Raw genomic sequence first — 56,315 nt, 5'->3', positions numbered from 1 at the left:
CAAAAATCATCCAATAATCCATTTGTTTCCACTGCGATGGTTGACGGGCCGTCAGGTGCGTGGTTTGGCTTTCCCGGGTCGAGAACGGGATTTGAGTGCTAAATGTTGCGATCGCTTTATGACTGGACAATTCGTCTGGCGGAACACCCTCATGCGCTGTGGGCGCTGGCCGTAGTGGCTTTTGTCGAAAGCTCGTTCTTTCCAATCCCCCCCGACGTTCTGATGATTCCGATGATCCTTGCGCGCCCCTCGCGCGCTTGGCTGATTGCATCTGTTGCCCTGGTGGCTTCGGTTCTGGGCGGGATGCTGGGCTACGCGATTGGTGCGTTTTTCTATGAAAGTCTGGGGCAGCCCATTCTTGAATCCATGGGCAAGGCTCATGCGATGGAAGAATTCAACACCCGCTTCAACGATTTCGGGTTCTGGGCGGTTCTGGCCGCCGGTGTGACGCCTTTCCCGTACAAGGTCATCACCATTATGTCCGGCTGGACAGGAATGCCGCTTGGAACATTCATCGCAACGTCGATACTGGCACGCGCGCTCAGGTTCTTTCTTGTTGCGGCCCTGCTTTGGGGCTTTGGCGAGCCGATCCGTGAGTTTATCGAAAAACGCCTGGGGCTGATGTTCACCTTGTTCATCATCCTGTTGTTTGGCGGCTTCCTGGTGGTGAAATACCTATGACGAGACGTTCACAACTTATCGCACTGGCAAGTCTTGGGTCCCTGGCCCTTCTGCTGGCAGCTTTTGGCTTTCAGCATCTGGGCGGCCTTGCCCCGTGTAAAATGTGTATCTGGCAGCGCTACCCGCATGGGGTCGCAATCGCAATTGGCGTTTTGGCGCTGGCCTTACCAAGGCTAAGTTTCCTGCCCCTCTGTGGCGCAATGGCCGCCGCCGCCACTTCGGGCATCGGGTTCTATCACGCCGGCGTTGAGCAAGGGTGGTGGGAAGGTCCGACCAGTTGCACATCCGGCAGCATCAGTGGGATGTCGAATGACGATCTGTTCGATCAGATTATGTCCGCGCCTTTGGTTCGCTGCGACGATATCCCGTGGGAATTGTTCAACATCTCGATGGCTGGGTGGAATGCCATTGCCTCGGCTGTTCTGGTGCTGATCTGGCTCGCGGCGTGGAAGTCAGAGCGGGCCTAGAATTCGTCCAGTTCCGCATCCCAATACAGAAAATCGATCCAGCTTTCGTGCAAGTGATTGGGGGGGAATTTCCGACCAACATTGCGCAGTGCTTCGGCGTCAGGCTGGCGGGGCGGCTTACGCAGGTTCATTCCTGCCTGACGCAGTGATTTCGACCCTTTGCGCAGGTTGCACGGGCTGCACGCCGCCACAACGTTCTGCCAACTGGTCACCCCGCCAGCGGCGCGTGGCACCACATGATCAAAGGTCAGGTCACCGCGACTGCCACAATACTGGCATCGGAACTCGTCTCTCAGAAATAAATTAAAGCGCGTGAAGGCCACGCGCTTTCTGGGTTTTACATAGTCTTTCAAAACAACGACCGAAGGTATTCGGATCTGCGTACTTGGGCTGCGAACCACTTCGTCGTATTCGGCCACGATGTCGACCCGATCCAGCCAAGCGGCCTTGATCGCCTCTTGCCAGGGCCACAGGGACAACGGGTAATAAGACAGGGGGCGATAATCGGCGTTCAAAACCAATGCCGGATGATGCTTCAATGCACCTGGCTCCCTGACAAATTCGGTCCTGAAGTCTCCGTCCATATCAGAATCGCTCCTCGCTCTGCTCTGCCCGTTTTTGACATCAGAGCGGGGAACACCCGCCCCGGCCTTAATATAACTATATATCGTGTTAATACTCTGACAAGCCCTGATTTTCCACAATATGTCGCAAACTGGGTAATGCGAATCCGTAACAGGCACATGACAGTTATCCACAGCTTGCGCGGGCTGTACTCTTCGGGGTATGCGCACGTCATGTCCTGGTTCATTCGCTTCAACAAACCTTACGATGTGCTGCCGCAGTTCACCGACCGCGACAATGCGGATACGCCGCGCAGTACACTGTCCGATTTCATCGATCTGCCCGGGGTTTATCCCGCCGGTCGACTGGACCGTGACAGCGAAGGTTTGATGCTGCTGACCGACCACGGCAAGTTGCAGGCGCAGATCTCGGACCCCAAGCACAAGATGGCAAAAACCTATTGGGTTCAGGTCGAAGGTATTCCGGACGAAACCGCCCTGAAAGCGCTGCGAAACGGCGTCGAGTTGAAAGACGGCCTGACCCGTCCGGCGAAGGTGCGGCAGATCGACGAGCCAGACAACCTGTGGCCCCGCACCCCGCCAATCCGCGAACGCGAGACTGTACCAGACAGTTGGATAGAACTGTCCATACGCGAGGGCAAAAACCGTCAGGTGCGTCGAATGACGGCCGCCGTGGGCCTGCCGACCCTGCGCCTGATCCGCTGCCGCATCGGTGACTGGACATTGGACGACCTGGAACCGGGCCAGTGGGACAGCCTGCCCATGCCGTCCCTGAACTCCACACCGCAACGAAAACGCGACCGTCGACCGCGCCGGTGACATACCCTGCCCTGATCTGCTAAACTCGGGTCATGAAACTAACTCCCGGAATACCGGCCCCTTCGGCGATTCTGGAAGCGTCGCTTTATGTCGATGATCTGGACGCAGCGGAACAGTTTTACGGCGAAGTACTGGGCCTGGAACGCATTCAGCGTGTCGCCGACCGCCACGTGTTTTACCGAATTGGCGGATCGGTGCTGCTGATCTTTAACCCGGAACAGACGGAACAGCCGCCCCTCAACCCGAACATGCCTGTTCCGTCCCACGGCGCCCGTGGTGCAGGACACGTGTGTCTTGTACTGACCCGAGATGAAATCGCGGTAATGCGCAAGCACCTTCTGGACTGGAATGTCCCCGTAGATGCAGAGTTTGACTGGCCCGGAGGCGCACGTTCCTTGTACGTGCGCGACCCGGCCGGAAACTCAGTCGAATTTGCGGAAGCCCATCTTTGGTCTTGAACCAATACAAAACGACCGTGTTCCGCTGAACTGACCTTACTGGCTAAAGGCTCAGCTTGTCGCGCATGAAGGCCAGAGCCACACTCAGCCCGTCCGGGGCGATGCCGTGCCCAGTGCCCTTCATGACATGGGCATAGACCTCTTTGAAACCGGCGGATTGCAGGGCCTCTGCCGCTTCGGGCAAGGATTGCGGCGGGACGACGTCGTCGGCATCGCCATGCACCAGCAGTACAGGCATCCGGCTGACGGTTTCGTCTGCCAGAAGGTCCGCCTCTAGCAAACGGCCTGAGAAAGCGACAATTCCGGCCACGGGGTCTTCGCGGCGGGGCGCGACATACAGGCTCATCATCGTGCCCTGGCTGAAACCAAACAGGACAACCTGTTCTGGCAACAGGTCTTCATCCACCATCAGAGCATCCAGAAAGGCGTTGAAATCCTCGACCGCCATTTCCATGCCCCTGCGCGCCTCTTCTTCGGACGACCCGTCAATCCAGGGAATGGGAAACCACTGAAAACCATTGGGCATTCCGGGGATCTGCTCGGGCGCGTCCGGGGCCACGAACAATGTGTCGGGCAGATGTTCACCCAGCGGGTCGGCCAAACCCAGCAGATCGGCACCGTTTGCGCCATAGCCATGTACGAACACCACAACCGAGCGCGTGTCGCCCGAAACAGGTTCTTTCCGGAGCGCATTCAAAACCCGTGTCATCTGATCCCTTCTCTTTGCTTTGCAACCCGGTAATAGGCCCACAGCACCCGCGCCGCAACCGAGCGCCAGGGCGACCAGGCCTCGGCCATCTTGCGCAGTTCTTTATCTGTTGGGCGGTTGGGCAGGTCATAAAGGATGCGCGCGGCCTCTTGCAGCGCCAGGTCGCCGGGGGCGATCACATCAGCGCGACCAAGCGAGAACATGGCGTATATCTCCGCAGTCCAGACGCCGATGCCAGACACCTGCGTCAGCGTGGCCACAACTTCTGCATCAGGAGCATCACGTAACGCTTTGTAATCTATACGCGCTTCTGCCAACGCCTTTGCATAGCGGATCTTCTGACGGCTTAACCCTACGGCCCGCAGATCGTCATCCGTTGCCCACATGATCTTTCGCGGACCCGTCAATTTGGCATCTTGCAGGCGTTTCCATATTGCATTGGCCGAAGCCACACTGACCTGTTGGCTGACAATGGCACTCAGCAACTGCGCGAACCCATCGGGACGGCGACGTAACGGCAATGGGCCAGTCTGTTCCATTGCATAGGCCATGCGCGGACAGCTCTGGGCCAGCCATTCAGCCCCTTCCGCCACACAATCCGGCGTTTCGATGATGCGGCCAACGGGCATGTAGCCTCCCTGCTCGGTTGTCACTGGCACGTTAGGCGCATGTGCCGCAGATGCAACCGGCTTGTGCCGCAAACACTTAGCCGATAACCATTCCGCCATGACCATGATCTCGACCCTTCCCGATGACCGTCAGGCCAAACGCAACGTTGCCGTCTTGGTGGCGGCGCAGGCCATTCTGGGCGCGCAGATGCCAATGATGTTCATCGTCGGAGGGCTGGCGGGTCAGTCGCTGGCGACCAATCCTTGCCTGGCAACATTGCCCATTTCGCTGATTGTTCTGGGATCAATGCTGGCAGCCACGCCAATCTCGGCCATCATGCAAAAATGGGGGCGTCGGGTCGGGTTCCTTGTTGGCGCGACATCCGGTGCGTTGGGCGGGCTGATCGGAGCCTATGGCCTGTTTCTTGGCTCTTTCCCCGTCTTCTTGGTCGGCAGCCTGTTAACAGGCATCTACATGAGCGCCCACGGATTCTACCGGTTCGCCGCAGCGGACACCGCATCGGACGAGTTCCGCCCCAAAGCGATTTCCTATGTCATGGCTGGTGGATTGGCAGCTGCCATCATTGGCCCGCAGATCGTAAAGCTCACGTCCGAAGCCTACGTCATCCCGTTTCTGGGCACCTATCTGGCTGTCATTGGGATCAATGTTCTGGGGTCCGCCCTGTTCTTCTTCCTTGATATCCCAACACCTGCAAAACCCACCGGCACCGAGCCCAAGGGACGATCGCGACTGGAATTGCTGAAAACACCCCGCATCGCCGTGGCCATCATATGTGCCATGGTATCTTACGCGCTGATGAATCTTGTGATGACTTCGACGCCGTTGGCCGTGGTAGGTTGTGGTTACTCGGCCAATGACGCCGCTGACATCGTCACCAGCCACGTGCTTGCCATGTATGTGCCCAGTTTCTTTACGGGTCACCTGATCGCCCGGTTTGGCATCGAAAGGATTGTGGCGCTGGGTCTGGCAATTCTTGCAGCCGCTGGCCTGGTCGCTTTGCAGGGCGTTGATTTAGGGAACTTTTTCGTCGCTCTCATTCTTCTTGGTGTTGGGTGGAACTTTGGCTTTATCGGCGCGACCACGATGCTGGCCGCATCGCATGAACCGCAGGAACGCGGCCGGATGCAGGGCCTCAACGACCTGCTGGTGTTTGGCGGAGTGACTATGGCCTCGCTGGCTTCGGGTGGATTGATGAACTGCTCGGGCGGTTCCCCGGTTGAAGGGTGGACAGCAGTCAACCTTGCCATGATTCCGTTGCTGACATTGGCAGGCGGGGCCCTGTTGTGGCTGGTTCTGCGACCGGCCGACCCGGAACGGGCCTGATCACCAGCGCCCGCTGCCCGCAGTCCACATCAAGGACAGCCGTTGCTGTATTTCTCCCGGAACAAGATCACCGGAGGCAACACGTTCTGGGCTAGCTATTGCTTGCTTCAAAATCCGTTCGGCCAACCACCCGGAATATAATGCCGGCCGTGCCTCGGCCGAAATTTCAGCCCGATGCGATCTGGCTTTTTGCAGGCGATTCAAGGCGGTTCCGGCCAAGGCACGCACCCCTTCAAGGGTACCGTCGAAAAGCGGTATCCGCCCGCGTTGTTCCAGTTCAGGAATAGCCCTGAGCCAGTTCGCCACCCCAACCGCATATCCAAAGTCACGCAACACAGTTTCATCGGCCACCCCCAGCGCCTGGGCTGATGCAACAACCAATGAGCCCGTGCTGTGATCGATGTAGGCGTCAAAGTGCTCCTGATCCTCGAACGGATCACGATATATATCCCAACGCCTTACGGCCACATATTCATCCAAAACACCAGCCAGATGGGGCGAAAGAACCTGTGACAAGGGTGTTACTACCTCGTGCCGCCGTACGGTTGCCCCTTCAGCAATTTCCTGTAGCGCGTCACGCCACCATTGCAGCCGCATCTCGGCGATCATCGGCTCTTGCGTCACCCAGGGCGCGCGGGCAACTTCGACGTTTAACGCGTAAATCGGGAACAGGACTGCACGGTCTGCCACCGGTGCAGCCATCGCAGCGCGGAAACGATCTGGATCAGCCCGTTGCACAAGTTCCGCGCAGGCCTTGACGTCTTGGTCAAAGACCACGCTCACTCGGCTGCTGCCTTTTTCGGATCACAATCGCGCACCAGTTTCCATTGAATCGCATCCAGAAGCGCCTCGAAAGACGCATCGACTATATTCGCGCTGACGCCCACGGTGGACCAGCGCCGCCCCTGCCCGTCTTCGCTGTCGATGATGACACGCGTGACCGCTTCGGTGCCGCCTTGCGTAATCCGCACCTTGAAGTCGACCAGACGCATATCTGACAACACCTGTGAATACTGGCCCAGATCCTTGGCCAAGGCTTTGGCTAAGGCGTTCACCGGCCCCCTGTCGCTGCCTGACTCGTCCATGGATTCGCTGACAGACAGCTTCTTTTCACCATCCACTCTTACGACAACAACGGCCTCGGACAGGCTGACCATCTTGTTGTATTTGTTCTTACGCCGTTCAACGGTGACTTTGTAACGCTTGACCTCGAAGAACTCAGGCAATTGACCCAGCTCTTCCCGCGCCAGCAGTTCAAAACTGGCCTGAGCGGTGTCATAGGAATATCCATCCGCCTCGCGGGCCTTTATCTGGTCAAGGATGCGGCCAAGTGCGGGGTCACCTGCCTCAACACGCAAACCAGCCTCGGTCAAACGCTTGCGCAGGTTTGACTGACCAGCCTGGTTCGACATCGGAATGATGCGGGCGTTCCCGACGCTTGCGGGGTCCACATGCTCATATGTCGATGGGTCCTTGAGGATCGCGCTGGCGTGCAGTCCGGCCTTATGTGCAAAAGCCGACGCCCCGACATAAGCCGCCTGCTTGCTGGGCACCCGATTCAGGACATCATCCAGCATCCGGCTGATCCGGGTCAAACCAGCCAAAGCCTCACGGCTGACACCAATATCAAACTGCGACGCATAGGGTTCCTTCAATAACAGCGTCGGGATCAAAGCGGTCAGGTTCGCATTACCGCAACGTTCGCCCAAACCATTCAATGTTCCCTGAATTTGCCGTGCACCGGCCTCAACAGCAGCCAGAGAACAGGCAACGGCATTTTCGGTATCGTTATGGGTGTGAATGCCCAGCCGATCACCGGGCAGCCCGGCTGCGATCACCTCGGATACAATTCGCCCAACCTCGGACGGCAAAGCGCCACCATTGGTGTCACACAGGACAACCCACCGCGCGCCAGCCTCAAGCGCTGCGCGACAAACATCCACGGCATATTCCGGATTGTCCTTGTAGCCATCAAAGAAATGTTCCGCATCAAACAGCGCTTCTCGCCCCTGCGCGACGATATGCGCGACCGAGGCGCGCACGTTTTCCGTGTTTTCTTCCAGTGAAATGCCAAGCGCGTGGGTGACGTGATAATCATGCGACTTGCCGACCAGACAAACAGCCTGCGTTCCCGCATTCATCACGGCTGCCAGCACATCGTCATTCTCGGCTGATCGTCCTGCGCGTTTGGTCATGCCGAACGCCGTCAACCGGGCCGCGGTCTTTGGTGCCACCTCGAAAAACGCGCTATCGGTTGGGTTAGCGCCGGGCCAACCGCCTTCGATGTAATCCACACCCAAAGTGTCCAGCGCCTGCGCGATCTGCACTTTTTCTGCGGTCGAGAACTGCACGCCCTGCGTTTGCTGCCCATCGCGCAGGGTTGTGTCGTAGAGGTAGAGGCGTTCCTTAGTCATCAGACCTCCTCCAGCTTGGCAGCATCAAAACCGGTGCCGGGCACCAGTTCGACACTGTCCTTGCTCATTCGAACCTCAAGCCCTGCCGCAACATAAGCTGCCTTCAAGCGATCAACTTCCGAGAAGTCCTTGCTTTGCATTGCGATTTCGCGTGCCTTCGCTAAACGGTCCGCATGAGAGGTCAAATCGACAGATGCGGTATCTGCCCAGTCGCTCATCTCAGGTAAAAGCAAACCCAGCAGTTGCGCACTGGCCAGCAGACCTGCGGCGTCACCGTCTGAAGCCAGACGATAAAGCTCGCTCATGGCACCTGCCGTATTCAGATCGTCACTTAGTGCTGCGATGACTTCAGGTGCCGCGTTGGCTGCGGGCTCGATGCCCGCTGTCAGCGCCCGCCACTTGCGCAGCGTCGCCTCGGCCTCACGCGCCTTCTTTTCGGTCCAATCCATTGGCTTGCGATAATGCGTCTGCAGAAAGACGAAGCGGATTACCTCGCCCGGCACACCCTGCTCCAACAGATCATGCACGGTAAAGAAATTGCCCAGAGATTTGGACATCTTCTTGCCCTCAACCTGCAACATCTCGTTGTGCATCCACACCCGCGCAAACTCCCCATGCGGGTGAGCGCATTTGCTCTGGGCGATCTCGTTCTCATGATGCGGGAACATCAGGTCATTGCCACCCCCGTGGATATCAAAGCTCTCGCCCAGCAGTTCATAGCTCATGGCCGAGCATTCGATGTGCCAGCCCGGACGTCCCCGGTCCCACGGGCTGTCCCAGCCCGGCAGATCATCAGTCGAAGGCTTCCACAACACGAAGTCCATCGGGTTTTTCTTGTATGGCGCGACCTCGACCCGCGCCCCCGCAATCATGTCATCGACCGACCGGCCAGACAGTTTGCCATAGCTTTCTTTCCAGCTGTCGACCGCGAACAGAACATGACCTTTGGCGGCATAGGCGTGACCCTTTGCAATCAGGTCTTCGATCATCGCGATCATCTGGGCGATATACTGGGTCGCGCGTGGCATCTGGTTGGGTTCCAACGCTCCCAACGCGCCCATGTCGTGCAAGTACCAATCGATGGTCTCGTCCGACCGCTCCTGCACCAGTTGCTCAAGCGTGCCTTCTGCACCCGCCTGTTTGCGCGCCAATGCCGTTGCGTTGATCTTGTCGTCCACGTCGGTGAAGTTGCGCACATAGGTCACGTGATCTGTGCCGTAGACGTGACGCAACAGGCGGTAGAGCACATCGAACACAACCACCGGGCGGGCATTACCCAAATGGGCACGATCATAGACCGTTGGGCCACAGACATACATCCGCACGTTTTCAGGATCGATCGGTACGAAGTCTTCCTTCGTCCGCGTCCGTGTGTTGTGCAGCTTGATCGTCGTCATCGGTCGGGCTCCTAAGAAACAGCAAAGGCTTGCGCGTTGGCGCGGGCTTAGCAACTTGTCTCAGGGATGAAAACGAAAGAAACCGGCCCGCTTGATAAATCAGCAGGTAATGCAGCAGATAATAATGATGCAGGTCACCGGGTTCATGGGACATCGGTTAGCATGGGATCATTCCCAAGCCAAGTGTTGAGTTTGCCATCCCCGTTCGGCACAGTGCCGAACATGGACCGAGATTTCGTCAATTCCATCTGCAAAACGCTGCCCGGCGCTGAACTGTCCGATCCCTGGGGCGGTGGCCATGACGCCTGGAAAATTGGTGGCAAAATGTTCGCCTGTATCGGGATCGCAAATGACGGTGTTTCCGTAAAAACGCCCGATATCGAAACGGCGCAGATGCTGATAGACACTGGGATCGGCATAAAAGCCCCCTATTTCCACCGCAGCTGGGTGCGTCTTCCGTTTGACACCGGTGCAGACGAAATGCGCCATCGTTTGACTGTGTCCTATGACCTTGTCCGCGCATCATTGACCAAAAAACTTCAGGCCTCGATAGCGCCGCGAAGCTGATTGACAAACGCCTGCCGCTCTGTCCCATTCAGCGCAGAGTAACCGGGGCCCTTGTCATGGAATTGTCCAAGCGCATCACGCAGATCACCGGCGGCAGCGACGGGTGGGAGGTGTTCAATCGGGCCCGACGGATGCTGAATGAAGGGCATGCTGTGACAGAATTGACAATCGGCGAGCATGACGTTCGTACCGACTCGTCGATCCTGCACGCTATGGACCTGTCGGCCCGCAACGGTCACACCGGTTATGCCACGGTGCCCGGAACAGATTTGCTGCGCGATACGGTTGCTGCCCGGGTTCAGTCCCGCACAGGTATCCCAACGACGCGTAACAATGTACTGATCACGCCCGGTGGGCAGTCCGCCCTTTTCGCCGCGCATATGGCGGTGTGCGATCCCGGCGACACCGGGCTGTATCTGGACCCGTATTATGCCACCTACCCCGGAACGATTCGCGGTGCCGGGGCCATTGCCCGCGCTGTTCGAACCACCGCAGAAGATGCATTTCAACCGCGCGCAGACTTGATTGATGCGGCGGCGGAAGGCGCGGTTTCGCTGTTGATCAACACACCGAACAATCCGACCGGAGTGGTGTATTCCCATCAGTCACTTGAAGCCATTGCCGATGTTTGCCAACGCCGTGACCTGTGGCTGATATCAGACGAAGTCTATGACACCCAGATCTGGGAGGGCGAGCACCTGTCCGCCCGCGCGCTGCCCGGAATGGCCGATCGTACCTTGGTGGTTGGATCAATGTCCAAATCACATGCCATGACCGGGTCCCGATGCGGGTGGATCGTTGGTCCGGAATACGTGATCCGCCACCTGATAGATCTGGCTACTCATACAACTTATGGCGTTCCGGGGTTCATTCAGGACGCGGCCAGCTTTGCACTGACCGCAGGACAGGAACTTGAAAACAAGATCGCCGCGCCATTCCGTCGCCGCCGTTCATTGGCGATAGACGTATTGGCGGCACAGAACACAGTGGGGCTCGTCCCGGCGCAGGGTTCTATGTATCTGATGCTGGATATACGGGCGACCGGGCTGACGGGCGAAGGGTTTGCGAACGCCCTGCTGGACACTCATGCGATTGCCGTCATGCCGGGCGAAAGCTTTGGCAAAGCCGCAGCGGGTCACATTCGGGTTGCCATGACCGTGGATGATGAGAAATTTGTTAGTGCCTTGAGAACCCTGTGCGCATTTTCAGCGCAGCTCGCCAAGCGAAACGCGGCTGAATAGCCGCATTCAAAACCGAAATGTCGTACGCAGGTTGAAAACATTGGTGTCCAGACTGCCGCTGGATCGGGTGACATCGTCGAAATTCTGCCGCAGCGCTTCACCGCTGATGATGAAATTCTCGCCAATCGGATAGGCCAATCCGATTCCGTAAACCGCGGCCGTGTCACTGTCGACCGAGGTATCAGCCCGCGCCGCGCCCACGACCACGTATCCCAGAGCGTTACCAAAATCATATCCGCCACGCAGTTTCAAGCTGGTCATGCTGTCGAGACTGCCCTGAGACTGGCCAAGGTTCAGGGACAGCCGGTTATATTCCAACTCACCGCCCAGAACGAAATTCCCAAAGTCCTGATCATAGCCCAGATGCGCACCAAAGGCCGTATCATCACCATTCGCACCGCCCGGACCGTCGGCATCTGCAAATCCAAAACTGAACCCTGCATACCCGCCAGTCCAATCCTCAGCCGCAACAGGGCCAGCTCCGGCGATCAATATCGCAACAACAAGGACGGAAAAAGGGTTCATAGTCGGGCTCAATGCAACACCGCTCTGGTTTCGATCAGAGGCATGACTTCAATTCAATCTGTGACCTGCTGGTCATAATTCAACTCCGCTCAGCAGACCTTGGAAGTAAGTGAATGCAGTATAACAGATTTCTTCCAAAACGGGTGAAAATCTCGGCGTTTTGTTCTTTGACCCCAAAAGCCCTAAGAATTGTCCATGTGAATAATTATCAAAGGTCGCAAATAGAACAGATTGTGTCGCCGCGTTTTGGAATGGTCGCGCAAGACGTTGAGGGACAAAATGGCAGACGACGACTGGAAAATCAGCCTGATCAGCCGCACCATTGGGGCGGATCGCGGACGTGCCGCACGGGGACGGCCGTAAAGGTGTGCTTGCTGACACCTTAAGACATCACTCAACGACCGGATTCTTGAAATGAACGACCAACCCCGCAATTCATCGCGCAGTGGCGGCCGCGCCGCGCGCCGTGCTGCCCGTGCAACCGCACTGCCCGAGCACCTGCGACCAGTCCGCCCCGGAATGGAAGGCGGCGTCCTGAATGTACTGACGCAGGCGCAGATCGAACGCATCCACGAAGCAGCACTGACCGCGCTTGAAACCATTGGCCTGGCGGACGCCCCGCAAAGTGGCATTGACTATCTGGTCGGTGCGGGCTGCACTTTGGGCGACGATGGCCGTATCCGTTTCCCGCGTGCCCTTGTCGAGGACACGATTGCTAAGGCGAACCGCTCGGTCACTTTGTACAGCCGGGATGGAAACACCGATCTGGAATTGTCCGGCACCAAAGTGCACTACGGTACGGCCGGAGCCGCCGTGTCCATGGTTGACGTCCACGGTCGGGAATATCGTCATTCCACCGTGCAAGATCTGCACGATGCCGCACGTATCTGCCAACAGCTTGATAACATCCACTTTGTGCAACGGCCAATGGTTTGTCGTGACATCGCCGACAACCTCGAAATGGACCTCAACACGATTTACGCCTGCTGTTCGGGGTCCTTCAAACATGTCGGGACATCCTTCACCGAGCCAAGCCACGTCGCTCCGGCGATGGAGATGATCTATATGATTGCGGGCGGTGAAGACAAATTTCGCGAGCGGCCCTTCGTTTCCAACTCGAACTGCTTTGTTGTTCCTCCAATGAAATTCGCGACAGAAAGCTGCGAAGTGATGGAAGCGTGCATCAAGGCCGGAATGCCAGTCTTGCTGCTATCTGCTGGTATGGCCGGAGCTACAGCGCCGTCGACCATCGCCGGTGCGATCACGCAAGCAACTGCGGAATGCCTGGCGGGATTGGTTTATGTTAATGCCGTAAGTCCCGGTGCTCCGGCGATTTTTGGCACCTGGCCGTTTGGTTTGGACCTGCGAACCGGTGCCATGTCGATCGGTTCAGGGGAACAGGCCCTTCTGACCGCCGGATGTGCCCAGATGCACCGGTTCTACGACCTTCCGGGCGGAGCTGCGGCTGGCGCATCGGATTCGAAACTGCCCGATATGCAAGCCGGCTGGGAACAGATGTGTTCGAATGTCATGGCAGGTCTGTCCGGTCTGAACATGGTATATGAGGCGGCCGGGATGCATGCCTCGTTGCTGGGGTTCTGCCTGGAAAGCCTGATCCTCAGCGACGATCTGATCGGACAGGCGCAACGCTGTGTACGTGGAATCGAAGTGACGGATGACACGCTGGCACTGGATCAAATGGCGGCGGTCTGCATGGGCGGCCCAGGCCACTATCTGGGGACTGACGCAACGCTGAGCCGGATGCAGTCAGATTACGTCTATCCGACATTCGGAGATCGCTCCTCGCCGAAAGAGTGGGTTGAGCTTGGCAAGCCCGATCTGGTGGAAAAAGCCGTGGCAAGGAAAGAGGAAATCCTTTCCACCCCTTCCCCTGCAAGGTTCGACCCGATTCTGGACGCGGAGCTTCGGAGAAAATTCAAAATCCATCTTCCCGCCTAAGGTGATGGAAAAGGCGGCCCGAAAGGGATCGGGCCGCCTGTTAGTATAATGCCTACCCGTCACTGGGCGGCAGCAATCCTGCCTCCTGCGCGATCGCAACCTCGTCTGCATCCAACGCTCCGTCACCATTGGCATCCATGGCCGAGAAGGTGTCGGCGTTGACTTCCGGTACGACCGCCTGAATTTCCTCGATGGTCAGCAGACCATCGCCGTTGGTATCGGCTGAGGATTGGGCCGAAGCAACGCCGGGCAAGCCCAGAACGGCCATGGAAAGCCCGATCAAATAATGCGATTTCATTTCAGTGCCTCCTGAAAGGTGTGTTTGTGTTTACGTCCGGACAGCGCCCAGAAGCACATGGACGCCCCTGCGCGTCACGCGTTTTGGTAGAACTTCGTGATTTCACGCCAATCTTTGCGTGTTTGCCCGAGTCGGGTTTGCGGTTCACCGCCTGAAGAAAGCCATGAAACCGTTGTCGGCGGCTCTTGCCCGACAGGACCACCTTAATCCGGCAATGTGGCGCTTATCCGGGACGACTCGGCGGGTAAAAAGAAAGGGGGCCGAAGCCCCCTGTCAGTTTCGCCTTCCAGGCTCATTTCGTTGACCGCCCGGTGTTTTTTTGCCTGCGGCCTGGACTGCGCATGGGGCGAGCGCACCCGCCCCGTGAAAGAGTGGGAGGGAGCAAATATTCCGCCCCACCCTGTTCCCGGCCAACACGGGCATGTCGGCCGAGTGGAGAAAGGTCAGTCGGTAAGTCTCAGACCTGTTCTCCGTATTCGTCGGGGTCGGTTACTTAGGGCAGCGTCCGACCCCTACGCCCCGGGGTGCCGGGGCGTTAAAGTCAGCTACACCCGCTTGTCGCGCCGCAGGTGTTGCACTTCATGCAAGTGCCGTTACGCACCAGCGTGTAGTTTCCGCATTCGCCACAGGGGTCGCCCTCATAGCCCTGCATCTTGGCTTTGGTGCGGGCGTCCATTCCGGTTGCCACTGCCGTTTCGGTGGCAGGCGCTTCGAACACAGTTGCTGTTTCCGACATTCCGGCCACGTCGCCATAACTGCCGTTTAACACCATCAAATCCTGCGGCAGACGCTTGCGCAGATACCCGGTCGAGCTGATTTGTTTCAACACTTCCAAAGACTTGGACGCCGCAGTTTCACTGATTTCCGAGACATTGGAAACGCCTTCCTCTTCTCCGCGGCCAAGATCATCAAAGGTAGCACCCTCGGGTTTCACATGGGCGAGATCGGTACGGTCCAGATAAGACACGGCCAGTTCGCGGAAGATGTAATCCAGGATCGAAGTCGCGTTCTTGATCGAGTCGTTGCCTTGCACCATCCCTGCCGGTTCGAACTTGGTAAAGGTGAAGGCGTCGACAAACTCCTCCAGCGGCACGCCATATTGCAGGCCGACCGACACGGCGATGGCAAAGTTGTTCATCATCGCCCGGAAGCCAGCGCCTTCCTTGTGCATGTCGATGAAAATCTCGCCCAATTGACCGTCTTCAAACTCACCCGTGCGCAAGTACACCTTGTGGCCGCCAACGATTGCCTTCTGAGTATACCCCTTGCGGCGATGCGGCAGTTTCTCGCGATGGCTGCGGATGATTTCCTTGACCACAACTTTCTCGATCACCTTCTCGGCGAGAACGACGGCTTTTTCCTGTGCAGAGCCGCTTTCCAGCACCTCGGCCGCCTCGTCATCATCCTCGACCAGCGCAGCCGCAAGGGGCTGAGACAGTTTCGAGCCGTCGCGGTACAGCGCGTTGGCCTTTACACCCAGCGACCAGCTAAGCTCATAGGCCTTCTGGCAATCCTCGATTGTCGCATCATTCGGCATGTTGATTGTTTTGCTGATCGCGCCCGAAATAAAGCTTTGCGCTGCGGCCATCATGGTGATGTGGCTGTCAACCCCAAGGAAACGCTTGCCTTTCTTACCGCACGGGTTGGCGCAGTCGAAGATCGCGTAGTGTTCTTCCTTCAGATGCGGTGCACCTTCCAATGTCATGGTTCCGCAGACATGGTCGTTGGCCGCATCGATATCCGCGCGGGTGAAACCCAGATGGCGCAGCAAATCGAAGGTCGGGTCATTCAGCTTTGTCGCCGGAATACCCAGAACGCCGGTGCAGAAATCTTCACCCAAGGTCCACTGGTTGAAGACGAACCGGATGTCAAAGGCGCTTTCCAGCGCGGCGTCCACCTTGGCCAACTCGTTCGGGCCAAAGCCATGACCCGTCAGTGAGGTGTGGTTGATCCCCGGCGCGTTGCCGATGGTGCCGTGGCCGACCGCATAGGATACAATCTCTTCGATCTGCGACGAGGAATAGCCAAGCTTTTCCAGCGCAGAAGGTACCGAGCGGTTGATGATCTTGAAGTAACCGCCGCCTGCCAGCTTCTTGAACTTCACCAGCGCAAAATCGGGCTCGATTCCCGTGGTGTCGCAGTCCATCACCAGACCGATGGTGCCGGTGGGGGCAATCACAGTGGCCTGTGCGTTGCGGTAACCGTTCTGCTCGCCAAGGCTCAGCGCTTCGTCCCACGCCGACATGGCCAGATCGACCAAACGCTTGTCGGGGCAGTTACCATGGTCCAGAGGCACCGGCTTGACGGCCAGCTTCTCATACCCCTCGGTCACACCCTGCGCCGCGCGGCGATGGTTGCGGATAACGCGCAGCATATGGTCGGCATTGCGCTTGTATCCCTTGAACGGGCCAAGCTCACCGGCAATTTCAGCTGAAGTGGCATAGGCTACACCGGTCATGATCGCGGTCAGGGCACCGCAGATCGCCCGCCCCTCATCCGAGTCATAACTGTAGCCCATGTTCATCAGCAGGCCGCCAATGTTTGCGTAACCAAGGCCCAGAGTGCGGAAGTCATACGACAGCTGCGCGATTTCCTTTGACGGGAATTGCGCCATGGTCACCGAGATTTCCAGCGTCAGGGTCCACAGGCGCGAGGCGTGCATGTAGTCGGCTGCCTGGAACTCACCATCCTTGAGGAAGGTCAGCAGGTTCATCGAGGCCAGGTTACAGGCCGTGTCATCCAGGAACATGTATTCCGAGCACGGGTTCGAACCGCGAATCTCGCCATCTTCGGGGCATGTGTGCCATTCGTTGACCGTGTCGTGGAACTGGATACCTGGATCGGCACAGGCCCATGCAGCGTGACCGACTTTCTCCCACAGGTCCCTCGCCTTGACCGTCTTGGCGACCTTACCGTCAGTTCGGTTGATCAGTTCCCAATCGGCGTCTTTCTCAACAGCGGTCAGAAACGCATTGGTGACACGGATGGAGTTGTTCGAGTTCTGGCCCGAAACCGAGCTATAGGCTTCCGAATCCCAGTCCGTGTCATAGGTCGGAAATTCGATACTGTCGTGACCCTGCTTGGTATAGTCCAGCACGCGTTTGATATAAGTCTCTGGGATCGCTACCTTTTTCGCCTCGCGAACCGCTTTCTTCAGGCTGTCATTCTTATTGGGATCATACGCGTCGTCCTGCGCACCGTCCCACGAACGGATGGCCTCGAAAATGCCGTTCAGCATCTTCTCGTGCATCTTCGATCCGGCAACGATCGAGGCCACTTTCTGCTCTTCGATCACCTTCCATTCGATGAATTGTTCGATGTCGGGGTGATCCGCATCGACAATAACCATCTTCGCTGCCCGACGGGTTGTTCCGCCTGATTTGATTGCGCCAGCGGCGCGGTCGCCGATCTTGAGAAAGCCCATCAGGCCCGAGGATTTGCCGCCACCCGACAGTGCCTCACCTTCCGCACGCAGATGGCTGAAGTTGGTCCCGGTGCCCGAGCCGTATTTGAACAACCGTGCTTCGCGCACCCACAGATCCATGATGCCGCCTTCGTTCACCAGATCATCATCGACGGACTGGATGAAGCAGGCATGTGGCTGCGGATGTTCGTAGGCGGATTTGGATTTGGTCAGTTTGCCGGTCTTGTAGTCGACATAGTGGTGCCCTTGCGCCGGACCGTCGATTCCATAGGCCCAGTGCAGGCCAGTATTGAACCATTGCGGGCTGTTTGGGGCGGCGCGCTGAGTCGCCAGCATGTACCGCATCTCGTCGAAATAGGCGCGCGCATCCTCTTCGGTCGAAAAGTAGCCACCTTTCCACCCCCAGTATGCCCACGCACCGGCCAGCCGGTCAAAGACCTGCTTGGAGGAAATTTCGCCCTCGAATTCAGCATCTTCAGCGGGAACCGACCGCCACAGGAATTCAGGAACGTCTTTTTCCTTAACTTTGGTCAGTTTGGACGGAACACCAGCTTTGCGAAAGTACTTCTGGGCAATCACGTCGCTTGCCACCTGCGACCAGGTTGACGGAACTTCGATCCCTTCCAGGCGGAACACAATGGTTCCATCGGGGTTTCGGATTTCAGATGTCGCAGACACAAAATCCAGTTCCGAATAGGCATCCTGATCTGGTTTGGTGAATTTTCTTTCAATCTTCATGTCCGCAGCCCTAGTTAAATTCCGCCTAATTTTCGGTTCACGGCACTACATTTTGAGTTGCGGAGCACCACCCGCAACGCCGACAGAAGCGCGCAAAGGTACTGGTCGCTGTTTTGGACAGCGAAAAAGCCGTTACAACGGCTGCACGTTAATAGACTGTGCTTATCCGACCCTCGCCTGTTGCCGTCCCGGCTTGAACACCAGATATTGTGGCAATCTCTTCGGCTCATACAATTTGACGTATATTGCCATAGAAGGTCAACGCCCTTTTTCAGCCAAATTTGAAATCTTTTTTGTTGACCAGACCCAGACACGAGGGGTGTGAAACTCAAGGTCCGATTCCTCCACAGGCTCGCCTTCGATAAATTCTCGGTCACATCTCGAAGTCTCAAATCGAATTACCGTTTTTACCAGCATAGTTATCTGTATTTGATCAACCAACGCCGCGCTGGTTAGGCTGTAAAGGAATCATCTTCGCCGGGTCTGTCGAACCCACGCTGAACGACCAAAGGTTCACTTCGGAATGAGAAAGGCCAAATGAATGAAGTTGCTTCGCTTTATCCCCGCGTTGGCCTGTATCGTGGCCTGCACGCCACAAGAAACGCCCACCCCGTCACGTAGCGCGCTGTTCGAAACGCAGCCTCAAAGGTTGTTTGAGGCATTTGAATCCAGTTGTTCTGGACCCGGCAAGGTATTTGAGAAAATCGGCAAACAGGCTTTTGAGTGCAGCGAATACCTGCCCCCAAAAGCGGCAGCCTATTTGATTCTGAACTATGACGGATTTCCGCAGGACCTGCCCCAAAGTGTCATGCGCCTGACATCGTCAAAAACAGGTTCCGGCTATCGCGTCGACGCACGATCGTACTTTAAAGTGCCGCAGAAAACCGGAGCAATCGTTGAGGTTCCACTGGAAAGTGACGCGCTGGATCAGGCGATCAGCTCGTTGTATCTGGCGATGGGCGGAACGCCTACATGAGAGTGTGAAGGAAGTGGTCGGGGCGGCAGGATTCGAACCTACGACCCCCTGTACCCAAAACAGGTGCGCTACCAGACTGCGCCACGCCCCGGACCGTGCGCCTTCCTAACGATGACAATCTGATTTGAAAAGCCCTAACAGGGCCAAATCGCAGGACCTTGCGAAAAAATTTCGTGCTGCATCTGAGTGCCGACGCCGATAGAGTAGCGCGCGGACAATCCGGCATTGATTTCCAGTACCGCAAAAACGGCATCCCCACCTTCAATCGGTGTCAGATCGCCGGGAATCGCACTCTCATGCACGTGTGACACTGTGCCCGTACGGTCCAGAAATATCATGTCGAGCGGAATCAGTGTGTTCTTCATCCAAAACGCGACAGGTTGCGGCGGATCGAACACGAACAGCATACCGGATCGATTCGGCAACGACTCGCGAAACATCAACCCCTTTGACCGTTCCTGAGGCGTAACCGCCATTTCCACGTCAAATCGGATTGTCGCGCTGTCGTTTCGGAGAGTGATATGATCAACGCTGCACGCAGCAAACGCCCCCCCTGTCCACAGTGTGATCAGAAGTGTCCAGAATACCAGAAAACGAGTCATCGAAGTGTCAGCCGTCCAGCGCGGCTTCCCAGGCGAGAACCTGCGCCGCCATTCGGCCGCGCTTGCCATCAATTACGCGCATCGCAAGCGCCTCTCCGGGCTGGAGGTCAGCAAGCCCCGAGCGCCGCAACACTTCGATATGCAAGAACACGTCTTCACCGCGCCCAAAAACATTTGCGAACCCGAAGCCCTTGCCTTTGTCGAACCACTTCACCCGCGCGGCCTCCAGAGGGGCTTCTGCGATAGCGTCCGGATCCAACTCGGCGAAATCGGCCAACATCATCGACTCGGCGCGCGCTGGCGGGTCAATTGCAACAACCTCAACCGCCTGAACACCTCTGTCCGTGCGGTGTGTCATGATCTCGATACCCGCTCCGTCCGCGACGGAACTCTGACCGAAATTGCGCAATACGTTCACGTGCAACAGAATATCCGGGCCGCCTTCGTCAGACACAACAAAGCCGTATCCCTTGGCGGGATCGAACCATTTCACGTGTCCACGGACGCGATACATGTTGTTCAGGTCTTCTGGCACGGTTTTCCCATCGCGAATTTTAGCAGTTCGTTAAGGGTCTGTTGTTTATGGGATTGGCGGGCAAATTCAAGCTGAAAAAATCGTTTACTTTCTGCCTGTTGCATTTCACGACACGTGAACGTCATGGATTCAACCTTTCAACATGCCATGCCGATCCCGGCTCAATTCGTTTCCATCTGAACCGGTCATGCAAGCGAAATGCTCCATCAGCCCAGAACTCAATCTCTGTCGGCGTTAATCGGTACCCGCCCCAGAATGGAGGACGAGGTGGATTCGGCCCAAGTTTAGCGGTCACTTTCGCGACCTCTGCCATCAAAGCTGTCCGACTTGAAAGCGGTTGTGACTGCTTTGAAGCCCAGGCACCCAACCGGCTTTTCAATGACCTTGATGCATAATACGCATCAGCCTGGGGCCCGTTTTCACGACATACTGTACCACGAACACGAAGTTGACGCCGCAAAGATTTCCAATGCATTACAAATGCAGCTTTTTCCGACGTATCCAGCTCGTTCGCTTTGACGCTTTCGTAGTTTGTATAGAATACAAATGAATCCGCTTCGATTTCTTTCAGCAGAACCATGCGTGCATTTGGCAAACCGTCCGGGTCAACGGTTGCAAGCGCAATCGCATTCGGATCATTCAATTCAGTCTCTTCAGCCTCAGCTAACCACCGGGCCGCAATTTCAAACGGATCGGAGCCAGCAAAGATGCCATCACGCTCGGTCATTTCCATCCCCTGGAAAGTATTAATGACGAGCCTAAGGCGAGAACCCGCTGCGAGCAAGAGCGCACGGCCTTGATGCAGCGCTACCAATGGCATAAACCATGCCAATCTAACGCGAAGACAGGCGGAGAACCAAACATGTCAAATCAGTTGATGGCCGGCAAACGTGGCCTCATCATGGGACTGGCCAATGACAAATCAATCGCATGGGGAATCGCCCGCGCCTTGTCCGAAGCCGGAGCTGAACTTGCCTTTTCTTATCAGGGTGACGCTTTGAAAAAACGTGTGGACCCGCTGGCTGCGCAATTAGGCAGCGAAATCGTTCTGCCCTGCGACGTGAGCGATGAGGCTTCAATTGATGGGCTTTTCTCGGCGCTGGAAGAGAAGTGGGGCAAGCTGGACTTTATCGTTCACGCCATCGGTTTTTCTGACAAGAACGAATTACGTGGACGTTATGTGGATACCAGCCGGGCCAATTTCACGCTGACGATGGATGTCTCCGTCTATTCGTTCACCGCGGTTATGCAGCGCGCGGAAAAGATGATGTCCGAAGGCGGCAGTGCCATAACACTGACCTATTACGGCGCCGAGCAGGTGATGCCCCACTATAACGTGATGGGTGTTGCAAAGGCCGCTCTGGAAGCGTCGGTCAAATACCTGGCCGAGGACCTGGGCAAGGACGGTATTCGCGTGAACGCGATCTCGGCCGGCCCGATCAAAACCCTGGCTGCCAGTGGCATTGGCGATTTTCGCTACATCATGAAATGGAACGAGTACAACTCTCCGCTGCGCCGCAACGTGACCATTGACGATGTCGGCAAGTCGGCCCTGTACCTGCTGTCGGACCTCAGCAGCGGCGTCACCGGAGAGAATCTGCACGTGGATTCGGGTTACCATATTGTCGGAATGAAGGCCGTTGACGCCCCTGACGTGGAAAAAGGTTAAGAACATGAGCGCTAAGGACCGCCTGCCGCACGAAAAAGGATTTCACATCAGCTGGGACCAGATCCACCGCGACTCGCGCGCATTGGCGTGGCGTCTGGACGGGCAAGGCCCCGATGATGGCAGCTGGCGTGCTGTTGTGGCGATCACCCGTGGCGGCATGGCCCCTGCGATGATCGTCAGCCGGGAACTGGATATTCGTACCGTCGATACGGTCAGCGTCAAATCCTACCACCATCAAGCTCAGGGTGAGGCGGAAGTTCTGAAAGCACCCGATGCCAAGTTAATGGGCGACGGAACCGGAATTTTGATCATCGACGATCTTGTGGACAGCGGGAAAACCCTGGAACTGGTTCGAGAGATGTATCCGAACGCGCATTTTGCGACGGTTTATGCCAAGCCCAAGGGACGCCCTATGGTGGATACGTTCATCACCGAAGTCAGTCAGGACACATGGATCTTTTTCCCGTGGGACATGGCCCTTCAATATGTCGAGCCCTATCGCGGCACCGATTGAATTCAGATCAGTAGGCAGCACATGACGCTCAGCCGTACCGCCGCAACATTCGCGCCGCCAGTGATGGAAGCGCGCCGATGGCTCGAAGGCGTTACGTTCCCACCCGAACGCCCGCTGATCAACGTAAGCCAGGCGGCGCCGGTTGACCCGCCGCCGCTGGCCTTGCGCGAGGCTATGGCCGAATTTACCGTGCGCGAAGACCATGCGCATCTTTATGGCCCTGTGCTGGGAGATGACGATCTTCGCGCGGAACTGGCTGCGCAGATCAGCACGCACTACGCAGCAAGGGTTGGGGCACCTCAGGTTGCTATCACCTCAGGCTGCAATCAGGCGTTTTCAGCAGTGATATCGGCCATCACCGGTGAAGGGGATGAGGTCATTCTACCAACCCCTTGGTATTTCAATCATAAAATGTGGCTGGATATGTCAGGTGTCCACGCTGTGGACCTGAAGACCGGCGACGATTTGCTGCCCGACCCTGAGCGCGCGCGCGCGCTGGTCACGGACAAAACACGTGCCATCGCTCTGGTCACGCCCAACAATCCCGGCGGCGTTGAATACCCGGCAGACCTTGTCCGCGCCTTCTTTGAGCTTGCGAGCGAAACCGGGATACACCTGATCGTCGACGAAACCTACCGTGACTTCGACAGTCGCAGCGGGCCACCACATGACCTGTTCCAGCAACCAGACTGGGATCAGACGCTGATCCACCTTTATTCCTTCTCCAAGGCCTACAGGCTGACGGGCCACAGGGTCGGCGCAATTGCAACGGGCACCGCACTTCTGGCTGAGGTCGAGAAGTTTCTCGACACTGTTGCCATTTGCCCCGGTCAGATCGGACAGTTCGCCGCGCTTTGGGGTATGCAAAACTTGTCGCAATGGCTGGCAGGCGAACGCGACGAAATACTCGACCGTCGCGCTGCCATCCTTGAGAGGATACCCGCACTGGAAGCTAAAGGCTGGCGTCTTTTGGGACTTGGGGCGTATTTCGCCTATCTGGAGCACCCGTTTGACATTCCGTCCGACGAACTTGCCCGGCGTTTGGTGCGTGAAGCCGGTGTTCTGCTATTGCCCGGCACCATGTTCATGCCCGATCACCACCCGGACGGGAAACGGCAAGTGCGCATTGCCTTTGCCAACCTCGACCGCACAGGTTTGGGCCAATTGTTCGAACGGTTGCAGGGCCTGTCCTTCTAAGCTTGCCCCCCGGCGGTGTGCGTCGTATTCAAGGCGGCAACCGACAGGGCAGAACGCTGCCGAAATAACAAGAGGGCACCATGGCCGCAGGCGCTAAAAGTCTTTCGAAAACCTTTGTCTGGATTCTGATGGGCATGCTCATGCTGGGGCTCGCGGGGTTCGGCGCCGTCAACCTGAGCGGTACAGTCCGTACAGTGGCGCAAGTTGGTGATGAAAGCATCTCGATCGATGATTTTGTCCGCGAGTTGCAGCGCGAGATCCGCGCGGTTGAGGCGCAATCGGGTCAGCCCCTGCAAATGTCGCAGGCACGCGATCTGGGGCTGGACCGAAACGCGCTTGCCCGCCTGACGGCCTTGGCGGCGCTGGACAACGAGGTGAGCCAGCTTGGGATTTCCATAGGGGATGAGAACCTGCAAAAAGAGATCGTGTCAGTTCCGGCCTTTCAGGGCGTAGACGGCAGTTTCGACCGCGAGGCATACCGCTTTCAGCTTGAACAAGTCGGCATGACGGATTCCGAGTTCGAGACGGACCTGCGCAAAGAATCCGCCCGTACGATCGTTCAAGGTGCGATCATGGGGGGTGTGGAAATGCCTGCCACCGTGACAGACACGATGGCCAACTACATTGGCGCCCGTCGCAGCTTTACCGTTGCGACGGCAGGGGCCGAGGCATTGGAAACCCCCATGGCCGAACCGACTGACGCTCAGATTCAGACCTTCTATGACGAAAACGCTGAACAGTTCACCCTGCCCCGTACCAAACAGCTGACTTATGCGATTCTGTCTCCGGCCATGTTGGTGGACACGGTTGAGGTTGACGAAGAATCCCTTCGCAAGCTTTTTGAAGAGCGGTCGGACGAATATAATCAACCGGAACGCCGTCTGGTCGAGCGCCTGAATTTCCCGGATGAGCAAGCAGCCAACGACGCCAAGGCGCAACTTGAGGTCGGCGGAACGACCTTTGAACAACTGGTTCGCGATCGTGATCTGGAACTTTCCGATATCGATCTCGGCGACCTGACACGTGAGGATCTGGGCGAGGCCGCCGACGCCGTGTTCGCGGCAGAGCTTGACGCTGTTGTTGGCCCTCTGCCTTCGGTATTTGGCCCCGCCCTGTTCCGTGTCAACGGATCCCTGGCTGCAAACAGCGTTCCCTTTGAGGAGGCCGAACCGGCCCTGCGCGAAGAACTGGCGACAGAACGCGCCCGCCGCTTGATCGAGTCTCAGTCCGAAGACATAAACGACATGCTGGCTGGCGGTGCGACCCTGGAAGAACTGGCAAGTGAAACCGAAATGGAACTGGGTCAGATCGACTGGACCCGAGACAGCGCCGAGGACATAGCGGCCTATGACGGGTTCCGCGCCGCCGCCGAAGCCGTGCAAGAAGGAGATTTCCCAGAAATCGCATTTCTCGAAGATGGATCGATCTTTGCCTTGCGCCTGAACGACGTTCTGCCGCGTCGCCCTGAACCGCTGGAAAGCGCACGCGACCGTGTCGCCGCTGCCTGGGTACAGGCAGAGACCAACAAAGCCTTGCTGGACAAAGCAAACGCCGCACTGAGCCAACTGGCCACTGATGGTGACTTCGCTGCGACTGGCCTGCCCTTCCGCGTTGAAAACGCACTGACGCGTACCGCGTTTCTTGATGACGTCCCCGCCAGTTTCATGAATGAAGTGTTTCAGATGGAACTCGGTGAGTTGCGCGTCATTGGTGGAAATGGTGCAGCCTTGCTGGTGCGTCTGGACGAGGTTCTGCCCCCCGAGGATTCCGACGAGCTGCGCCGGTTGCGCGACGCACTGGCAACGCAGATGGATCAGGCGCTGTCGCAGAATATTTTTGACGCATACGTACGGGACGCTCAGACCCGCGCCCGCCCGGTCGTGGATCAGCAGGCGCTAAACGCCGTGCAGGCGAGCTTTTAAGCGAGACCAAGATGGCCCTGACACCCGATTTCGATACCTTCGCACGCGCCTATGAAGCGGGCGAAAACCAGGTGGTTTACACACGTCTCGCCGCCGATCTGGACACACCCGTGTCGTTGATGCTCAAACTGACGGGCGCGCAGAAAGATGCGTTCATGCTGGAGTCGGTTACGGGCGGTGAGGTGCGTGGCCGCTATTCAATCATCGGCATGAAACCGGACCTGATCTGGCGCTGTCACGGTGAAACGTCCGAGTTGAACCGTTCGGCGCGGTTCGACGCCGACGCCTTTGCCGCGCAGGGCGGCAATCCGATGGACAATCTGCGTGCCTTGCTGGCCGAAAGCCGTATTGAACTGCCAGACGACCTGCCTCAGGCTGCCGCCGGGCTGTTTGGATATCTGGGTTATGACATGGTCCGGCTGGTCGAATACCTGCCGGACGTGAACCCCGATCCGCTGGGACTGCCAGATGCGATCATGTTGCGCCCGTCTGTTGTCGCAGTATTGGATGGCGTCAAAGGCGAGGTGACGGTGGTTTCACCCGCCTGGGCCAGCGACGGTCAATCTGCCAAAGCTGCCTATGCGCAGGCGGCCGAGCGTGTGATGGATGCGGTCCGCGATCTGGAACGTGCGATGCCCGCCGAAACCCGTGATCTGGGCGACGCCCGCGAAATTGCGGCGCCGGTGTCGAACTTCACCAAATCCGGCTATATGGAAGCGGTTGAAAAGGCCAAGGAATACATCCGTGCTGGCGATATCTTCCAGGTAGTTCCAGCGCAGCGTTGGACGCAGGATTTTCCGCTGCCGCCTTTCGCGCTTTATCGTTCGCTGCGGCGCACCAACCCCTCGCCATTTATGTTCTACTTCAACTTCGGCGGTTTTCAGGTCGTTGGGGCCAGCCCCGAGATTCTGGTGCGGGTGTTCGGCAGCGAAGTCACCATTCGCCCGATTGCAGGCACACGTCCCCGTGGCGCGACCCCCGAGGAAGACAAGGCGAACGAGCTTGACCTGCTGGCCGATAAGAAAGAGCTGGCCGAACATCTCATGCTTCTGGACCTCGGGCGCAATGATACCGGCCGCGTGTCCAAAATCGGCACAGTTCGCCCGACCGAAGAGTTCATCATCGAACGCTACAGCCATGTGATGCACATCGTGTCGAACGTGGTGGGTGAGCTGGCGGAAGACAAAGATGCGCTGGACGCCTTCTTTGCCGGGATGCCTGCGGGCACCGTCTCGGGTGCGCCGAAAGTGCGGGCGATGGAGATCATTGACGAGCTTGAGCCGGAAAAACGCGGCGTCTACGGCGGTGGTGTTGGTTATTTCAGCGCAGGCGGTGACATGGACATGTGCATTGCCCTGCGCACGGCCATCGTGAAGGATCAGAAACTCTATATTCAGGCTGGTGGCGGTGTTGTCTATGACAGCGACCCCGAGGCCGAGTTCATGGAGACTGTTCATAAGTCAAACGCCATACGGCGTGCGGCGGAAGATGCCGCTCGGTTCACCGGAAACGGCAACAGTTAAAAAAAAGGGCGGCTGATCAATTGATCACCGCCCTGTTTCAAGCTGTCACTGTACCTGTTTCATCAAGACGGCCGAGATCGGCGCCATCGCTACCCGGCTGCCGCGATCCTCAAGACCCCACAGCAACAGGGCCGAGATTGTCTCGGGCCGTACGCGCCCCAGCATGACAACGGTTCCTTCCTGACCAGCCCGGAACGCGGCCTGATCCAGGAACCGGCGCATGATTCTGGGATCCTGTCGCGCCCCATCGATATCGCGGAACACAACGCTGGACGGAATGCCATTGCGAACCGCCAACTTCTGGACAGTGTTCAGCCCATTGTCCTGTGTGATCAACCCGCGTCCGGTTCCGGCAGCAATTGCCGCGACCTGATCGGCCAGCTTGCGGTTTCCCTGAATGCCACTGTTCACGCCTTCCAGAATACCCACTGTTTCAGGCAATGTATCCAGCCACACGGACAGGGAAACTTCGGCATCCTGCGCGCTTGCTGCCTCGGGCAGGTCCGCAAGGGCCAGAACTTCGAACCCCGCCGCGCGGTGCCGTGCCATCTTTTCCGCCGCATCCGGATCAGACGGGTTCACGGCAAAGCTGATCGGGTAAGGGAAATCCTGCAACGCTTCGGCCCCGAACGCGCCTTCGTCATCAATCAGAATGATCGACATCAGCGGCTTAGATTCCGGGTTCTCGAACTTGGCGGCAAAACGTTCAATCGGTTTTTCCGCAGATGGCTGTTCGGAAATCGCCTGTTCTGCAACAGGCTCATCATCGCGTTCCGTCAAAGGCAGGATACGTTTTCCGACAATCGAACTGGCACTTTCTTCCTGTTCTCCCCCGATCTGAGGCAGCGCAGCAATACGCGGAAGCTCTCGGGGCAAGGTATCTTCATCCCCTTCCACCGCAATCGGACTGCTTTCAAATGAATTATCAGTCGTAGTGTCTTTTGTTTGTGGTTCAGCCTCGACCTGTGGCAACGGATTTGGTTCGGGCTCAAGAACTGCGACCTCGGTTGTGTCAGACTCGGTCGGCGGCGTGGGGGTTTCATCAATTACAACCGGCACGGACTGTTCCTGCTGAACTGCGGGTACCTGGCTAGGCTCGGGCGGCGCAGCGGGGGCTTCGGTCATGACAGACACTTCGGTCGCGACCGATGCAGCGGGCTCGTTCGGGGCCTCAGCCGCTTTGCCAACCTCGGGCTGCGGCTCGGATGACGCTTCCAACCCGGACAAGTCGGCCAGATCTTCGCTGGCATTATCGGCGGCTTCTGGCGCACGCGGGGCCAGTTCCACCAGATCGGCATCAGAAACATCCTCGGCAAGTTCAGTAGGCGCCTCTGGTGTTTCTGAAATCGTCGGCGCTGGTGCTTCGGTCGCAACAACCGGTGTGTTGACCATCGGCGTGTTGAGCGACACGACCGCACCCAAGATCAAAACAACGATCGCCCCTGCGACCATTCCTCCGAAAAATCCGCCCATATTTCCTGCCTTTCGCCTCTTTTCCCTGCCTCGCCCTGCTCTGCGCCATCTGGTGTGGCGCTCGGTCAATTGGAGGCGTCAGAAACCGTATGTCCTCTTGACGCTGCCGTCCAAGCCTGAGCATGTATGTGCGGACATTATACCGTGGCCCGGGGTTGCATCGCCAGCCCGAAATGCCCAAGCGAAGATAAGTGCCCATATGCTGCTGCTGATCGACAACTACGACTCGTTTACCTACAATTTGGTACATTATTTGGGCGAACTTGGTGCCGAAATGGTCATTCGCCGCAATGATGCGCTGGATGTGCAAGAAGCAATGGCCATGAACCCGGCTGGGATCCTGCTAAGTCCCGGCCCCTGCGACCCAGATCAGGCGGGCATCTGTCTGGCTCTGACCGAAGCGGCGGCCGAGACCAAAACACCCCTTTTGGGGGTTTGTCTTGGGCATCAGACCATTGGACAGGCGTTCGGTGGCAAGGTGGTTCGGTGCCACGAAATTGTGCACGGCAAAATGGGCATCATGCACCACACCGGAAAAGGCGTCTTTGCTGGCCTTCCATCGCCCTTTGAAGCCACACGCTACCATTCGCTGGTGGTCGAGCGTGAGACGCTGCCCGACTGTCTTGAGATCACAGCCGAGCTGGAAGACGGCACGATCATGGGGCTGCAACACAAGGAACTGCCTATTCACGGTGTTCAGTTCCACCCTGAATCGATTGCTTCCGAGCATGGTCACGCCCTTCTCAAGAACTTCCTGCAAGAACTGAAAGTCCCCGCATGAGCGACGCGCTGAAACCGTTGATCGGAGCAGCCGCCGATCGTCCGCTGACCCGTAAAGAGGCCGAGACCGCCTTTGGCATCCTGTTCAACGGCGAAGCCACGCCAAGCCAGATTGGCGGGCTGTTGATGGCCATGCGTACAAGGGGGGAAACGGTTGATGAATATGCCGCGGCCGCGGCTGTGATGCGCGCCAAGTGCAATGCCGTGCGGGCGCCCGAAGGGGCGATCGACATCGTTGGCACGGGCGGAGACGGGAAAGGCACCCTGAACATCTCGACCGCGACTGCATTTGTCGTCGCAGGTGCTGGCGTGACAGTCGCAAAACACGGCAACCGCAACCTAAGCTCCAAATCCGGCGCAGCGGATGCATTGGGGCAAATGGGTATCAACGTTATGGTTGGACCACAAGTTGTTGAAAGTGCTCTGAAAGATGTCGGTATCGGTTTCATGATGGCACCGATGCATCACCCGGCCATTGCGCATGTTATGCCCTCACGGCAGGAACTGGGAACGCGCACGATTTTCAATATCCTGGGCCCGCTGACCAACCCTGCCGGTGTCAAACGGCAACTGACGGGTGCCTTTAGCCGCGAGCTGATCCGCCCCATGGCTGAAACACTAGGCTTGCTGGGGTCAGACCGCGCGTGGCTGGTACACGGATCGGACGGGACAGACGAGTTGACGATCACCGGTATCAGCTGGGTTGCCGCTTTGGAAGATGACGTGATCAAAGAGGTCGAGCTGCACCCCGAGGATGCTGGTCTGCCTGTGCACCCTTTCGAACACATCCTCGGCGGAACCCCTGAAGAGAACGCCATCGCATTTCGTGCGCTGCTGGACGGCACCCCGTCCGCGTATCGTGACGCAGTGTTGCTGAACTCTGCCGCGGCATTGGTTGTCGCTGATGCGGCAAGTGATCTGCGCGAAGGTGTGGCCATGGCCGCCGAGAGCATCGACAGCGGTGAAGCCAAAAACAAAATTACGGCCTTGGCCGCCAAGACTCAGGAGGCCGCATGACCGAAACCGTTCTGGACAAGATCAAAGCCTACAAACTGGAAGAAATCGCAGCAGACAAGGCTCAGAAGTCCTTGGAAACGCTGGAAAGTGAAGCACGTGCCGCTTCGGAAACCCGCGGGTTTGCCGCAGCGCTTCAAGCTGCGTCCCGGCAAGGTTACGGCCTGATCGCTGAGGTCAAGAAAGCCAGCCCCTCCAAGGGTTTGATCCGGCCTGATTTTGATCCGCCTTCCTTGGCCAAGGCATATGAAGAAGGCGGTGCTGCGTGTTTGTCCGTGCTCACCGACACGCCCAGCTTTCAGGGTGCCAAGGAATATTTGACACAAGCGCGTAACGCGACATCTCTGCCCGCTTTGCGCAAAGATTTCATGTATGACCCTTATCAGGTGGTCGAGGCACGTGCTTTGGAAGCCGACTGTATTCTGATTATCATGGCATCCGTCAGCGATGATCAGGCAGCCGAGTTGGAACAAACCGCTTTCGATTGGGAGATGGATGTTCTGATTGAGGTGCACGACGAAGCCGAGCTTGAACGCGCAGCCCAACTGAAAAGCCCATTGATTGGCATAAATAACCGCAATCTCAAAACCTTCGAGACCACTCTTGATACTACACGCCGCCTGTCCAAACTGGTGCCAGCGGACCGTACTATCGTGTGCGAAAGCGGGTTGGGCAGCCCGGAAGATTTGCGGGATATTGCGCGCTACGGCGCCCGGTGTTTTTTGATCGGCGAAAGCCTGATGCGCCAGGACGATGTCGAAGCGGCCACCCGCCTCATCCTGTCCAATCCGCTTATCCCCGGAGTGATGTGATGCCGCTGACCCATTTCGATGCTCAAGGTCAGGCGCATATGGTCGACGTCTCGGGCAAAGAGGTCACAGATCGCATAGCCGTAGCTGTAGGTCACGTGAAAATGGCGCCGGAAACCTATGGAATCATTTCAGAACAACGCGCAGCAAAGGGCGATGTTTTGGGCGTTGCCCGCCTGGCCGGTATCATGGGTGCAAAGAAGACGCCGGATCTGATCCCGCTCTGCCATCCTTTGCCAGTGACCAAGGTTGCCGTTGAACTGACCCTCGACCCGGATCTGCCGGGTGTTCAGATCGAAGCGACAGTCAAGACGTCAGGTCAAACCGGAGTTGAAATGGAGGCCCTGACCGCCGTTTCCACCGCAGCCTTGACTGTGTACGATATGACCAAGGCGGTCGACAAAGCGATGGAAATTGGCGGCATTCATGTAAGTCTTAAAGACGGCGGGAAATCAGGACGTTACGAGGCGAAATGATTACCGTCGAAGAAGCGCGCGCCCTGCTGTTCGATCTTGTCGGCCCTTTACCTTCGGAACAGGTTCCACTGGCCCAGTCTGCGGGACGTGTTCTGTCGCACGAGGTTGTGGCAACGCGCAACCAGCCTCCTTTCGCCGCATCATCGATGGATGGCTATGCCGTCAAAGCCGACGAAGTCGAGCTTCATGCCATGTTCAAAGTGGTGGGAGAATCCGCCGCGGGCCGTCGTTTCGACGGCTCAGTAGGCCCCGGTCAGGCCGTACGTATCTTTACCGGCGCTCCGGTTCCCGAGGGCTCAGACTTCGTTGTGATTCAGGAAGATACCGACCGGCGTTGCGATCTGATCACGATCACAGACGACCCCGGCCCCAAAACAAACATCCGCCCTGCCGGTGTGGATTTCATGGCAGGCACGCCCATCACGGCACCGCGTATGATCCGCGCCGAAGACGTTGCCCTGATGGCTGCGATGAATATCGCGCAGGTCCCGGTTTCTCGAAAACCCGTGATTGCCCTGATCTCGACCGGCGACGAACTTGTCATGCCCGGCGAAGAACCGGGACCGGACCAGATTATCGCGTCGAACACGTTTGGATTGCGGGCATTGCTTGAGGGGCTCGGCGCTGTGGTTCGTGTCCTTCCGATTGCACGGGACACGGTTTCATCGCTTGAGACTGCGTTTGACCTGGCGCGAGGGGCCGATCTCGTTGTGACGATTGGCGGTGCGTCGGTTGGTGACTACGACCTTGTATCTGATGTATCGCAGGGTTTGGGGATGGATCGGTCTTTCTACAAGATCCGAATGCGCCCCGGAAAACCCCTGATGGCTGGTCGCATGGGTGGCACCGCGATGGTCGGACTTCCTGGGAACCCGGTCAGCGCGATGGTCTGTGGCTATCTGTTCCTTGCCCCGATGGTGCGCCGGATGCTGGGGTTGGAATTGGTTCTGCCGCCCTTTCGGTCTGCCCACTTGACCGAACCACTGACAGAAAACGGCCCGCGCGAGCATTACATGCGCGCGGTTCTGGGCGAAACGGGTATCCGGGCCTGTGCAGATCAGGACAGCTCTCTCCTTAGCGTTCTGGCGCAGGCAAACGCCCTTTTGGTCCGTCCCCCGAACGATCCCGCCCGCAAGACCGGGGAAACGGTTCAGTACCTGCCGATCTGAACTTCTCCCAAATTCATTGACACAAAACGTGAACATGCGTAGAACAAAAGAAAACGCATGAGCGACGAGGTGTGAGCAATGCTGACCAAGAAGCAATTGGATTTGTTGAAATTCATCCAAAAACGCGTGCAGACGGACGGTGTTCCGCCCAGTTTCGATGAAATGAAGGCCGCGCTTGACCTGCGGTCGAAATCCGGCATCCACAGGCTTATCACTGCACTGGAGGAACGTGGCTTTATTCGTCGCCTCGCGCATCGTGCCCGCGCGATTGAAATTGTGAAACTTCCCGAAAGCCTTGGCGGCGAACCAACTGCCGGTTTTTCACCCCGCGTGATCGAGGGTGACAGGCCCAAGGGCCCCCGCCCGACCAATATTGAGCCAGTTGCTGTGGATGCGCTGGAATTGCCGGTGATGGGTCGGATCGCGGCGGGTGTCCCCATTGAGGCGATCAGCCACGTGTCTCATCACGTAGCGGTCCCCGGCCCCATGGTTTCCGGAAAAGGCGAGCACTATGCGCTAGAGGTTCGCGGCGACTCGATGATCGACGCGGGCATCAATGACGGGGATGTGGTCGTCATCCGCGAAACCGCGACTGCTGATAACGGTGATATCGTGGTTGCACTGGTAGAAGATCAGGAAGCGACGCTGAAACGCTTTTTCCGCCGCGGCAACGCTATTGCACTCGAAGCGGCCAACCCGGCTTATGAGACGCGCGTTCTTCCCGAAGAAATGGTCAAGGTTCAGGGTCGCCTAGTCGGTCTGATCCGGACCTATTAATCTTGCTTCAAACGACGGTCCCCGGCGGGCTTCGGGGACCAGAGCCGTTGGCCTGTCAGTTCTGCGCTGGAAGTCAGCTTTCCGTCCGACAATGACAGGCTGCCGGTTTCGCTCAGGTGATCCGGATCGAAGATGGCGCACGCGCCCGCAAGGGGCAGCGCGACCGTCGAAACAATGATCTGGTTGTGTTTGCATTCGTCGAACGCGCGCGCAGCCCTTTTGCCCGAGATATGGATAATTTCCTTGTCCAGATAAGGGTACCGCTGAACGGTGCTGCTATCCGGCCATCGGCCTGCTGCCGCAATCTGATCAACACCGTCACCGTCATTCTCCAGCCAGACGCTGGCGACAAACCCACTGCCTTTGCTTTTACTCAGGGCCCGGCCCTGAGGGGTCATCACACCGACCAACCCCCCGTTTTCTGCAATCAGAACATCTGGCCTGTGGCCCGAGTTCCAAAGCAAAAATGACAGAATGACGGGCCCGACCCCGTACCAACGCGCGCGCCCTTGCCACAAGGCCAGCCACAAAGCCCCAACAGCAACAAGTGGCAATACATACCAGGGCGGACTGACTACAAAACCCTGAGCACCGCCGAGATGCGACACCCAGTTTGACACCCACAGGATCCAATGCAGAGCCCAGCCCATTACGGTCAGTGGGACAGCCTCCAACCCAAAAGGGGCCGCCAGTGCGGCGACAACTGCCGCAGGTACAACAACAAGGCCCATCACGGGCACTGACAGCAGATTCGCCAACAATCCATAGTGAGACATCGTATTGAAATGCGCAGCGCCAATTGGGGCCGTGGCAAGCCCGGCTATCGCCGAGGACATAACCACGCCAGCAATCGGTTTTAACCAATTCGGGCCCGGTAACGGACCCACCTTTTGCAATGCACCGAAGACGGCGACCAATGCTGTCGTTGCGGCAAAGGACATCTGAAACCCTGGGCTAAGCAGCGACTCGGGCCAAAGAACCAGAACGATCAGCGCAGCAACAGAAACCGCACGCAATGAAATCGCACGCCTGTCGATCAACACGGCCCCCAGCATGACACTGACCATGACATAGGCGCGTTCGGTTGCAATATTCCCACCGGACAGCAGTAAATAAAGCGTTGCCGCGATCAGCGCGAACACAGCCGCAACTTTTCGAACAGGTAGCCTCAATGCCACGTAGGGGATCAGTGAAAAACCAATGCGACAGGCCACAACAACAAAACCCGTCAGTAACCCCATGTGAAGTCCGGAAATGGCAAGCAAATGCGCCAGGTTCGACGCGCGCAGGGACAAGAGCGTCTCTTGCCCCATACCACTGCGATCACCTGTGGTGACGGCAGCAGCAAACCCACCGATTTCTCCGGGCAGGATTTGTTTCACTCGCCGCGATATCGCCATTCGGATTGCGGTAATCCGAACACCGCCAATACCGTCTTTGGCTGGCGCAATCGTCAAAACAGGAACGCGGGTATACCCGACTGCACCCAGCCCCTGAAACCAGGCATGGCGACGAAAATCGAACCCGCCAGGTTCAACCGGGCCCTGCGGCGGCGAAAGATGCGCTGTGGTCATGATACGTTGCCCAGGCGCAAAAGGGTCTGTCGCGCCATGAACAGAAAGACGGATGCGTCGCGGCCTGCGCTCATTCGGTACGTCCCCTACGCGCACCTGATCGAGCGTCAACCGCAACGCATCCGAGGCAGACCGATCCATAGCGACGACCCTCCCCTCGACAGGGCCATAGTACCGCCAGGACAGAACCGGTTCTGCCACCATATGGGCGCGAGTACCTGCCAGTATGACACCGACCGCAATCAGCGCCCCCCCGGTCGCTAACGTTCCCACCCCCGGTGGCAGCCGGCGGCTTAAGGCAAAAAGAGCCAGGACCAAGCAAAACAGACCTGCATATACCGGCCAGCCGGGCTCGCTCCGGGCACCGAAATAGAGACCGATCCCCGTTGCCAGCATGACTGGCGTCCACGGAAACAGGTACCCTGTCTGGTGCAGCAGCGCGGCCTCGACCCGTGCAAGAACACGCATGGTTGCCCCCGTCCTTCGGGCTCGTTAGACAGGCGTCAAACTATGCCAGATACGGTTACCAAAAGGTTAATCCTCAACATGTCCGAACAGGTCGTCACACGTTTTGCCCCCTCGCCCACAGGTTTTCTGCACATCGGTGGCGCGCGCACCGCATTGTTCAACTGGCTTTACGCCCGCGGACGTGGTGGAAAGTTCCTGCTGCGGATCGAAGACACCGACCGGGAACGCTCGACCCCCGAGGCGACCGCCGCGATCCTTCAGGGCATGGAATGGCTTGGACTGGATCATGATGGCGATGTAATCAGCCAGTTCGAAGGAGCTGCCCGGCATGCTGAAGTCGCGCACCAGCTTCTGGCCGAGGGAAAGGCATATAAATGCTTCTCGACGCAGGACGAAATTGCCGCCTTTCGGGAACAGGCACGGGCCGAAGGCAAGTCGACCCTGTTCCGCAGCCCCTGGCGTGACGCTGATCCTTCAGCACATCCCGACCTGCCATTTGTCGTTCGCATCAAGGCTCCGCAAGACGGCACAACAGTGATCCGCGATCAGGTTCAGGGCAACGTGACCATTCGCAACGACCAACTGGATGACATGGTTTTGCTGCGTTCCGACGGGACACCGGTCTACATGCTGGCGGTGGTGGTCGACGATCATGATATGGGTGTTACCCATGTCATTCGCGGCGACGATCACCTCAATAACGCGGCGCGCCAGATGATGATTTACGAGGCGATGGGCTGGGATGTTCCGGTCTGGGCCCATATTCCGCTGATCCACGGGCCAGACGGTAAGAAACTGTCCAAACGCCATGGCGCGCTTGGCGCGCAGGAATATCAGGCCATGGGCTATCCCGCCGCTGGAATGCGCAACTATCTGGCCCGCTTGGGCTGGAGTCATGGTGACGATGAATTCTTTACGGATGCACAGGCAAAGGACTGGTTTGATCTGAACGGCATCGGCAAAAGCCCTGCCCGGTTTGACCTGAAAAAATTGGAAAACCTGTGTGGTCAACACATCGCCATCTCTGATGATGCTGCGCTGCGGCGTGAAATCGAAGCGTACTTGGCCGCAGCCGCTTTACCGCCCCTGACAGATTCACAATCCAGTGATTTGGAACGTGCGATGTATTGCCTCAAGGATCGGGCACGGACTTTTCCTGAACTCCTTGAAAAGGCTTATTTTGTTCTGGCAGGTCGCCCGATTGTTCCCGACGGGAAAGCGGCAAAGGCGCTGGCATCTGTATCCGACGGTATACTGGAAGAATTGACGCCGCAGCTGCAAAATGCTAGCTGGTCTCGGAACGAACTGGAGGAGACCCTGAATTCCTTTGCCGAGTCAAAGGAGCTCACGTTCGGCAAGCTGGCTGGCCCGCTCAGGGCCGCGTTGGCTGGTCGGGCCGTAACGCCTTCGGTTTTTGACATGATGCTTGTGCTGGGACGGGATGAAACCCTGGCGCGGCTTTCAGAAGCAGCGAAGTAACCCGAATTTCATAAACGGGTAACGCTGCTCCGCTAACACCCGGACTGCGCGAAAGCGCGCAGTCGTTGCCCGCACTGCCCGAGGTTCCTTTGGCGTGCGCATGAATGAAGAAGGGATACCCATGACTGACAGCAACAAAACAGCCACTCTGACCGTTCACGGCAAAGAGTATGAGTTGCCGGTTCATTCCCCGACCGCCGGTCCGGATGTCATTGATATTCGAAAGCTTTACGGTCAGGCAGGTGTATTCACCTATGACCCCGGTTTCACTTCGACAGCAAGCTGCGACAGCACCATAACCTTTATCGATGGTGAAAAAGGCGAGTTGCTGCACCGCGGCTATCCAATCGACCAACTGGCCGAAAAATCGCACTTTCTTGAGGTCTGCTACCTTCTGCTCTACGGAGAGCTGCCGGTCGCAAAAGATCTGGAGAAATTCGAAACCACAATCACCCGCCACACCATGCTGCATGAGCAGATGCAGTATTTCTACCGTGGTTTCCGCCGCGACGCGCACCCGATGGCCATCATGGTCGGTGTTGTCGGCGCGATGTCGGCCTTCTATCACGATTCGACCGATATCGCGGACCCGCACCAGCGCGAGGTCGCCTCGCATCGCCTGATCGCCAAAATGCCGACAATCGCAGCATGGGCTTTCAAATACCACACAGGGCAGCCCTTCGTGTATCCGCGCAATGACTTGGACTATGCGTCGAACTTCCTGCGCATGTGTTTCAGCGTTCCCGCCGAAGAATATGAGGTCAACCCGATCCTCAGCCGCGCGATGGACCGTATCTTCACGCTTCACGCGGACCACGAGCAAAATGCGTCAACGTCTACCGTGCGTTTGGCATCGTCATCGGGCGCAAATCCGTTTGCATGCATCGCCGCCGGCATTGCTTGCTTGTGGGGACCGTCCCATGGTGGCGCCAACCAAGCATGTCTGGAGATGTTAGAAGAGATCGGTACCGTTGATCGCATTCCCGAATTCATCGCCCGCGCCAAAGACAAGAACGACCCGTTCCGCCTGATGGGCTTTGGCCACCGCGTGTACAAAAACTTTGACCCACGGGCTAAGGTGATGAAGCAGTCGGCCGACGAGGTTCTGGATCTTCTGGGCATTGAAGACAACCCGAAACTGCAGGTCGCTAAAGAGCTGGAACGCGAAGCGCTGGAAGACCCGTATTTCGCCGACAAAAAGCTGTTCCCGAACGTTGACTTCTATTCGGGTATCATCCTCGAGGCGATGGGTTTCCCGACCTCAATGTTCACACCAATCTTCGCACTTTCACGGACCGTTGGCTGGGTTAGCCAGTGGAAAGAGATGATTGAAGATCCACAGAACAAAATCGGCCGTCCGCGTCAGCTGTATCTGGGTGAGACACTGCGCGACTACGTGGACATCGAAAACCGCTGAGCCATTAGGGTTCGCAATCAATCCAGAAGGCCCCGGTTAATCCGGGGTCTTTTGCTTTCGTTACTGAAGCAGCGGACGGTTCGGCATTTGGTTTCAGAACAAGCTCATTTGATCCCCGGGTTGCGGCGGAACTGCAAACAGGCCGCATCTTAACGGAGCGGATTTGATCGAAAGCCCCAGTCTTTTGCAGGTTTTAGCAAACCTCAGGGCGATGAGCTCGGCGTATTCCCCCTCACCCCGCATCCTGTGCCCCCAGCGCGGATCATAGTCGCGCCCGCCATGCATTTCACGCAGCTTGGACATGACCTTTTCTGCACGGGCGGGTTCGTGCTCTGCCAGCCAGTCCTGCCAAAGATGAGAGACTTCGCGGGGCAATCGCAACATGATCCAGCTTGCCGCATCTGCGCCCGCCTCTTTTCCAGCGTCCAACAGGCTCTCCAACTCATGATCTGTCAGCCCAGGCACAATAGGCGAGGTCATCACGCGAACCGGAACGCCCGCATCGGTCAACGCTCTGATCGTCTGCAACCGACGCGCCGGAGACGGTGCGCGAGGCTCCATCCGCCGGGACAGACCTGCATCCAGCGTGGTGAGCGATATACCAACCCGCGCCAATCCCCGGCTGGCCATGTCAGCCAGAATATCCAGATCACGCTCGATCAATGTTCCTTTGGTCACGATTGCGACCGGGTGGTTGAATTCTTGCAAGACCTCAAGGCACGACCTTGTAATCAGGCGGTTTTTTTCGATGGGCTGGTAAGGGTCAGTGTTTGTCCCGATCGCGAGCGTGGCGACCTTGTAGGACTTTGCCGACAGTTCCTTGCGCAGAACGATGCTCATGTTGGGGCGCGCAATAAGGCGGGTTTCGAAATCCAGTCCTGCGGACAAGCCCAGATAGGCATGGCTTGGTCTGGCGAAACAATAGACACAGCCATGCTCACAGCCCCGATATGGGTTGATCGAACGATCAAAAGGCAAATCAGGTGAACGGTTATAGGTGATAGCACTGCGCGCCACCTCATCCCGCGTCTCGGTTCGCAAGGGCGGCAAGTCTTCATCGATGTCCCACCCGTCATCAACAGCCTGCGTTGCAAACCGTTCAAACCGCCCGGTCGTATTGGACGTCACCCCCCTTGATTTGATGATATGCCCGATGCTCACGGCACATTTGTTCCCTTTTTGTTCTTATCGCACGATAAGCCTGAAACGAATCCTGTGCAAGCCAGCACCGCGAAGAAACCGGGAAGCATTGATGAAAAATAAACAGGATAATATTGCAGACTTTTCAATCGAGCCGGTGCCATTTTTGGCATATAGGTCGGTCCCGAAACGACCAACGTCGCAATCGTCACAGTCAGAATGCGACGTTTTGGCCAAAACGGAAAAAATGCCACCACGGGCCGATGGCCCGCCCAGCACAGGGAATACCCCATGTCCGACGAAGAAGATATCGTCCTGTCCGAACTGAATGATGACGAACTGGTCGATCAGATGTTCGACGATCTCTATGACGGATTGAAAGAAGAGATCGAAGAAGGCACCAATATCCTGCTGGAACGCGGATGGACGCCGTATGACATCCTGACCAAAGCTCTGGTTGGCGGCATGACCATTGTGGGCCATGACTTCCGCGACGGCATTCTGTTCGTTCCCGAGGTTCTGCTGGCAGCCAACGCGATGAAAGGCGGCATGTCGATCCTCAAGCCGCTGCTGGCCGAAACCGGTGCTCCGCGTGTTGGCAAGATGGTCATCGGCACCGTGAAGGGTGACATCCACGATATCGGCAAGAACCTTGTGTCGATGATGATGGAAGGTGCAGGATTCGAGGTTGTCGATCTGGGAATCAACAACCCGGTCGAGAATTACCTGGAAGCACTGGAGACGGAACAGCCCGACATTCTGGGCATGTCCGCACTGCTGACCACCACGATGCCCTACATGAAAGTCGTTATCGACACTCTGGTCGAACAGGGCGTGCGCGACAATTACATTGTTCTGGTCGGTGGCGCGCCGCTGAACGAAGAGTTCGGCAAAGCCATCGGTGCAGACGCCTACTGCCGTGACGCTGCAGTTGCAGTGGAAACCGCCAAGGATTTCGTGGGCCGCAAGCACAACCAACTGGCTGGCTAAGACCTTTAAGGTTTTTCTTAAAAGACCGCCCATTTCGGGCGGTCTTTTTCGTTTCAGCGCTCCGCCCCTTCATGAGGTGTATCGTTTATCCGTTTGTAAACGAAAGTGCGGTTAAAAACCGAAACGTCCAAGTTTCGGGGGTTCCGTGCCGCAGTCTTTCACAGCCATTTCGTTGGGCAAACTTGCCGATATCGATATCGCCGAGGGCAACAATGTCGCCGAAAACGCCTCTGCCCTGGTTGGGCAAACCTTCGGTCACGCGGACGCGCCGTTGGCGCATAACAGCGTGACGTGGAACGTGGTTGGAAACTCCGGCTCTGCCTATGACATGAACAACATATCTGCCAATGATCGGTTTTCGATCGACGGCGGCGCGCCGCAAACCTTTGATGGCACATCAGTGTACCACGCCACCGTCACTTATTTCGACGGCACAAGTGCAAACATTACTGCCGTTGTCGCGCAGGATGTGGATGGCAACACATATTTGGTGCCTGAGTTCTCGGCCAATGCAGATCAAGCCGCTCTGGAAGCGGGGCCTATACATTCGATCACCTTCAACAGCCTTGCTGGCAATCGATATTCAGGCATGGTGTCCAGCCGTGAAGACTGGGATCTGGTCCCCTGCTTTACCTCCGGCACGCTGATCAGAACCCGCAAAGGGGAACGACCAGTGGAAACGCTGCGCCCCGGCGACTGGGTGGAAACCCTTGATCACGGGTTTCAAACGGTGCGCTGGGTTGGGCAGCGGCTGGTTCAGGCGGTTGGCGCGTTCGCGCCGGTCCTGTTCAAGGCAGGCGCGCTTGGGAACACCCGCGATCTGCTGGTGTCGCAGCAACACAGAATGCTGATCCAGAGCTGGCGCCTGGAACTGCATACCGGCCAAAACGAAGCACTGGCCCCCGCCAAACACCTGATCAACGGACATGACATCATCCTTAAGCCTGGCGGGGTCGTAACCTACATTCACATTCTGTTTGATCAGCATGAGCTGCTCTGGTCGGAAGGCTGCCTGAGCGAGAGCTTTCATCCCGGTGCCCAAAGCTGGAACGCCCTTGAACAGTCAGCCCGACAAGAGATCCTGTCCTTGTTCCCCGAGATATCAAAGCAAGGTACTGTCGCCTACGGCCCGCCCGCTCGGCCTCTGTTATCGGCATTCGAAACACGAACGTCGGCAGCCTGACACGAGATGTCGGAAGAAGGCTTGCCTGCAAGCTGTTTTCATTCTCTTGTGCCATGAGCCCATAAGGATGCCGATCCATGCCAAGCGATACGTTACCAGATGATGCAAGCCTGACGACCAAAGGCTATGACGGCGTGGAAAACGCAAGCATCCTGCTGATCGCCTGTGGGGCGCTTGCGCGCGAAATTCTGGATATCAAAACGCGCAACGGCTGGGATCACATGGCGCTGACCTGCCTGCCTGCAATCCTGCATGTTCATCCGGAACGGATCACCCAAGCAGTTGAAGACAGCGTGGCCAAACACCGCGACAGGTTCGAAAAAATCTATGTGGTTTACGCCGATTGCGGAACCGGAGGTCTGCTGCAATCCGCTTGTGAAAAACTGGGTGTCGAGATGGTAAAAGGCCCTCACTGCTATTCGTTCTTCGAAGGCAATCAGGCCTTTCAGGAACGCGGCGAGGACGAAACAACTGCCTTCTACCTGACTGACTTTCTGGCCCGCCAGTTCGACGCATTTGTCTGGAAACCACTGGGTCTGGATCGCCACCCGGAACTGCGGGACATGTATTTCGGCAATTACACCAAACTAATTTATCAGGCCCAGATCGACGATCCGAAACTGACCGAACGCGCACGGGAATGCGCGGACCGCATGGGATTGGCGTTCGAACGGCGTTTCACCGGCTACGGCGATCTGGAAACCACTTTGTCAGACTGGGCAAACCGCCCCGAGTGACCTCAGGCGTTTTCCTGCGCGACCTGGCGGATGCGTTCGATCATGGCCCGCAGTCCATTGGACCGCTGCGCTGAAAGATGGTCGTTCAAGCCCAATCGGGCCAGTTCCGCTGCCGCATCGACCTGCGGCACCTCGGACACCGGCAGACCGTTGTATAGGGACCGAAGCACGGCGATCAGCCCGCGAACGATCAGCGCGTCACTGTCACCATCAAACTTGAACACGCCTGCTTCGATCATCGGGTGCAGCCAGACCTGACTGGCGCAGCCGTGAACCTTTGTCGCCGGAACTTTCAACGCGTCATCCAAAGGCTCCATCGCCTTGCCCTGTTCGATGACATGGCGATACCGGTCTTCCCAGTCTTCGAGAAACTCGAAATCCTCGACAATGTCTTCAAAGGCAGGCGTGGCCATGGCGCAGTGATCCTTTCGTTGAAATCACAATGTGACCTATGCCGACGACCACCTGCTGTCCAGCCCCAGCTGTGGCTTTTCAACGCGAAGAATATACGCTAACCCATTGTCTGAATTCGTGTGAAAAGCAGTGGGTCCATGCAAAAGTCTCTGTCCGTTCTTATCATCGCCATGCTGACCCTGACTGCCTGCGGCAGCTGGCGCGACTCGCGGGTGAATCCGTCAAACTGGTTTGGCTCCAGCAAGTCTGTGAAGTCTGAAACACCGCCGGACCCAAATGCCGCCGATGCGTTGGTTCCCAAGACAAGAGAGGGAAGCGGCCTGTTTTCGCGCCCAGATGCCGAAGACACCAGTGTTCCAATCGCCAAAATCGATGAGCTGCGGATCGAGCCAATACCGTCAGGCGCGATCATTTATTCCTCCGGCACCGCGCTTCGGCAGGGCGCCTATAACGCACGCTTGGTTTCCGTTAATTCAGAAGAAAACAAAGAAAAGGGGATTCTGGAATTTGTATTCCGCGTGAATTACCCCAACTCAGAGACCCCACAAGGATCTGAACGCACAAGAATGGTGTCGGATGCAATAAATGTCTCGACTCAGGATCTTGAAGGCATTCGCCTGATCCGCGTCGTCGGGCAACAGAACACCTTGGAATCGCGGCGGCGGTAATCGCCGTTAAAGCGAGACGACCTTGACCGCCTGCCCTTTGGCCGCCAGCGCGATTTTCCCCTCGCACAGTTTCAGCGCGTCTTCACCAAAGACTTCGTAACGCCAACCTGACATCGCGGGCAATTCTCGTTCACCAGCAGCAATCTGGTCCAGCTCGGAACTTGTTGCGATCAGCTTGGCCGCAACGCCCGAACTTTCGGTTTTGGATTTCAGCAGAACCCGAAGCAAGTCGGCCAAAGCCGGGTTGACCTTCAGGTTGTCACGGGAATTGTCGATCTTCGGCAGATTTTCCTGCGGACAATTTGTGCCCTTCGTCACCGCAGCAAGAATACCTTCGGCAATCGGACCTTTGCGTGCCTCGCGCAACAAAAGGCGCGATCCACCGAGATCGGCGATTGTCTTGGGCTTGGTCGACGCCAGTTCGATCAAGGCGTCATCCTTGAAGACCCGGTTGCGCGGTACGTTATTTTCCTGCGCATACCTTTCGCGGAACTGCGCCAGCTCGCGTACAACAGCCAGGAACTTGGCCGAATTCGTTCGTGTTTTGACCCGCTTCCACGCCTCTTCGGGGCGAATGTCATACGTGGCAGGCTGTGTCAGCGTCCGCAGCTCTTCAGCCACCCAGTGGCTGCGCATCGTCTTTTTGAGTTCCGCAGCAAGATATTCGTAGATATTGCGAAGATGCGTCACATCCGCCAATGCATATGTTTTCTGCGCCTCCGTCAAAGGACGACGGGACCAATCGGTGAACCGCGACGTCTTGTCGACGCCCTGTTTGCAGATTTTCCGCACCAGCGTCTCATAGCCGACCTGCTCGCCAAACCCGCAGACCATTGCGGCGACCTGTGTGTCGAACAACGGGTTGGGGAACACACCGGCCTCGACCCAGAAAATCTCAAGATCCTGACGCGCGGCGTGGAACACCTTGACCACGTTCTCGTTTCGGAAAAGCTCATACAGCGGTTCGAGAGACAGGCCATCCACCAGCGGATCAACCAGAACCGCGCTGTCTTCATCATCAGAGGGAAGCGCCAGTTGCACGAGGCACAGTTTCGAATAATAGGTTCGCTCGCGCAGAAACTCGGTATCGACTGTGATATATGGATAGCTTGCGGCCGCCTTGCAGAAATCAGCCAGTTCTTGCGTCGTCGTCAGAGTTTTCATGCGCCGTACTAGTTTTGCTCTTGCTCTTGTGAGTGCCCGTAATTTCCCTCGCCCCCAAGCGATACCGACGACCATAGGACGATTTTCAGGCGAGTGTAAATCACCCTCGGAACCTCACTGCATGAGAACGGGTGACCTGTTGCCTTCGGCAAAGCGGCGCAGCACCGCTGGATAAAGTTCATGTTCCCGGATCAAAACTTTTGAAGCCAGAGTTTCCGGGGTATCCGTTGGTTCGATATCCACCCGTGCCTGACCCAGAATTGGGCCATCATCCAGCGCCGCCGTCACCTCATGGACCGAGCAGCCATGTTCCGCATCACCCGCTTCAATTGCGCGGGCGTGGGTATGTAACCCCTTGTATTTGGGCAGCAATGAGGGGTGGATGTTCAACATTCGCCCCTGAAAGCGCGTTACGAAATCCGCGGTCAGCACCCGCATGAACCCGGCCAGACAGACAATATCCGGCCGCGCGTCTTCCAAAGGCTTTAGCAACTCAGCCTCAAAGGCTGCGCGATTGCCCTTGAATGGCCGGTGATCGACCACTGCGGTCGGAATGCCACGGTCCGCAGCTTTTTTCAGCCCCCCCGCCTGCGCATCGTTGGACAGGACCAAACAGGGCCGCGCCGGATGATCACCGGTCATGCTGTCGACAAGCGACACCATGTTGGACCCGCCCCCAGAGATCAGGATCGCGACGCGCTTGTGGTTCACAGCAGTTTGCCCGAATAGGCAACTCCGGGCGTATCGGTGACCGTACCGATCCGCGACACGGTCTCGCCAGCCTCGGTCAGCAAGGTCGAAAGCTGATCGGCCTTATCTGGATCACACACCATGATCAGACCGATGCCACAGTTGAAGGTCTTGAGCATCTCAGCTTCCGCTATACCGCCAATCTGCGCCATCCAGCTGAAAACAGACGGCAATTGCCAGCTGTCCAGATCAATCTGGGCGCCCAACCCTTCCGGCAATACGCGCGGCAGGTTCTCGGTCAGACCGCCACCGGTGATATGGGCCAGTGCGTGAACTCCACCTTCGCGGATCGCGGACAGGGCCGGTTTGACATAAAGGCGCGTTGGCGTAAGCAGCGCCTCGCCCAGCGAACCTTCACCAAAGGGGCACGGTGCATCCCAGCCCAGCCCAGACAGTTCGACGAGTTTACGTACCAGTGAGTACCCGTTGGAATGCACTCCGTTCGAGGCCAGACCAAGCAGCACGTCCCCCGCCTGCACTCCAGAAGGCAGATCGGCACCGCGTTCCATTGCCCCGACCGAAAAGCCGGCCAGATCGAAATCGCCATCAGGGTACATGCCAGGCATCTCGGCAGTTTCGCCACCAATCAGAGCACAGCCGGATTGCGCACACCCTTCGGCAATTCCTTCAATGATCCGTGCGGCTGTATCCGTGTCCAGCTTGCCTGTCGCGAAATAGTCGAGAAAAAACAGGGGCTCGGCCCCCTGACAGATCAGGTCATTGACACACATGGCCACCAGATCGATGCCAACCCCGTCCACGACGCCGGTATCGATCGCAATTCGCAGTTTTGTACCAACCCCGTCCGTGGCACCAACCAGAATGGGATCCTGATACCCGGCAGCCTTCAGATCGAACAGTGCGCCGAAACCGCCCAGACCGCTCATCACGCCGGGGCGGTTGGTTCGCTTTGCTGCGGGCTTGATCCGGTCAACCAGAGCATTGCCCGCGTCAATATCCACGCCTGCATCGGCATAGGTGATTCCGTTCTTGCCCGCTGTCATGGCCAGTTCCTTTTGAATGCTTTGCGGGCGGGTTATTCGATTGTGGCGTTTGTTGCAACGGTCAGGCTTGACGCGGCTGTTCACCGTGATACGCAATGCGCCTAGGCGGGCCTGTAGCTCAATTGGTTAGAGCAGAGCGCTCATAACGCTTTGGTTGGGGGTTCGAGTCCCTCCGGGCCTACCAAATCACCGCCACGTGCCTTGAACACCCCGCACATCCCACTGGTTTTGTTTGCGTTTTTGAAAATAAGCATTCATCCTGACCTGTGCAACCAGTCCATATGCGGTTCGAATTCAAAGGCATTGGTCCAGTTCGCAGATTTCCAGTTTCGATTTAATCGCCATGGGATGACAGGTCTTGCGGAACAACTCCGAAACCTTTTCGCGAGAAATGCAGCCCCTCGGCTCAGAATATCGTCATGTTGGCGCGGCTTTGAACCGGTGAAGGTGTCAGTTTACCGGCCAATAATAATATCCGCGCACAAACCGCCCAGACGTTCACTTTTGGCCAGTCTCAGAGTGCCACCATGGGCGCGGGCAACGTCCGCCACGATCGCCAACCCCAAACCCACGCCACTACCCTGATTCTGGTTGCGCGCTGGGTCGAGCCGCGTAAAGGGTTTGACCGCCTCTGTGCGCTGCTCTGCGGGAATTCCAGGGCCATCATCTTCAACACGGATGCGCAATGACTTGGTGTTCAGTGACAGGCTGACCTCGGCCCGGCTGCCGTAGCGCACGGCATTGCCGATGAGGTTTTCAACGGCCCGACGAACAGCCATGGGGCGCAGCATTGCAGTTCCCTGCCCCTCGACAGCGACCAGTTCGGCTTGATGCCCGGCTCGTGTCGCGTCATCTACAATCTGTCGAACAAACTCAGCCGGATTGATTTCCTCGGGCGATCCTTCGGACGCCCCGCGTGAGAATTCGAGGAATGCATCAACCAAGGACTGCATTTCCGCCACGTCCTGTAGCAAAGGTCGTGCCTCATCCTCAGGTAACATTGCCAGTCCAAGTTTCAGGCGCGTCAGAGGCGTGCGCAGGTCATGACTGACGCCGGACAACATCAGCGTCCGTTGTTCGATCTGACGTTCGATCCGTGACCGCATATCCAGAAACGCATTCCCCGCCGCGCGTACTTCGATGGCACCGCCCGGCGAGTACGGTACGCTCCGCCCTCGTCCAAACGCCTGCGCCGCATCGGCCAGCCGTGTGATGGGGCGCAACTGGTTTCGCATGTACAAAAATGAAATCGAAGTCATGATGATCGCGAAAAACAGCATCGTCACGATCAACTGATGCGGCGCCGCTGGCGACAATCTGCGCCGGTCGAAGGTCAGTTCCAGCACCCCTAGATGCGTATCCAGGTACAGACGCGCTTCGCGGCTGCTTGGCAACGCAACAGCACTCAGCTCCGGCAACCTTGCGCGAAGCTCGGCCTCGACCTGCGGTGCTATGAAGTCGTACCACCGTGAGCGACCTAATTTGGGAGTTTCGTTGGGGGGCAGAAATCTGGCCTGCATTTCCAGCGCCAGAATATCCGGGCGCACTTCGGCCAAGGCCTGGTGCTGCGTCTCGGCCCTGTCCATCATGGAGGTGATCAGCATCACTTCCCTTGAGGCTGCGCGCGTCATCTGGTCAGTGACATCTTCCAGGTGCTTTTGAAGAAAGGCAACTCCTACAACCAGCAGCAACGCGATCACAGGAAGAACCAGAATCAGCGCTGCTCGGGCATAAAGGCTGCGTGGCATATAGGGTTTGAGCCAATGCGTGGACATGCGCTAAACCTAGCGGGCTGCCCGGACAAGAGAAAGAGCACAGAATGCAGGCACCTGACGAATTCAATCCACCCGCTGGTGTTGCGACAGAATTGCAACCGGGTCTTCGGCGCATTCTGGCCCCCAACCCGTCACCGATGACCTATCGCGGCACCAACACCTATCTGCTGGGCGATCGTGACATTGCCGTCATTGACCCCGGGCCCGCAAGCGAAGAGCATTTGAACGCGATCCTGAATGAACTGCGACCTGGCCAGAGAATCAGCCACATAGTCGTCACGCACACACATCTGGATCACTCACCCTTGGCAGCACCCCTTGCCGCGCGAACGGGAGCTGCGATCTATGCGTTTGGTGGTCCCGAATCCGGTCGCAGCGCTGTTATGGCGACCCTTGCAGCGCGTGGATTGGCCGGAGGTGGCGAAGGCATCGACACCGCGTTTCGTCCGGATATCGAGGTTGCGGATGGTGAGGTCATCTTTGGCGATGACTGGCAGCTTGAGGTTATTCACACTCCGGGGCATCTGGGAAACCACATTGCCCTGGCATGGCAGGATACCTGTTTCACCGCCGACCATGTGATGGGATGGGCCAGTTCGCTGGTGTCGCCACCGGACGGAGACCTGACCGATTTCATGACAGCCTGCCACCGCCTGCGCGCGCGTGACTGGTCCGTTTTTCACGCGGGCCACGGTGCGCCGATTGCAGACCCCGCCGCGCGATTGGATTGGCTGATCCGGCACAGGCAAAACCGCGAAGCCCAGATTCTGTCCGCGCTCGACGAAGCAGACGGATCGGCGCGGCACCTGGCCGAACGTATCTACACCGACACACCCGCGACACTGCTGTCAGCCGCGGAGCGGAATGTTTTTGCCCACCTCGTTGATCTGACGGGAAAAAAACAGGTGTCACCGCTCGGCGAACTATCTGCCACAGCGGTTTTTCGCAAAGATCTATGAAGCCGCGAAAAATTTTCAAAGTTCGCGTGCTTAACCTCTGGACGCCGGGATTCCGGGTTGCTATACGCCCCTCAGTTCCGGCGTAGCTCAGCGGTAGAGCAGTTGACTGTTAATCAATTGGTCGTAGGTTCGATCCCTACCGCCGGAGCCAATCATCCCCTAAGAACGCAGAATACGCTTAAGATGCGCACAACCGGTCAATAAAGTGTACCGGTCCCGCCCTCAAACCTCTTATGACAGCGCACAAAGCAACTGACAACTTTCTGTTATTGTTTAATTTTCACACGGTAAAACTGAAAGACAAAGTTACTTGGGATCACTTGGCCGCGCACGCCTTAGTGCTGAAGTTTCACTCGATCCTGTCGCAAACCTGAAAACTCGGTCGTTTGTTGCTGCCCCACTCGGAACAGTATCACTCTGCGAAACAGAACATCCGTCAGACTTTAGTTTGCGCCATACATGGCGTTACTGCAGTGAGAACGATCGCGTACATGGTTTCAATCGAACTTAAAAAAGTCAAAGTTAAACTCCTGACCTCAAAGCGCAGTGACCCGTTCGACAATTGCAGCAGCTCTGACGTCAAACGAGTGGTTCTGACGCATCTGATGCGCGAAAGCGATCCGCTCCATACGACGGTCCAGGCTCTCATTCTGTGCAGCCGCGATTGCTTCAGAAAACTCTTCTTTGTTGCGAACGACGTAGAGGTAAGGTGCAATATCTTCCGGAAACCAGCCTACATCATCAGTGATTACAGGAGCGGCGCAAGCCAGAGCATCGAAAATCCGGTTTGAGGGGAAACCAGCGGATTGCATTGCACGCGTATGGTCGTTGAGGACTGCAGACGCGGTACGATACACTTCGGACAGTTCCTCGTTCGGCACTCTTTCACCCATAAAATATTCTTGCGCGTCGGTATTTTCCCAGCCGTTTCCCCAGAGTCGGATTTCGTTATTTGTATCCAATGCGAACCGTACCATCGGTCGGGTTCCGTCTCGTGCAATACCTACAAAAACTGCGGACCCACGATCAGCCAAAGCCTTTGGTGGTGCCATTTTCTCAGGATCGAAAGCTTGCGGGAGAAGGGACGTTTTCTCCACCCCAACAAGGGATGCAACATCGTCCAGTGCTGGTTTGCCAGCGACAAAGAAATGGTCTCCTCCGGCTATCTCATCTTTGGTTAAGCCCGGTTTCGACATAAGCCAAAAAACTGTTCTCCGACCAGGTACAGGCACATAGCTAGCGCCACCCTTTAAGACAATATCAATCTCGTCGGGGGTTTCGACTATGTTCCAATGTTTTCTAGTCTGGACACGGGCACGATGCCCGGCACGCTGAAAAGCCGACATGAGTGCAACGCCGAAATGGAAATCACCCCACCGCTCCTGAACACGCGGCCTTGGCACTGGCAGTTTAATTGCAAAATTCAGCTTTTCCGACCTCCGAACCCAAGGAGACTTGGATGTTGATGTAATCTCAAAGCTGTTTACCGTCGTTTCACAGTCGGATATCCCGTCGAAAACACGACGGATATCATCGTAATTCTCCTGCAAAACTCTGTTCTTAGGATCAAGGTTCTCCACCACGACCAAACCTGTCGGGGCCGCATCGTATAGTGTAACTTTAAGGTCAGGTCGGTATTTCCTTAAGATGGGGACAATTTTCCAGACATCGCCAGTCCACGCACGTGATTTAACTGTTCGTCTGTCTCGGTTCGCCATGTTTGAATTCCACGGCATACAATCATGCATTACGATTCTACCACCCGGTGCCATGTAACGCTCGGTATTGAAGAAGTCGCGCAACAGAAACTCGTAGAGATGCATGCCATCCAGAAACGCGAGATTGAGATTTATTTCTGCGTTTTCAAGAAAACCGGATGCGAAGAAATCGTCACTAGTTTGCTGCATGAGCAACAATTGACTTTTTCCTTTCAAAACATCTTGGTTAAGACGAAATTCCGGATCGATTGCGATAGAATTTGAATGTGATAGCGCAAGGCTACGACCAGTTTGTGTCCCTATTTCCAGGTACCAATCCGGCAGCATCTTACGATGCATACCGTCTAGAATCTCCAGATACGGGTGTCCCTCTGCTTTGCGCATGCTCGTTCCTTTTTCGGTCAGTTCGCATAGCTTGATATGCCTGTTGCGAAAGTCGTGACCTGTTTTTTTCAGGCAAACTAACATCGAAGCCAGACGCTGGTAAACCCGTACAAACGAGCTTCAAGTTAAAACGGTCAAGGAACCGAAAACCGCATTTTGCACGGCAGCGTTACCCGCGTTACTGGTCCGGGATCGGCAAAGTCTAGTGAAGCGCTGTATCGGACGGATCGTTTTGAAAAAAACGCGGGATCAGATGAGAGAACATGTGCTTTCCGCCGAAAAATACGTTTTTGCATCTGGACCTCCACTTATCCTGTTGATACACGCCCCTCAGTTCCGGCGTAGCTCAGCGGTAGAGCAGTTGACTGTTAATCAATTGGTCGTAGGTTCGATCCCTACCGCCGGAGCCAATTCAGCCCGCTAAATCGCGTCTCATCCCCCAAGGGCATCCTTGAAATCCGCACGCAGATTGCGTTTCAGCACCTTTCCGGTTGCGTTCAGCGGCAGCGCGTCAACAAAAACAACCTTGTCCGGAATCTGCCATTTGGCAATTTTCCCTTCGAAAAAGGCCAGAAGTTCCTTTTCGCTTGGATTCTCGCCATCGGCCCTTACTGCAACTAGCAAGGGGCGTTCGTCCCATTTCGGATGCGGAACACCGACCACGGCGGCAGTTGCCAGTTTCGGATGCGCAACAGCGATGTTTTCAAGTTCGACCGAGCTGATCCACTCCCCTCCGGACTTGATGATGTCCTTGGATCGGTCACGAATGGTCATGTAACCATCGGCGTCCAGCGTTGCGACATCGCCTGTGGCGAACCAACCGTCTTGCAACAGATCCTGATCCTGCATCAGGAAATAGCTGTCCAGTACCCAATGCCCCCGCACCATCAGATCGCCCTGCGTTTCACCGTCATGTGGCAGATCTTTGCCGTCATCATCCACGATTTTCAGTTCAACCCCAAACGGTGGCCGGCCCTGACTCAGACGGATAAGGTGTTGTTCGTCCAGCGGCAGCACCAGATGTTTGGCCAAAGGGTAGTTGGCTGTACCAAGCGGGCTCATCTCGCTCATTCCCCACGCATGTACCGTATCGACGTCATATTCATTCCGGAAAGTCTCCATCATCGAAGGTGGGCAAGCGGCACCTCCAATCACGGTCCGTTCGAGGCTTTTCAAACTCGTCCCGCATTTGGCTGCATGCGCCAACAGTCCCTGCCAGATTGTTGGCACCCCCATGGCCAGCGTCACGCCATAGGTGTCGATCAGATTGACCAGCGCCTCGCCATGCAAATCCGGGCCGGGTAAAACCAGTCGCGATCCGGACATGGCGCAGGCATAAGGCGAGCCCCATGCATTAACGTGGAACATAGGAACGACGGGCATCACGACATCCATCGCCGAAAAGCCGATCACGTCGCGCGTATTCGACGCGAAACTGTGCAGGACCGTCGATCTGTGGGAATAAAGAACCCCCTTGGGATGGCCGGTTGTACCCGACGTGTAACACAGCCCTGACGCGGTGTTTTCATCCAGTTCAGGCCAATCAAAGGCCGCGTCACCGGTTTCGATCAGCTCATCATAAAATTTCAGGTCGGGTATCTTTGCTGCAGCGTCATCATTGCGGGGGCCCATCAGAACAAAATGGCGAACATCCGTCAGCGCACCGTGCAAGGCGGCAACCAGCGGGACGAAGGTTGCATCAAAGAACAACACCCGATCCTGAGCATGGTTGATAATGTAAGTCAGTTGTTCAGGAAAAAGCCTCGGATTGACCGTGTGACAGACATATCCCGCACCCGAGGTGGCATAATAGATCTCCAGATGCCGACGATTGTTCCAGGCCAGCGTCCCGACCCTGTCCTGCGGCTCCAGACCCAGCTGCGTCAGGGCCGACGCCAAACGCCGGGCGTTCACGGCTATCTCGGACCAATTGGTTTCTGTCACTGATCCATCCGTTTCGACCGAGAAAATCTCGGTCTGACCGTGGTAGCGCTGTGCGTGATCAATCAGCGACGAAATCAGCAAAGGCTGTGTCATCATCTGTCCCAGCATGGACATCCTCCCGTCATGGGCGGGACCTTGCCTGGCCCCTGCCTGTTCCGTCTGGCACAGACAGGCAGGGGTGTTCCCCGTCACGTCAGTCCAGCCGTTTCCTATAAGGAACCCTGCCAATCATTTAATTGTCTGACAATAAAAGAATGCAACCCACACCGGTAGCGGAATACATCCCGTCGCCTAATCCCGGTGTTTCAGCGCGTAGGCGACCAATGCTGCGGTCGACCCATCTTTGCCCTCGGCGCTTTCTTCGCCATCCACGATGGGGCCAAGCGAATTGGCCAGTTCCTTGCCCAGCTCAACCCCCCACTGGTCGAAAGAGTTGATGCCCAGCAACACGCCTTCGACAAACACCCGGTGTTCATAAAGCGCAATAATCTGACCCAACACAAACGGTGTGAGTTTGGGGTAAATCAATGTTGTCGAGGGACGATTGCCGGGGAAAACCCGGTGCCGGGCCTGCCGGTCCAGTTCACCACCCTGATACCCCTGCTGCGTCATGCGTTGGCGCGCTTCTTCGAACGAACGGCCACGCATCAGGGCCTCAGACTGCGCCAGACAATTGGCCAAAAGCAGACGGTGGTGATGGGTCAGTTCTGGTTCATGCCCCTCGGCCGCAACCATGAATTCGCAGGGAATGACATCCGTGCCCTGATGTATCAGCTGGTAAAACGCGTGTTGTCCATTGGTGCCCGGCTCACCCCAGACGACAGGTCCTGAAGGCATGGTCAAGGACGACCCATCCATCGCCACGGATTTGCCATTCGACTCCATTTCCAACTGCTGGAAATAAGCGGGCAGACGCAATAACCGCTGGTCATAAGGCAGCACCGCACGACTGGTATGCCCCAGAACCTGACGATGCCAGATGCCAACCAATGCCAGCATCACAGGCATGTTTTCATCCCAGTCAGCCGAGCGGAAGTGCAGGTCCATCGCCTGCCCGCCGCGTAAAAACGCGTCAAATGCGTTTGAACCAACAGCAATCATGACCGGCAAGCCAACCGGCCCCCAAACCGAATAACGCCCACCGACCCAATCGGCGAAACCAAATACATGCGCCTCGGGAATACCGAAGGCCTTCGTCTTATCCAGAGCGCTGGAAACGGCGGCGAATTGGCGCGACGGATCGCCGCCGCCTTCTGACATCCACGCGCGGGCGGTGCGCGCATTGGTCATCGTTTCGATTGTGGTAAAGGTTTTTGAGGCGACAATGACCAGCGTTCGCGTCGGGTCAAGCTGCTGCAACGTGTCCGCAATATGCGCCCCATCCACATTCGAGACGTAATGCACCCGCGGTCCATCGTGATAAGGTGCCAGCGCCAACGTGGCCATGACAGGGCCCAGGTCTGAACCGCCGATGCCGATATTGACCACATCGGTAAAGCTGCCCCCTGCCCCAGCGATGGCGCCGCCGCGCACCTCTTCAGCGAACACGCGCATCCTTTGCAGCGTGTCCAGAACCTCGGGCATGACATCCTGACCGTCCACCTCAACCGGCCCGCCATCAAGGTTGCGCAAGGCCGTGTGCAACACCGCGCGGCCTTCGGTCTCGTTGATCTTCTCACCCGCAAACATCGCATCACGCCGAGACGCCAGACCAGCCTCTTCACACAATTGAATGAGCGCGGATCGCACCTCATCATCAATCTGTGTCTTTGAATAGTCGAAAACCATATCCCCGGTTGAGGCTGAAAATCCTTCGGCCCGGTTTGCATCTGCTGCAAACAGGTCAAGGATACGACGGTCACTTGTCGTCTGAGCCAGTGTTTTCAAAGCATCCAGATGCATTGCTTTACTCCGCCCAATGTACGGTCATGCCACCAAGAACCGCGGCGATCGGTGCCTCTTCCGGCGGTAGCGACATAGCTTTTTCAAGAACGGCGCGTTTTGCCTGACCATAGATGATCAGATGTTTCGACAGCGCCCCGTCCAGGACCGGAGCGGTCAGGGAAATTCGCGCCTCTGGCTGCACTTCGGTCCGGGCAACGATCAACGTAGGGGCATCACTGCGCAAAGCTTCGTCCAGCCCTTCCATTCCCGGAAACAGAGAGGCCGTGTGCATGTCTTCGCCCATTCCCAGCACCAACACCGACAATGGCAATACCGGCGCAATCAGTGACTCGATTTCGGGCAACGCTGCTTCAGGTTCTGAACCAGGGACATAAAGCGGAATATATTGCGCCACAGAGGCCCGGTTGGTCAACAACCTTTCGCGGATCAAACGCTCGTTCGAGCGCTCATGGTCCGCTGGCACACAGCGTTCATCCGTGGGCAACACACGCACGCGATCCCACTCAAGATCGGCAGCACACAGGCTGTCAAAAACGGGGCCCGGAGTTGTTCCCCCCGGAACAGCCATTGCAACGGTATCATGGTGCAGCAATGCGGCCTCAAGGTCGCCCGCCAGCACGTTAGCCACGTCGATGGCAAGCATTTCGCGATCAGCATATTCCTGAATTTTCATGGCTTTATCCCTTGCCAGTGGCGTCCGTCACGTTTCATCAGCAGTTCGGCGTCGCCCGGCCCCGTGCTGCCGCTGTCATAAGGCTTGGGCACATCCCCGCGCGCCAACCATCCTGCGATTATTGGGTCGGTCCAGGCCCACGCGGCCTCAACCTCATCCCCGCGCATGAACAGGGTCTGATTTCCGCGGATCACGTCCATTACCAGGCGTTCATACGCATCTGGCGGGTCCTGATTTTCGGGGCCCAGGGCTTCGGCAAAGCTCATGTCCAAGGGAACGTCGATCAGACGCATCCCACC

Annotated in this window: 52 protein-coding genes and 4 tRNA genes (1 of these 56 only partly in view); 30 read left to right on the top strand and 26 right to left on the bottom strand. The window is 57.1% G+C overall.

All coding sequences use genetic code 11. The annotated features are described in order from the left end of the window. The first annotated feature begins 102 nt into the window (after nt 1–102). Nucleotides 103–681: a YqaA family protein gene (locus AC2FPW_RS02520; RefSeq protein WP_480485552.1), complete on the top strand. Its 579-nt coding sequence runs from the start codon at nt 103–105 to the stop codon at nt 679–681. Beyond that, nucleotides 678–1,148, top strand: coding sequence for a disulfide bond formation protein B (locus AC2FPW_RS02515; protein WP_496812461.1), 471 nt, complete (start codon nt 678–680; stop codon nt 1,146–1,148). The genes AC2FPW_RS02520 and AC2FPW_RS02515 overlap by 4 nt, the downstream gene beginning before the upstream one ends. Here AC2FPW_RS02515 and AC2FPW_RS02510 read toward each other — a convergent pair. Beyond that, nucleotides 1,145–1,732: an HNH endonuclease gene (locus AC2FPW_RS02510; RefSeq protein WP_480485548.1), complete on the bottom strand. Its 588-nt coding sequence runs from the start codon at nt 1,730–1,732 to the stop codon at nt 1,145–1,147. The two genes, AC2FPW_RS02515 and AC2FPW_RS02510, sit on opposite strands and share 4 nt — an antisense overlap. 213 nt (nt 1,733–1,945) lie before the next feature. On the opposite strand from AC2FPW_RS02510, the gene AC2FPW_RS02505 reads away from it, so the two are divergent. After that, nucleotides 1,946–2,551: an rRNA large subunit pseudouridine synthase E gene (locus AC2FPW_RS02505; protein WP_480557910.1), complete on the top strand. Its 606-nt coding sequence runs from the start codon at nt 1,946–1,948 to the stop codon at nt 2,549–2,551. 32 nt (nt 2,552–2,583) lie between these two features. Continuing rightward, nucleotides 2,584–3,009: a VOC family protein gene (locus tag AC2FPW_RS02500; RefSeq protein ID WP_496812459.1), complete on the top strand. Its 426-nt coding sequence runs from the start codon at nt 2,584–2,586 to the stop codon at nt 3,007–3,009. Between the two features lie 43 nt (nt 3,010–3,052). Here AC2FPW_RS02500 and AC2FPW_RS02495 read toward each other — a convergent pair whose 3' ends face one another. Then, complete coding sequence (locus AC2FPW_RS02495; protein WP_267364470.1) at nt 3,053–3,718, bottom strand: alpha/beta hydrolase; 666 nt, start codon at nt 3,716–3,718, stop codon at nt 3,053–3,055. Continuing rightward, nucleotides 3,715–4,347 carry a DNA-3-methyladenine glycosylase family protein gene (locus AC2FPW_RS02490; RefSeq protein WP_267364472.1) on the bottom strand — a complete coding sequence of 211 codons (633 nt, stop codon included), beginning with the start codon at nt 4,345–4,347 and terminating at the stop codon, nt 3,715–3,717. The genes AC2FPW_RS02495 and AC2FPW_RS02490 overlap by 4 nt, the downstream gene beginning before the upstream one ends. Nucleotides 4,348–4,444: 97 nt before the next feature. On the opposite strand from AC2FPW_RS02490, the gene AC2FPW_RS02485 reads away from it, so the two are divergent. Further along, on the top strand, nt 4,445–5,671 hold the full coding sequence (locus AC2FPW_RS02485; RefSeq protein ID WP_480480803.1) for an MFS transporter: 1,227 nt from the start codon (nt 4,445–4,447) through the stop codon (nt 5,669–5,671). Here the strand turns inward: AC2FPW_RS02485 and AC2FPW_RS02480 are convergent, their stop codons facing one another. Genes AC2FPW_RS02480 through cysS form a run of 3 tightly spaced genes read right to left on the bottom strand, consistent with a single transcriptional unit; the run spans nt 5,672 to nt 9,482 of the window. Continuing rightward, nucleotides 5,672–6,448, bottom strand: a complete 777-nt coding sequence (locus AC2FPW_RS02480; protein WP_496812583.1) for a squalene/phytoene synthase family protein — start codon at nt 6,446–6,448, stop codon at nt 5,672–5,674. A 2-nt stretch (nt 6,449–6,450) separates the two neighbouring features. Further along, nucleotides 6,451–8,085 (bottom strand): citramalate synthase, encoded by a 1,635-nt coding sequence (gene cimA, locus AC2FPW_RS02475; RefSeq protein WP_267364474.1) that lies wholly within the window; start codon nt 8,083–8,085, stop codon nt 6,451–6,453. Further along, nucleotides 8,085–9,482, bottom strand: coding sequence for a cysteine--tRNA ligase (cysS, locus tag AC2FPW_RS02470; RefSeq protein WP_496812458.1), 1,398 nt, complete (start codon nt 9,480–9,482; stop codon nt 8,085–8,087). Before cysS ends, cimA begins: the two co-directional genes overlap by 1 nt. Before the next feature lie 222 nt (nt 9,483–9,704). Between cysS and AC2FPW_RS02465 the strand changes: the two genes are divergently transcribed. Both AC2FPW_RS02465 and AC2FPW_RS02460 read left to right on the top strand, forming a co-directional pair. Then, on the top strand, nt 9,705–10,049 hold the full coding sequence (locus AC2FPW_RS02465) for an MmcQ/YjbR family DNA-binding protein (protein ID WP_480564624.1): 345 nt from the start codon (nt 9,705–9,707) through the stop codon (nt 10,047–10,049). Nucleotides 10,050–10,105: 56 nt separating this feature from the next. Beyond that, nucleotides 10,106–11,290 carry a pyridoxal phosphate-dependent aminotransferase gene (locus tag AC2FPW_RS02460; RefSeq protein WP_496812457.1) on the top strand — a complete coding sequence of 395 codons (1,185 nt, stop codon included), beginning with the start codon at nt 10,106–10,108 and terminating at the stop codon, nt 11,288–11,290. 6 nt (nt 11,291–11,296) lie between these two features. On the opposite strand, the gene AC2FPW_RS02455 is transcribed toward AC2FPW_RS02460, so the two are convergent. After that, entirely contained in the window at nt 11,297–11,815 is a 519-nt protein-coding gene (locus AC2FPW_RS02455) for an outer membrane protein (protein WP_496812456.1), read from the bottom strand. A 414-nt stretch (nt 11,816–12,229) separates the two neighbouring features. Between AC2FPW_RS02455 and AC2FPW_RS02450 the strand changes: the two genes are divergently transcribed. Continuing rightward, nucleotides 12,230–13,774 carry a trimethylamine methyltransferase family protein gene (locus AC2FPW_RS02450; RefSeq protein ID WP_496812455.1) on the top strand — a complete coding sequence of 515 codons (1,545 nt, stop codon included), beginning with the start codon at nt 12,230–12,232 and terminating at the stop codon, nt 13,772–13,774. Between the two features lie 52 nt (nt 13,775–13,826). On the opposite strand, the gene AC2FPW_RS02445 is transcribed toward AC2FPW_RS02450, so the two are convergent. Further along, the gene (locus tag AC2FPW_RS02445; protein WP_209596397.1) at nt 13,827–14,072 is read right to left on the bottom strand and encodes an EF-hand domain-containing protein; all 246 of its coding nucleotides are present in this window, start codon (nt 14,070–14,072) and stop codon (nt 13,827–13,829) included. 541 nt (nt 14,073–14,613) lie between these two features. After that, entirely contained in the window at nt 14,614–18,234 is a 3,621-nt protein-coding gene (locus AC2FPW_RS02440) for a vitamin B12-dependent ribonucleotide reductase (protein WP_496812454.1), read from the bottom strand. Nucleotides 18,235–18,775: 541 nt separating this feature from the next. On the opposite strand from AC2FPW_RS02440, the gene AC2FPW_RS02435 reads away from it, so the two are divergent. After that, the gene (locus tag AC2FPW_RS02435) at nt 18,776–19,210 is read left to right on the top strand and encodes a hypothetical protein (protein ID WP_267365347.1); all 435 of its coding nucleotides are present in this window, start codon (nt 18,776–18,778) and stop codon (nt 19,208–19,210) included. A 14-nt stretch (nt 19,211–19,224) separates the two neighbouring features. Here AC2FPW_RS02435 and AC2FPW_RS02430 read toward each other — a convergent pair. The 4 genes from AC2FPW_RS02430 to pdxH form a co-directional block, all read right to left on the bottom strand. Continuing rightward, a tRNA-Pro gene (locus AC2FPW_RS02430) sits at nt 19,225–19,301 on the bottom strand. Nucleotides 19,302–19,344: 43 nt separating this feature from the next. Next, nucleotides 19,345–19,812, bottom strand: coding sequence for a DUF192 domain-containing protein (locus tag AC2FPW_RS02425; protein ID WP_496812453.1), 468 nt, complete (start codon nt 19,810–19,812; stop codon nt 19,345–19,347). A gap of 7 nt (nt 19,813–19,819) precedes the next feature. Then, on the bottom strand, nt 19,820–20,326 hold the full coding sequence (locus AC2FPW_RS02420; protein ID WP_245220458.1) for a cold-shock protein: 507 nt from the start codon (nt 20,324–20,326) through the stop codon (nt 19,820–19,822). A 142-nt stretch (nt 20,327–20,468) separates the two neighbouring features. Next, the gene (gene pdxH / locus AC2FPW_RS02415; RefSeq protein WP_496812452.1) at nt 20,469–21,074 is read right to left on the bottom strand and encodes a pyridoxamine 5'-phosphate oxidase; all 606 of its coding nucleotides are present in this window, start codon (nt 21,072–21,074) and stop codon (nt 20,469–20,471) included. Nucleotides 21,075–21,209: 135 nt separating this feature from the next. Here pdxH and fabI point away from each other — a divergent pair, with 135 nt between their 5' ends. The 5 genes from fabI (at nt 21,210) to trpE (ending at nt 27,172) form a co-directional block, all read left to right on the top strand. Continuing rightward, nucleotides 21,210–22,016, top strand: coding sequence for an enoyl-ACP reductase FabI (gene fabI / locus AC2FPW_RS02410; protein ID WP_267365343.1), 807 nt, complete (start codon nt 21,210–21,212; stop codon nt 22,014–22,016). Between the two features lie 4 nt (nt 22,017–22,020). Further along, entirely contained in the window at nt 22,021–22,530 is a 510-nt protein-coding gene (gene gpt / locus AC2FPW_RS02405; protein ID WP_267365342.1) for a xanthine phosphoribosyltransferase, read from the top strand. 21 nt (nt 22,531–22,551) lie between these two features. Continuing rightward, on the top strand, nt 22,552–23,727 hold the full coding sequence (locus tag AC2FPW_RS02400) for an aminotransferase (protein WP_496812451.1): 1,176 nt from the start codon (nt 22,552–22,554) through the stop codon (nt 23,725–23,727). An 80-nt stretch (nt 23,728–23,807) separates the two neighbouring features. Then, nucleotides 23,808–25,649, top strand: a complete 1,842-nt coding sequence (locus AC2FPW_RS02395) for a SurA N-terminal domain-containing protein (protein WP_496812449.1) — start codon at nt 23,808–23,810, stop codon at nt 25,647–25,649. A gap of 11 nt (nt 25,650–25,660) precedes the next feature. Continuing rightward, a complete protein-coding gene (gene trpE / locus AC2FPW_RS02390; RefSeq protein ID WP_496812448.1) occupies nt 25,661–27,172 on the top strand; it encodes an anthranilate synthase component I in 1,512 nt (503 codons plus the stop codon). 45 nt (nt 27,173–27,217) lie between these two features. On the opposite strand, the gene AC2FPW_RS02385 is transcribed toward trpE, so the two are convergent. After that, nucleotides 27,218–28,645, bottom strand: a complete 1,428-nt coding sequence (locus tag AC2FPW_RS02385; RefSeq protein ID WP_480564597.1) for a divergent polysaccharide deacetylase family protein — start codon at nt 28,643–28,645, stop codon at nt 27,218–27,220. Nucleotides 28,646–28,844: 199 nt separating this feature from the next. On the opposite strand from AC2FPW_RS02385, the gene AC2FPW_RS02380 reads away from it, so the two are divergent. The 6 genes from AC2FPW_RS02380 (at nt 28,845) to lexA (ending at nt 33,670) form a co-directional block, all read left to right on the top strand. Then, complete coding sequence (locus AC2FPW_RS02380) at nt 28,845–29,426, top strand: anthranilate synthase component II (RefSeq protein ID WP_480472961.1); 582 nt, start codon at nt 28,845–28,847, stop codon at nt 29,424–29,426. Next, on the top strand, nt 29,423–30,442 hold the full coding sequence (gene trpD / locus AC2FPW_RS02375) for an anthranilate phosphoribosyltransferase (protein ID WP_480909519.1): 1,020 nt from the start codon (nt 29,423–29,425) through the stop codon (nt 30,440–30,442). Before AC2FPW_RS02380 ends, trpD begins: the two co-directional genes overlap by 4 nt. Continuing rightward, nucleotides 30,439–31,251 carry an indole-3-glycerol phosphate synthase TrpC gene (gene trpC, locus AC2FPW_RS02370; RefSeq protein WP_496812447.1) on the top strand — a complete coding sequence of 271 codons (813 nt, stop codon included), beginning with the start codon at nt 30,439–30,441 and terminating at the stop codon, nt 31,249–31,251. Before trpD ends, trpC begins: the two co-directional genes overlap by 4 nt. Then, nucleotides 31,251–31,724, top strand: coding sequence for a cyclic pyranopterin monophosphate synthase MoaC (gene moaC, locus AC2FPW_RS02365; RefSeq protein ID WP_267364518.1), 474 nt, complete (start codon nt 31,251–31,253; stop codon nt 31,722–31,724). Before trpC ends, moaC begins: the two co-directional genes overlap by 1 nt. Further along, entirely contained in the window at nt 31,721–32,893 is a 1,173-nt protein-coding gene (locus tag AC2FPW_RS02360) for a molybdopterin molybdotransferase MoeA (RefSeq protein WP_496812445.1), read from the top strand. The genes moaC and AC2FPW_RS02360 overlap by 4 nt, the downstream gene beginning before the upstream one ends. 78 nt (nt 32,894–32,971) lie before the next feature. Continuing rightward, nucleotides 32,972–33,670: a transcriptional repressor LexA gene (gene lexA, locus AC2FPW_RS02355; RefSeq protein ID WP_496812444.1), complete on the top strand. Its 699-nt coding sequence runs from the start codon at nt 32,972–32,974 to the stop codon at nt 33,668–33,670. On the opposite strand, the gene AC2FPW_RS02350 is transcribed toward lexA, so the two are convergent. Then, nucleotides 33,667–35,712: a ComEC/Rec2 family competence protein gene (locus AC2FPW_RS02350; RefSeq protein WP_496812443.1), complete on the bottom strand. Its 2,046-nt coding sequence runs from the start codon at nt 35,710–35,712 to the stop codon at nt 33,667–33,669. The two genes, lexA and AC2FPW_RS02350, sit on opposite strands and share 4 nt — an antisense overlap. A gap of 78 nt (nt 35,713–35,790) precedes the next feature. Between AC2FPW_RS02350 and gltX the strand changes: the two genes are divergently transcribed. Both gltX and gltA read left to right on the top strand, forming a co-directional pair. Beyond that, nucleotides 35,791–37,191 (top strand): glutamate--tRNA ligase, encoded by a 1,401-nt coding sequence (gene gltX, locus AC2FPW_RS02345; RefSeq protein ID WP_496812582.1) that lies wholly within the window; start codon nt 35,791–35,793, stop codon nt 37,189–37,191. Between the two features lie 121 nt (nt 37,192–37,312). After that, a complete protein-coding gene (gene gltA, locus AC2FPW_RS02340) occupies nt 37,313–38,608 on the top strand; it encodes a citrate synthase (RefSeq protein ID WP_480485519.1) in 1,296 nt (431 codons plus the stop codon). 93 nt (nt 38,609–38,701) lie between these two features. Here the strand turns inward: gltA and AC2FPW_RS02335 are convergent, their stop codons facing one another. Beyond that, nucleotides 38,702–39,769 carry a PA0069 family radical SAM protein gene (locus AC2FPW_RS02335; protein WP_496812441.1) on the bottom strand — a complete coding sequence of 356 codons (1,068 nt, stop codon included), beginning with the start codon at nt 39,767–39,769 and terminating at the stop codon, nt 38,702–38,704. Nucleotides 39,770–40,039: 270 nt separating this feature from the next. Between AC2FPW_RS02335 and AC2FPW_RS02330 the strand changes: the two genes are divergently transcribed. The 3 genes from AC2FPW_RS02330 (at nt 40,040) to AC2FPW_RS02320 (ending at nt 42,658) form a co-directional block, all read left to right on the top strand. Then, on the top strand, nt 40,040–40,738 hold the full coding sequence (locus AC2FPW_RS02330) for a corrinoid protein (protein ID WP_496812440.1): 699 nt from the start codon (nt 40,040–40,042) through the stop codon (nt 40,736–40,738). A 145-nt stretch (nt 40,739–40,883) separates the two neighbouring features. Continuing rightward, a complete protein-coding gene (locus AC2FPW_RS02325; RefSeq protein ID WP_496812439.1) occupies nt 40,884–41,921 on the top strand; it encodes a Hint domain-containing protein in 1,038 nt (345 codons plus the stop codon). 77 nt (nt 41,922–41,998) lie between these two features. Beyond that, a complete protein-coding gene (locus tag AC2FPW_RS02320) occupies nt 41,999–42,658 on the top strand; it encodes a DUF1638 domain-containing protein (RefSeq protein WP_480480760.1) in 660 nt (219 codons plus the stop codon). Between the two features lie 2 nt (nt 42,659–42,660). Here the strand turns inward: AC2FPW_RS02320 and AC2FPW_RS02315 are convergent, their stop codons facing one another. Beyond that, nucleotides 42,661–43,071 carry a SufE family protein gene (locus tag AC2FPW_RS02315; RefSeq protein ID WP_267367543.1) on the bottom strand — a complete coding sequence of 137 codons (411 nt, stop codon included), beginning with the start codon at nt 43,069–43,071 and terminating at the stop codon, nt 42,661–42,663. 138 nt (nt 43,072–43,209) lie between these two features. Here AC2FPW_RS02315 and AC2FPW_RS02310 point away from each other — a divergent pair, with 138 nt between their 5' ends. Beyond that, nucleotides 43,210–43,740 (top strand): hypothetical protein, encoded by a 531-nt coding sequence (locus tag AC2FPW_RS02310; protein ID WP_480919614.1) that lies wholly within the window; start codon nt 43,210–43,212, stop codon nt 43,738–43,740. Nucleotides 43,741–43,746: 6 nt separating this feature from the next. Here the strand turns inward: AC2FPW_RS02310 and rnd are convergent, their stop codons facing one another. The 3 genes from rnd to purM form a co-directional block, all read right to left on the bottom strand. After that, nucleotides 43,747–44,904 (bottom strand): ribonuclease D, encoded by a 1,158-nt coding sequence (gene rnd / locus AC2FPW_RS02305; protein WP_496812437.1) that lies wholly within the window; start codon nt 44,902–44,904, stop codon nt 43,747–43,749. A gap of 114 nt (nt 44,905–45,018) precedes the next feature. Continuing rightward, nucleotides 45,019–45,615 (bottom strand): phosphoribosylglycinamide formyltransferase, encoded by a 597-nt coding sequence (purN, locus tag AC2FPW_RS02300; RefSeq protein ID WP_496812436.1) that lies wholly within the window; start codon nt 45,613–45,615, stop codon nt 45,019–45,021. Continuing rightward, a complete protein-coding gene (gene purM, locus AC2FPW_RS02295) occupies nt 45,612–46,658 on the bottom strand; it encodes a phosphoribosylformylglycinamidine cyclo-ligase (RefSeq protein ID WP_496812435.1) in 1,047 nt (348 codons plus the stop codon). The genes purN and purM overlap by 4 nt, the downstream gene beginning before the upstream one ends. Nucleotides 46,659–46,765: 107 nt before the next feature. Between purM and AC2FPW_RS02290 the strand changes: the two genes are divergently transcribed. After that, a tRNA-Ile gene (locus tag AC2FPW_RS02290) sits at nt 46,766–46,842 on the top strand. 271 nt (nt 46,843–47,113) lie between these two features. Here AC2FPW_RS02290 and AC2FPW_RS02285 read toward each other — a convergent pair. After that, entirely contained in the window at nt 47,114–48,433 is a 1,320-nt protein-coding gene (locus tag AC2FPW_RS02285) for an ATP-binding protein (protein WP_496812434.1), read from the bottom strand. 44 nt (nt 48,434–48,477) lie between these two features. Between AC2FPW_RS02285 and AC2FPW_RS02280 the strand changes: the two genes are divergently transcribed. Continuing rightward, on the top strand, nt 48,478–49,392 hold the full coding sequence (locus AC2FPW_RS02280) for an MBL fold metallo-hydrolase (protein WP_496812433.1): 915 nt from the start codon (nt 48,478–48,480) through the stop codon (nt 49,390–49,392). A gap of 76 nt (nt 49,393–49,468) precedes the next feature. Then, a tRNA-Asn gene (locus AC2FPW_RS02275) sits at nt 49,469–49,543 on the top strand. A gap of 385 nt (nt 49,544–49,928) precedes the next feature. On the opposite strand, the gene AC2FPW_RS02270 is transcribed toward AC2FPW_RS02275, so the two are convergent. After that, on the bottom strand, nt 49,929–51,494 hold the full coding sequence (locus tag AC2FPW_RS02270; RefSeq protein ID WP_496812432.1) for a glycosyltransferase family protein: 1,566 nt from the start codon (nt 51,492–51,494) through the stop codon (nt 49,929–49,931). A gap of 335 nt (nt 51,495–51,829) precedes the next feature. On the opposite strand from AC2FPW_RS02270, the gene AC2FPW_RS02265 reads away from it, so the two are divergent. Next, nucleotides 51,830–51,904 (top strand) — tRNA-Asn (locus AC2FPW_RS02265). A gap of 22 nt (nt 51,905–51,926) precedes the next feature. Here the strand turns inward: AC2FPW_RS02265 and AC2FPW_RS02260 are convergent. From AC2FPW_RS02260 to zwf, 4 genes are all read right to left on the bottom strand, one after another. After that, nucleotides 51,927–53,546: a long-chain-fatty-acid--CoA ligase gene (locus tag AC2FPW_RS02260; protein WP_496812431.1), complete on the bottom strand. Its 1,620-nt coding sequence runs from the start codon at nt 53,544–53,546 to the stop codon at nt 51,927–51,929. Nucleotides 53,547–53,729: 183 nt separating this feature from the next. Further along, nucleotides 53,730–55,340 (bottom strand): glucose-6-phosphate isomerase, encoded by a 1,611-nt coding sequence (gene pgi, locus AC2FPW_RS02255; RefSeq protein WP_496812430.1) that lies wholly within the window; start codon nt 55,338–55,340, stop codon nt 53,730–53,732. Between the two features lie 4 nt (nt 55,341–55,344). Beyond that, a complete protein-coding gene (pgl, locus tag AC2FPW_RS02250) occupies nt 55,345–56,016 on the bottom strand; it encodes a 6-phosphogluconolactonase (protein ID WP_267365520.1) in 672 nt (223 codons plus the stop codon). Further along, on the bottom strand, nt 56,013–56,315 hold the 3' end of the coding sequence (gene zwf, locus AC2FPW_RS02245) for a glucose-6-phosphate dehydrogenase (protein WP_496812429.1). 1,152 nt of this gene lie beyond the right edge of the window; the window shows 303 of its 1,455 coding nt (coding positions 1,153–1,455); its start codon lies off the right edge, out of view — the gene reads right to left on this strand; its stop codon occupies nt 56,013–56,015. Before zwf ends, pgl begins: the two co-directional genes overlap by 4 nt.

The organism is Ruegeria sp. SATB027 (assembly GCF_059613825.1).
The sequence above is the reverse complement of the archived record's forward strand: the minus strand, read 5'-3'. Positions and strand labels throughout refer to the sequence as shown.

Excerpts from the sequence above, each read along its gene's own strand:
- AC2FPW_RS02520 (WP_480485552.1), top strand. The coding sequence starts at position 103 with ATGTTGCGATCGCTTTATGACTGGACAATTCGTCTGGCGGAACACCCT.
- AC2FPW_RS02515 (WP_496812461.1), top strand. The coding sequence starts at position 678 with ATGACGAGACGTTCACAACTTATCGCACTGGCAAGTCTTGGGTCCCTG.
- AC2FPW_RS02510 (WP_480485548.1), bottom strand. The coding sequence starts at position 1,732 with ATGGACGGAGACTTCAGGACCGAATTTGTCAGGGAGCCAGGTGCATTG.
- AC2FPW_RS02505 (WP_480557910.1), top strand. The coding sequence starts at position 1,946 with ATGTCCTGGTTCATTCGCTTCAACAAACCTTACGATGTGCTGCCGCAG.
- AC2FPW_RS02500 (WP_496812459.1), top strand. The coding sequence starts at position 2,584 with ATGAAACTAACTCCCGGAATACCGGCCCCTTCGGCGATTCTGGAAGCG.
- AC2FPW_RS02495 (WP_267364470.1), bottom strand. The coding sequence starts at position 3,718 with ATGACACGGGTTTTGAATGCGCTCCGGAAAGAACCTGTTTCGGGCGAC.
- AC2FPW_RS02490 (WP_267364472.1), bottom strand. The coding sequence starts at position 4,347 with ATGCCCGTTGGCCGCATCATCGAAACGCCGGATTGTGTGGCGGAAGGG.
- AC2FPW_RS02485 (WP_480480803.1), top strand. The coding sequence starts at position 4,445 with ATGACCATGATCTCGACCCTTCCCGATGACCGTCAGGCCAAACGCAAC.
- cimA (WP_267364474.1), bottom strand. The coding sequence starts at position 8,085 with ATGACTAAGGAACGCCTCTACCTCTACGACACAACCCTGCGCGATGGG.
- cysS (WP_496812458.1), bottom strand. The coding sequence starts at position 9,482 with ATGACGACGATCAAGCTGCACAACACACGGACGCGGACGAAGGAAGAC.
- AC2FPW_RS02465 (WP_480564624.1), top strand. The coding sequence starts at position 9,705 with ATGGACCGAGATTTCGTCAATTCCATCTGCAAAACGCTGCCCGGCGCT.
- AC2FPW_RS02460 (WP_496812457.1), top strand. The coding sequence starts at position 10,106 with ATGGAATTGTCCAAGCGCATCACGCAGATCACCGGCGGCAGCGACGGG.
- AC2FPW_RS02455 (WP_496812456.1), bottom strand. The coding sequence starts at position 11,815 with ATGAACCCTTTTTCCGTCCTTGTTGTTGCGATATTGATCGCCGGAGCT.
- AC2FPW_RS02450 (WP_496812455.1), top strand. The coding sequence starts at position 12,230 with ATGAACGACCAACCCCGCAATTCATCGCGCAGTGGCGGCCGCGCCGCG.
- AC2FPW_RS02445 (WP_209596397.1), bottom strand. The coding sequence starts at position 14,072 with ATGAAATCGCATTATTTGATCGGGCTTTCCATGGCCGTTCTGGGCTTG.
- AC2FPW_RS02440 (WP_496812454.1), bottom strand. The coding sequence starts at position 18,234 with ATGAAGATTGAAAGAAAATTCACCAAACCAGATCAGGATGCCTATTCG.
- AC2FPW_RS02435 (WP_267365347.1), top strand. The coding sequence starts at position 18,776 with ATGAAGTTGCTTCGCTTTATCCCCGCGTTGGCCTGTATCGTGGCCTGC.
- AC2FPW_RS02425 (WP_496812453.1), bottom strand. The coding sequence starts at position 19,812 with ATGACTCGTTTTCTGGTATTCTGGACACTTCTGATCACACTGTGGACA.
- AC2FPW_RS02420 (WP_245220458.1), bottom strand. The coding sequence starts at position 20,326 with ATGTATCGCGTCCGTGGACACGTGAAATGGTTCGATCCCGCCAAGGGA.
- pdxH (WP_496812452.1), bottom strand. The coding sequence starts at position 21,074 with ATGACCGAGCGTGATGGCATCTTTGCTGGCTCCGATCCGTTTGAAATT.
- fabI (WP_267365343.1), top strand. The coding sequence starts at position 21,210 with ATGTCAAATCAGTTGATGGCCGGCAAACGTGGCCTCATCATGGGACTG.
- gpt (WP_267365342.1), top strand. The coding sequence starts at position 22,021 with ATGAGCGCTAAGGACCGCCTGCCGCACGAAAAAGGATTTCACATCAGC.
- AC2FPW_RS02400 (WP_496812451.1), top strand. The coding sequence starts at position 22,552 with ATGACGCTCAGCCGTACCGCCGCAACATTCGCGCCGCCAGTGATGGAA.
- AC2FPW_RS02395 (WP_496812449.1), top strand. The coding sequence starts at position 23,808 with ATGGCCGCAGGCGCTAAAAGTCTTTCGAAAACCTTTGTCTGGATTCTG.
- trpE (WP_496812448.1), top strand. The coding sequence starts at position 25,661 with ATGGCCCTGACACCCGATTTCGATACCTTCGCACGCGCCTATGAAGCG.
- AC2FPW_RS02385 (WP_480564597.1), bottom strand. The coding sequence starts at position 28,645 with ATGGGCGGATTTTTCGGAGGAATGGTCGCAGGGGCGATCGTTGTTTTG.
- AC2FPW_RS02380 (WP_480472961.1), top strand. The coding sequence starts at position 28,845 with ATGCTGCTGCTGATCGACAACTACGACTCGTTTACCTACAATTTGGTA.
- trpD (WP_480909519.1), top strand. The coding sequence starts at position 29,423 with ATGAGCGACGCGCTGAAACCGTTGATCGGAGCAGCCGCCGATCGTCCG.
- trpC (WP_496812447.1), top strand. The coding sequence starts at position 30,439 with ATGACCGAAACCGTTCTGGACAAGATCAAAGCCTACAAACTGGAAGAA.
- moaC (WP_267364518.1), top strand. The coding sequence starts at position 31,251 with ATGCCGCTGACCCATTTCGATGCTCAAGGTCAGGCGCATATGGTCGAC.
- AC2FPW_RS02360 (WP_496812445.1), top strand. The coding sequence starts at position 31,721 with ATGATTACCGTCGAAGAAGCGCGCGCCCTGCTGTTCGATCTTGTCGGC.
- lexA (WP_496812444.1), top strand. The coding sequence starts at position 32,972 with ATGCTGACCAAGAAGCAATTGGATTTGTTGAAATTCATCCAAAAACGC.
- AC2FPW_RS02350 (WP_496812443.1), bottom strand. The coding sequence starts at position 35,712 with ATGCGTGTTCTTGCACGGGTCGAGGCCGCGCTGCTGCACCAGACAGGG.
- gltX (WP_496812582.1), top strand. The coding sequence starts at position 35,791 with ATGTCCGAACAGGTCGTCACACGTTTTGCCCCCTCGCCCACAGGTTTT.
- gltA (WP_480485519.1), top strand. The coding sequence starts at position 37,313 with ATGACTGACAGCAACAAAACAGCCACTCTGACCGTTCACGGCAAAGAG.
- AC2FPW_RS02330 (WP_496812440.1), top strand. The coding sequence starts at position 40,040 with ATGTCCGACGAAGAAGATATCGTCCTGTCCGAACTGAATGATGACGAA.
- AC2FPW_RS02320 (WP_480480760.1), top strand. The coding sequence starts at position 41,999 with ATGCCAAGCGATACGTTACCAGATGATGCAAGCCTGACGACCAAAGGC.
- AC2FPW_RS02315 (WP_267367543.1), bottom strand. The coding sequence starts at position 43,071 with ATGGCCACGCCTGCCTTTGAAGACATTGTCGAGGATTTCGAGTTTCTC.
- AC2FPW_RS02310 (WP_480919614.1), top strand. The coding sequence starts at position 43,210 with ATGCAAAAGTCTCTGTCCGTTCTTATCATCGCCATGCTGACCCTGACT.
- rnd (WP_496812437.1), bottom strand. The coding sequence starts at position 44,904 with ATGAAAACTCTGACGACGACGCAAGAACTGGCTGATTTCTGCAAGGCG.
- purM (WP_496812435.1), bottom strand. The coding sequence starts at position 46,658 with ATGACAGCGGGCAAGAACGGAATCACCTATGCCGATGCAGGCGTGGAT.
- AC2FPW_RS02285 (WP_496812434.1), bottom strand. The coding sequence starts at position 48,433 with ATGTCCACGCATTGGCTCAAACCCTATATGCCACGCAGCCTTTATGCC.
- AC2FPW_RS02280 (WP_496812433.1), top strand. The coding sequence starts at position 48,478 with ATGCAGGCACCTGACGAATTCAATCCACCCGCTGGTGTTGCGACAGAA.
- AC2FPW_RS02270 (WP_496812432.1), bottom strand. The coding sequence starts at position 51,494 with ATGCGCAAAGCAGAGGGACACCCGTATCTGGAGATTCTAGACGGTATG.
- AC2FPW_RS02260 (WP_496812431.1), bottom strand. The coding sequence starts at position 53,546 with ATGCTGGGACAGATGATGACACAGCCTTTGCTGATTTCGTCGCTGATT.
- pgi (WP_496812430.1), bottom strand. The coding sequence starts at position 55,340 with ATGCATCTGGATGCTTTGAAAACACTGGCTCAGACGACAAGTGACCGT.
- pgl (WP_267365520.1), bottom strand. The coding sequence starts at position 56,016 with ATGAAAATTCAGGAATATGCTGATCGCGAAATGCTTGCCATCGACGTG.